Here is a 56,130-nt window from a genome sequence, read left to right as displayed (position 1 = left end):
TTCGAGGGGCTGAACTATTCCGGCGCCTCGGCACAGAGCCTCGTCCTCATCGGCCTCATCATGATTTTCACCTTCATCCAGTTCCGCTTCGTCGAGCGGCAGGTCCATTACAAGTGAGGCGACGATGATCCAGCGCACCCCCTATGCCGACGCCCTGACCTACGGGCTGATGATTGCCGGTTTTCTTCTGCTCATCGGTCCCCTGCTCGTCGTGATCGCCGGCGCTAGCCAGTCTGTCGTTCAGGTCAACAGCATCCCGTTCAGCTTTCTGCCACAGGGCGAATTCCTCACCAATGCCCAAACCGCCTGGCAACGCGCCAATCTCGGCAACGCCCTTCTCAACAGCATGATCATGGCCACGCTGGTCACGATCGGCAAGGTGGCCCTTTCGGCCTTTACCGCCTTTGCCATCGTGTTCTTCCGCTCGCCGCTGAAGCACCTCTTCTTCTGGACGGTGTTCATCACCCTCATGCTGCCGCTGGAAGTGCGCGTGGTGCCGACCTATTCGGTAGCCGCGGATATTTTCCAGCCATCCCGCTCCATCCTCGGATGGTTCGGAATTGAGGTCTCAGTGGAGTGGAACCTCCTGAATTCCTATGTCGGCCTCACCCTGCCGCTGGTCGCAACCGCCACCGGCACCTTTCTATACCGCCAGTTCTTCATGACCATCCCCGACGAACTGGCTGAAGCGGCGCGCATGGACGGATCGGGGCCAATCCGCTTCTTCGTGGAAATGCTGTTACCACTCTCCCGAACCAACATGGCGGCGCTCACCACCATCATGTTCGTTTATGCCTGGAACCAGTATCTCTGGCCGTTATTGATGGTCACCGACCCTTCCTACAAGACGGTGATGATGTCGCTGCGCGCCCTTCTGCCCGCCGAAGACGGCACCCCGGACTGGAACGTGACCCTGGCCGGCTCCCTCATCATCATCACACCGCCGCTTCTCGTTGTCGCCTTCCTGCAACGCTGGTTCGTCCGCGGTCTCGTTTCGTCCGAAAAGTGACGGCACGCGGCTTTTAACAACAAGGTTCCCATCATGGCTCAGATCGATATCCGCCAGCTCCGCAAATCCTATGGCAAGACCCCCACGCTGCATGGCGTGGATCTCACTTTCGGCTCCGGCGAATTCGTCGTCATCCTCGGTCCCTCCGGCTGCGGCAAGTCCACCCTTCTGCGCATGATCGCCGGGCTGGAGGACATCACCTCCGGCGAGATCGCGATTGGCGGACGCGTGGTCAACAGGCTCGAGCCGCGTGAGCGCGGATGCGCCATGGTATTTCAGAACTACGCGCTCTATCCGCACATGACCGTCGCCGGCAACATCGGCTACGCGCTGAAAGTCGCTGGCGTCGCCAAGGCCGAGCGCCAGCGCCGGATCGAGGAAACGGCGAAGATTGTCGGCCTTTCCGATTATCTGGAACGCAAGCCGGCTGCGCTTTCCGGCGGCCAGCGCCAACGTGTGGCCATGGCCCGGGCAATCATTCGGGAGCCGCAGGTCTTCCTGTTCGATGAGCCGCTCTCCAATCTCGACGCCAAGCTGCGTGTCACCATGCGCGCCGAAATCCGCAAGCTGCACCAGCGCCTGTCCGCCACCTCCGTCTTCGTCACCCACGACCAGGTGGAAGCCATGACGCTGGCCGACCGGCTGGTCGTGATGAACAGGGGCATCGTCGAACAGGTCGGTCATCCCCTCGATATCTATCATCGTCCCGCCAGCACCTTTGTTGCATCCTTCATCGGTTCGCCGGCCATGAACCTGTTCACCACCCGGGTTGAAGTGGAATCCCACGCCGTCATGCTGGCTGGCACGCCGGTGAAACTCTTCCCCGAAACCGCACTGGAACTGCGCGGCCGCGACGTAACGGTCGGCATCCGCCCGGAGCAATGCCTCGTCAGCGCGGATGGCGAGGGCGTGCCGGCCATCGTCGATTTCGTCGAAGAACTGGGATCGGGCCGCATCGTGCACGCCGAGATTGCCGGCGAAACATTCTCCGCTGCCATAGGCGAGGACCTGGCCGTGAAGCCCGGCCAGCGCATCCATCTCGGCCTGCCGGCCGCGCAGCTCCACTTCTTCGATCCGGCTACCGGCAAGCGTATAGAAACGGAAAGCGCCATTGAGACCCGCCGCACGGGGAACGAGGCGCTTCTGGCGGTCTGAACACGGACGGCACCGAAAAAGAGGTCCGGTGGCAGGCCGCCTGCCGGACCTTCACACGACGCGGCCCCTTCACGACGATACGAAGTTGCAGACACATTAACCGCCCGCGACAACCGATCGGCAGCGACGGTTGCATCGTCGCAAACGCGATCCCGGGAAAAATCTTTCGGTTTGGAAATCATAATCGGAATAGTCTTTGCCGCGCCAATTCCCTGACGGGGATATCGTCGCCGCAAGCAAGAAGCGGGCTTGCGCCCGCCAGCGGATGCGACAGCGAGCCGTCCGCGCCGAAACACCGACAAGAGAGTGAAACCCGATGGCAAATGATCGCAAACTGCATCTCGGCGCCTTTATGAGGCCCGTCAGCCTCCACACGGGCGCATGGCGTTACCCCGGCGCCTTTCCTGACGCCAATTTCAATTTCGCCCATCTGGCGCGTTTCGCGCAGCAGCTCGAAGCTGCGAAATTCGACGCATTCTTCATGGCCGATCATCTCGCCGTCCTGAACATGCCCACGGAGGCACTGCGCCGCAGCCATACCGTTACTTCCTTCGAGCCCTTCACGCTTCTTTCCGCCCTGGCCGCCGTCACCCAGCGCATCGGTCTCGTCGCCACCGCGTCCACCACATTCGACGAGCCCTATCACGTGGCCCGGCGTTTTGCCTCTCTCGATCACCTCAGCAATGGCCGCGCCGGCTGGAACATCGTCACTACCTCGAACCCGGACGCCGCCCGGAATTTCGGCCGTGATGATCAACCCGACCACGCCGAGCGCTATGGCCGCGCGCGGGAGTTCTATGATGTCGTCACCGGGCTGTGGGATTCATTTTCGGATGATGCCTTCATTCGGGATGTCGATAGCGGACTGTTCTTCGACCCTGAAAAAATGCATGTGCTGAACCACAGGGGCCCCGAATTTTCGGTGCGCGGACCGCTCAATATCGCCCGCCCAGTGCAGGGCTGGCCGGTCATCGTTCAGGCCGGCGCATCCGAACCCGGACGCCAGCTCGCCGCCGAAACCGCCGAGGTGGTCTTTGCGGCCACACCCACCCTTGCAGCCGGCAAGGCCTTTTACAAGGACGTAAAGGACAGGACGGTCGCCGCCGGACGGTCGCGTGATGGCATCGTCATTCTGCCTGGCGCGTTCGTTCTTGTCGGCGATACGGTCGAGGAGGCAAAAGCCAAGCGCGCCAGGCTCGACAGCCTCGTCCACTATGAAAGCGCGATAGCATCGCTGTCGATCGCGCTGGGTCACGATGTGTCCGGTTTCGATCCCGACGCCCCGCTGCCCGAAATTCCGGAGACGAATGCGAGCAAATCCAGCCGCGAAAGAGTGATAGAACTTGCCAGAAGCGAAGGGTTGACCGTGCGTCAACTCGCGCAGCGGCTGGGCGGCTATGCGGGGCTCGCCTTCGTCGGCACGCCGAAAACCATCGCCGACGAGATGGAACAATGGCTGCATGAGGAAGGCTCGGACGGCTTCAACGTCACCTTCCCCTTCCTGCCCGCCGGCCTTGACGATTTCACCACGCTGGTCGTGCCGGAACTGCAAAAGCGCGGACTGTTCCGAACGGACTATGAAGGTCCGACATTGCGCGATCATCTCGGACTGCACCGCCCGGTCAACCGCTTCTTTGCTTGATAACGGGATGTCGCGCCGATCCCTCCGGGATTAGGGAGATTTTCCACGCCGCTTTCGAAGTTTGGCATGGGGTTCCAGAGGTGCGTATTGACCACAAAAACCCCTGCCTTTAGCCTTTATGTATATAAAATCCATAAAATAGGTGAATTAAATGAAGGCCGAACATTCCCGCCGCCATATCCTCAAGCTCGGTATTGCCGGCGCGCTTGCCGCGCCGCTTGCAACTCGCGGTGCGCTGGCACAGAGCACGCCGGAATTTCCGGCAGAGCTGAAGCTGGACTGGGGATTTTATTCGTCCCATACACTGCTGATAAAGAACAAGGGCTGGCTTGAGGAAGCGTTCAAGGATGTCGGCACCAAGATCACCTGGGTACAATCGCGCGGCAGCAACAACTCGCTGGAGTTCCTCAAGGTCGGCTCGACCGATTTCGCCGGTTCCGCGGCGCTTTCGGCCTTTCTTGCCCGCGCCAATGGCGTGCCGCTGAAAGTCATCTATGTAGCAAGCTGGGGCGGTTCGTCCATCATTCAGGTGCGTCCGGATTCGCCGGTAAAGACGGTGGCCGATCTCAAGGGCAAGACCATTGCCGTCACCAAGGGCACGGCTCCCTATTTCACCCTTGTCCGCGCGCTTGCTCAACACAAGCTGTCAGTCGATGATCTCAAGGTTGTAAACCTGCAGCACCCCGAGGGGTTCAACGCGCTGCAGCAGGGACAGGTGGATGCCTGGGTCGGTATCGATCCGCACACCTCCCAGGCCGAGCTTGCCGGCGACAGGGCAATTTTCGATGAGCGTAGCTGGCGCGACGGCAGTGTCTTCAGCGTATCGGAGGCGTTCCTGGCAAAACACCCGCGCGCGGTAGAGCGTCTGCTCGGCGTGTGGGTGCAGACGCAGAAATGGATCCGCGAGAATAACGGCGAGTTCATCGATTTCGTCACGAAGGTCACGGGCAACGACCCCAAGATCACGGAACTTACCATCAACAAGCGTGACTGGAACGACCCCGTCCCGGGTGAAGAACTGCTGAATTCGATCCGTATCGTTACCCCGCTGCTTGGCGACGACGTCCTGCGTCCGGGCGTCAATGTCGACAATGTTCTTGCGTCATTGATAGACCCGGCTCCGGCGAAAAAGGTGCTGGGCGCATGAATTCCCATCCGCGCGAATTTCAGCGCGTGAGACAGCCATCCAGACAGTCTCCTTCCCGATCGACGCTTGTGCAAAAGGTGGGGGCTTTCTTCACACGGTTCGACCTGCGCGGTGCGATCGTGCCGGTCGGGTCTTTGCTGCTGCTCGAGCTTTTTGTTCGCATGGGCTGGGTGAGCCCTTATGTGCTGCCGCCGCCATCGGAACTCTACGATACGTTTCTGCGGCTTGCTGAAGGACCTCTCTGGACCAATGTCGCGGCAAGCACCGCCCGCGTTTTCGTCGGCTTCGTCATCGGCTCGGTGCTTGCGGTCATCGTTGGATCGCTGGTTGGGCTGGTCGTTGCCGCCGAGCGTTATCTGGAGCCCACGTTTCAGGCCCTGCGCGCGGTTCCGAGCCTCGCCTGGGTGCCGCTGCTGATGATCTGGTTCGGCATCGGCGAAACCTCTAAAATCGTCCTGATCGCCAAGAGCGCGTTTTTCCCGGTCTATCTCAACCTGTTCTCCGGCATCCGCAATGTGGATCGCAAACTTGTGGAAGTGGGCGAAATGTATCGCCAGCCCCTGCCCGTACTGGTCTGGCGAATTTTTATCCCGGCCTCCCTGCCTCATCTTTTCACCGGCCTGCGTTACGGGCTGTCCCTCGCCTGGCTGAGCGTCGTGGCAGCCGAGCTTCTGGCCGCATCCGAAGGGATCGGCTACATGCTTTCCGACGGGCGGGAACTGTCGCGTCCCGATCTGGTGATGATCGCCATCATCTGCCTTGCGGTGCTCGGCAAGATATCCGACAGCCTGTTCAAGATCGTCGAGGAACGCTGCCTGCGTTGGCGCGATACCTATCCCCTGCAGGAAGGAGGGCGGTTGCGATGAGCCTGCTTCAGGTAGACGTGCGCGAAAAGGCCTTCGGCGATACCGTTGTCCTTCAGGACATTCATCTGGGGCTCGGCGATGGCGAAGCGGCGGTTCTTCTCGGGCCAAGCGGCTGCGGAAAGAGCACGCTGCTGCGCATCGCCGCAGGTCTGGACAGGCGATTTGCCGGCGCAGTGACGATCAACACGGCGGAAGAAGACGGTGCGACGGACACGCCGCCGATCGCCTTCGTCTTTCAGGAACCCCGCCTGATGCCCTGGCTGACGGTTGCCGAAAATATCGGCTATGCGGCCGGCAAGAAATTCGACGTGCAGCGGGTTGAAGGGCTGATCAACGACGTAGGCCTCAGCGGCCACGGCGCGGCGCTGCCAAAGGCGCTTTCCGGCGGCATGGCGCAGCGTGTCGCCATCGCTCGGGCGCTCTATACGCAACCGCGTATCCTGCTGCTCGATGAACCCTTCAGCGCGGTCGATGCCTTCACGCGGATGAAGCTTCAGGACCTTGTTCTGAAGCTTGTCGAACAGCGCGGCATCTCATTCCTTCTCGTCACCCACGATATCGATGAGGCTCTCTATCTCGGCGACCGGATTTACATGATGGGTGCCCATGACGGTCGCATACAGGAGGAGATCGAGGTGGACGTGCCACGCCCCCGTGACCGGCGCTCACCCCGGCTGGCAACCCTCAAGAACGACGTGCTGACAGCCCTGCACAAGGCGCATGTCATCTGATCGTCCGCCCCCTCACCCTTTCACACCGGACGAGATCATGATGGCTTCCGTTACCCGCCGCTGGAAGATGACGTAGGCGATGATGACCGGCAGCGCGGCAAGCATGGCGATGGCCATCAGCCGTGCATAGGCAACGCCGAATGTGTCATTGACCTGGGTGATGCCGACCGGGATCGTCATCATGTTTTCCGAGGTAACGACGAGGAAGGGCCAGAAGAAGGCGTTCCAGACCGTGATGAATGTCACGATCGCCATGGCGGTCGTAATGCCCCAGTTCAGCGGCAGGTAGACCTTGAAAAGGATCGTATACTCACCGCCGCCATCCAGAACCACAGCCTCGCGCATCTCCTTCGGCACGCTGTCGAAGAACTGCTTGTAGACGATGATGACGATGGGCGTGATTAACTGCGGCAGGATGATGCCTGCCCAGGTGTTGATGAGGTTAAGGTTTTTCATCAGGATGAACTGCGTGACGACAAGCGTCTGCGCCGGCACCATGAAACTCGCCAGCACGATGCCATAGAGCAGGCGTCGGCCCGGAAACCGTATCTGCGAGAGGGCATAGGCGCACAACATCGAGATAAGAAGCACCGACACGGTAACGATCGCCGCCGTGCCGACCGAGTTGATATACCAGTTCATCAACTGCGTATTGAAGATGGCGTTCACATAGGCGCTCAGCCGGAACTCGTCGGGTATCAGCAAGGTGTTCCCTGCAACATTCTCATCCGAGCGAATGGAGGTGACGAAGGTCCAGTAGAGCGGAAATATCCATACCAGCGCCGCCGAGAAGGTCAGCACGGTCAGGATGATGTTTTCTAGTCTTCTGGTGAGGCTCATGAGTTCCTCCGGATGCGCAGCAACTGGAACTGGAGAATGGAAACGATGACGATCAGCAGGAACAGCACGGTGGCGACGGCAGAGGCATAACCGCCATTGTTGAGCTGGAAGGCTTCACGATAGACCTTTAGAAGCAGCACGAAGCTTGAGTTGAAAGGGCCGCCGCCGCTCAGGAGATAGATCTGGTCGAATATCTTCAGTTGCAGGATCAACTGAAGGGTCAGCACGAGGGCTGTCACGGGCCATAATAGCGGCCAGGTCACGCGCCAGAAGCGTTGCCACGTCGTTGCGCCATCGAGCGAGGCGGCCTCATAAAGCTCGGCGGGAATGTTGCGAAGACCCGCGATGAATAGCAATACGTTGAAACCGTTGGTCCACCAGATGGTGACGACAGCGACCATCGGCATGACCCAATAGGGATTCTTGAAGACCGCGACCGGTTTTCCGGCAAACAGGGAAATCACCGGCTGAAGAATGCCGAACTGAAGATCGAGCATCCAAGTCCAGATTTCCGTGACGACGGATACAGGCAAGACATAGGGCAAGAAAAACAGGCTCATCGCAACCGTCTGCCTGACGCCCGAAAGGCGGCTGACGGCGAGTGCGATCATCAGCGCGATGACGGTCGTCGGGACCACGGTTAGAAGCACAAAATAACCGTTGTTCTTCAGCGACGTTATAAACAGGCGGTCGCTCAGCAGCTTTGCGTAGTTTGCAAACCCGACCCAGTTTCCATCACCGATCAGGGGCGCATCGGTGAAACTCATGCGCACCATCTCGATCAGCGGATAAAGGAAGAAGGTGGCGAAGACCACGATGAACGGCGTCACCATCGACAGCGCGATCAGCGATTTCTTGCGCCGGTTTTCAATCATAGCCATGGACTGTCTCCGGGACTTCACGCATTGCAGGCGCCCTCCGGCCAGAGACCGGAGGGCCGGTTCCTGTCACTTCAGCTTGCTCTGCAGCTCTTCCTTGATCTGCTCCACCGCATCCGTGCCGCTCATGAAGCCCTGAATGGCCGGAGCGATGACGTTGAGCGCGGCATCATAGGCAGGCGAAGCGACACCCGTGATCGTCGTTTTCGGATCGAACACGGCTGCTTCCGCAAGTGACGCATAGGTGGCGTTCGGCTGCATCGCCTTGTAATCGCTGCCCTCGGTGATCGATTTATAGGCCGGGATATGGCCGGCATCGGCCCAGCTGATGGCGTGTTTTTCCATCCAGCCGATTACCTTCATCACCGCGGCGCGTTTTTCGCCGGAAACGGTCTTGTCACCCTGGTTGGGAATGGCAAAAGCGTGTGAATCCGCCCATGTAGCGCGTTTACCCATGAAGGGCGGAACCTCGACCGCGCTCCATTTGAAGCCCAGCTTGTTGTTCTTTTCCAGGTCCTTGTAGGTCGGCACTTCCCAGACGCCGTTCAGCTGGAAGGCGGATTTTCCGGCGGAGAAGAGCGCGACGGAAGCGGGATATTCCGCCTGCTCCGGCGCCCAGCCGTTTTCGCGCCATTTTGACATGGTATCGATAGCCTTGGCGGCCTTCTCCGCATTGTCGCCGGCCAGCACCTCGCCATTGGTGACGAGTTCACCACCCTGCTGCGAGAACAAGGTGTAAAAGACGCGCCAGACACCGGCTTCTCCGCCGGATTGATACGTGACCGGCGTTTCGACGCCTTTTTCCTTGGCCCAGGCCAGCGCCTTCTCGAAGTCGTCTATCGTCTTGATACCGGTCAGCTTGCCTTCGGCATCGATATAGGGCGAGCCTTTGAGAAGATCGGCATTGTAATAGAGAACCAGCGCGTGAATATCGAAAGGCACGGCATAAAGCTTGCCGTCATGGGTGGCCGCATCGAGCGGCGCACTGAAGAAATCGTCCTTCTTCAGGCCCGCATCCTCAAGATCCTTGTCGGTAATGTCGCTCAGCACCTTCTCCTGCAGCGCCAGCGGCGCACGGGACAGGTGATAGGTCATGACGTCAGGTCCTTCGCCGACGGCAGAAGCGGTCCGCACCTTGGTATAGAAGGGCACGCCCCATTCGAGCGTCGTTCCCTTCACCTGAATATCAGGATGTTCCTTGTTGAAGGCATCGATCAGCGCTTTCATGCGCACGCCGTCACCGCCGGACAGGAAATCCCACCAGACGATATCCTGTCTGGCCAGCGCCGGCAGGGCGGTCAAACCCAGAACCGTGCCAACAAGCAATGTCTTGATCAGTCGCATCGTTCACTCCTCCCGTTTTCTTTGAAAACACCCCATCGGGGATGGTCTGCTGCATCGACAGGCGCCTCCTCGCGCCTATCGCAACCTTCTGCCGTCGCTGTCGAAAACCATGATGTGGTCGGGCGCGGCGGTGAGCGAAACCGGACGGCCATCCAGGCTCTCGCGCGAGCCCTGGCGCTGCACGATGATTTCCCTGCCGGCCCCGGTGCGGGTATAGAGGTAGGAGACGTCGCCCAGCTCTTCCGCGACCTCGACGACGACCGGCAAGGCACCGTCCTGTGTTATGATCAGATGCTCGGGCCGGATTCCGATCTCGACACGCTGCCCGGCGGAGACGGGTTGCGAGAGCCGCGCCTGGATATGTCCATGCCCGCCATCGGGCGAAAGCGTCACGACGCCTTCGTGCTGTCCGACGACGTCCGCCTGCAGGAAGTTCATCGCCGGTGAGCCGATGAAGCCCGCGACGAACCGGTTATCAGGATCGTCATAGAGGGTGAGCGGAGCGCCCGCCTGCTGCACGACGCCGCCCTTCAACACGAAGATCTTGTCCGCGAGCGTCATGGCCTCCACCTGATCATGGGTGACATAGATCATTGTGGCACCCAGCTTGCGGTGAAGCCGGGTCAGCTCCAGCCGCATCTGCACGCGCAACTCCGCATCGAGGTTCGAAAGCGGCTCATCGAACAGGAAGACCTTCGGCTGTCGAACGATGGCGCGGCCGATGGCGACGCGCTGGCGCTGTCCACCGGAAAGCTGCGACGGCTTTTTCTGCAGATGATCTTCCAGCTGCAGGATGCGGGCCGCCTCGCCCACCCTCTCATTCACCTCCGCCTTCGGCCGGCGGGCAAGACGCAGGCTGAACGCCATGTTCTCGAACACCGTCAAATGCGGATAGAGGGCGTAGTTCTGGAAAACCATCGCAACGCCGCGATCCGCCGGCTCGACGGCCGTGACATCACGGTCGTCGATGGCTATGCGTCCGCCACTGGTCTCTTCAAGACCGGCAATCATCCGCAGCAGCGTGGATTTTCCGCAGCCGGAAGGCCCGACGAAGACCGCGAAGCTGCCGGTCGGGATGTCCATCGAGACATCCCGGATCGCCGCGAAGGAGCCGAAGGACTTGGCAATATTGTTGAGACGGACACCCATGGCCGCCTCACTGAACCTTCAGACGCAGCACATGATAAGACAGCGCCGGCACGGAGCCCTTCAGCGCTCCGTCTTCGACGCCAACACCGCTGCCCGGCACCGGCACGACACGATCCGGCTGATCCGGGCCATTACCGACACGCAGATCATATCCCGCCATGGCCAGATGCAGATCGAGCGTGGCCGACGAGAAACCGGTGAGGCTGACATCGAGGTCGGCGGCCTCGGTCAAGTGCCGGTTCAACACGAACAATGTCACCATGCCTTCCGCCTCGTCATAGACACCGGCGACATCGAGATATTTGACATCATCGGCCGCATTGCAGTCATAGGTCGGGCAATCAACGGCGACATTCAGCGCGACGCCACGGCCATAAAGCGAAGCGAACTGGTATGGATAATAGATAGTCTGACGCCATGCCGGGCCGTTCTTCTCGGCACGGATGGGGGCGATGACATTGACGAGCTGCGCGATGCAGGCGATGCGGACCCGATCCGAACGGCGGATGAACTCGTTGAGCAGACCCGCCACGAACAGCGCGTCCTCGAAATTGTATGTCTCTTCGAGAAGCGCGGGCGCTTCCGGCCAGTCCCAGCTCTTGATGCGTTTGCCGTCTTCTTCGCGGATGTGATACCAGACGTTCCATTCGTCGAAGCAGATGGAGACGTCGTTCTTGGCGCGCTTCTTCGCCTTCACATAATCGATGACGCCCGCAATCGTCTGGATGTAGCGCCCGGTTTCCTCGATCTTGCCGAAATAATTCAGCGTGTCGCGGCTGTTGTTGCCGAAATATTTGTGCAGCGAGATGTGATCCACATTTTCATAGCACTCCTCGAGAACTTCCCGCTCCCATTCGGGATAAGTGGGCATGCCGTCATTGGAGCTGCCGCAGACAATTGCTTCAATTGTCGGGTCGAAACCCTTGAAGGCCTTGGCGGTTTCGTTGGCGAGACGCCCGTACTCCACCGCCGTTTTGTGACCGATCTGCCAGGGACCGTCCATTTCGTTGCCAAGGCACCACATTTTCACGCCATGCGGCTTTTCGGCGCCATGGCTGCGGCGCAGATCGCTGAGCGTCGTACCGCCGGGAAAGTTGACGTATTCGAGGAAGTTGCGGGCGTCGTCCAGACCACGGGAGCCGAGATTGACGGCGAGCATCATCTCGATGCCGGCCATCTGCGCCCAGTCGGCGAATTCATTGATGCCGATCTGGTTGGTTTCCTTGGAGCGCCAGGCGAGATCGAGACGGATGGGACGCTGGTCGCGCGGCCCAATGCCGTCTTCCCAGCGATAGGCCGAAACGAAGTTGCCGCCCGGATAACGGATGGCCGGGATCTTCAGGTCCTGCACAAATTTCAGAACGTCCTTGCGAAAGCCGTTTTCATCCGCCTGAGGATGGCCCGGCTCGTAGATGCCGCCGTATATGGCGCGCCCCATATGTTCGATGAAGGCGGAATAAAGACGATCGTCGATACGCCCAATCCGGAAGTCCCGGTGGACTGAAACCCGCGCTTTCATAAGGCTCTCCTCCCATGCGCATTTATATCGTGAAATGTGGTATAAACCACATTTGATAATATAGTTGCCGAGGGAATCCGCGCCTGTCAACCGCGAAAATCATACTTATTAAATTTGCTGGATCAGGCAGCGGTTCGCAGGCGAAGAACGATGTCCTGGTCGTAATTTCCGAACCCGCGGCCAAATATGTTCAGCCCGCCCGGATGCTTCGCATCCGCCTTGACCTCGATGCGCAGACGGATGGAACGGTGGCTGGTCAGATCGATATCCGCGAGCGTCACATCCGAAATCCGGGTCCCATCCACAAAGGTTCCCTGGGCGGTAATCCGCCATGTTTTCAGCATACCGTATTGCGAACCGGACAGCTTCCACCAGTCCGGCGTAAATGTTCCCCGCTTGTCTCCGAAATCGCCGGGCGACGTCCAGACACCGATTTCCCTGCCGTTGACGGACAGGGTGATGTCCGACGGCCAGTTGCTGTGGGTTCCGGGAACCTCGGAACTGACCTCCATGGAAAACTCGACTTCCTCGACCTCCCGCCCCTGAATCTTGGCGTTATTGGGGAACTGATACTCGACGAAACCCGATGTCAGCCATAACAAGGCCGTCTTCATGCGGTCCGGATCCATGAACGTATCGGGCACATCCAGAAGCCCGATAATGCCCTCCGGCGAGCAGATGCCACAGGGCGCCGTTACCGAACTTTGCGTGTAAAGACCGAGAGGCATCGCCACGGCAATATAGTTTGAGGTCGCCGGGGTTTCGGGTTTCCGGAAGGAAACGATGAGTTCGTCGCAGGTGGCAAAGCAGATTTTCTGGCTGCCCTTGCGCGCCTTGCGCGTCTCGGTTCGCAGCAACCCCGCCTCCTCCAGAACGGCCACGCCGGCGGAAACGGTGGATTGGGGCAAATCCAGCCTCTGGGCGATTTCATTCACATTGAGACCGCTCGCCTCGTGCAAGAGCTTCAATATCTGCACGCGGATCAGCGATGCGGCCGCTTTCAGCACATCGAATTCTTTTTCAGCATCAACGAGAAGGAAATTGGGCGCCATATTCTAATCTTCAGATTTATCGATCCAGATCAGAATTTCTGGCTTAAATGCCATGCACTTGTCCAGTGCTGTTTGCCATGCAGGCGCTTCCAAAAGACGGAAAGCGGGATTCACCGCCCTCGCTTCATGAAAAAGGCATCGCCACGCGGCTGCGAGACCGCGCGGCGGTGCCCTTTCGTCGTCAGCCGCGCTTGCGCAGGGTCCGCGTGCCGGTGTCGACGAGATTTTGCGCTGCTTCATCCACGGTGGCGCGGCCGAAGGCGAGCGAATCGGCTATGGGGCGCATCACGCCGCGGTCGAACTCATTGGCGCCGATCGGGGCGGGCTCCGGATAGGGATCGAGCTTGCCCGACAGGCTCTCAATGTAATCCACCGTCTTGCGCTCGGTCTCGTTGAGCGTCGGCAACAATGCCTCGCGCACGACCTTGGCGGGCGGCACGCCGCGCTCGACGCCGAGTACCTTGCCTGCTTCCAGATCGTTGACGAAGAAGTTGATGAATTTCGCCGCCGCTTCCGCGTTGGTCGAAGTGGACGAAATGGACCAGATGAGGCCCGGCCGATAATAATGCCCGGTCGGCTTGCCCGGCCCCTCACCCGGCAGCATGCCGATGGACAGCGTTTGCTTATTGAGTTTCTGGTAACCGACGAGCTGGTTGGAATAGGCAAAACCAATGGCCGAATTGCCAAGCGTCAGCGCATTGGATTCGATGGTATTGTCGTCACGCGTCTGGATATCGGCGGAAACGCAAAGCTTGTTCTCGCGCAGGTCCTCCCAATAGGCGAACCATTCCTTGGCATCTTCCTTGTTGAAGCCGATGGTGCCGTCCTTAAACAGAAGCTTGCCGCGCTGGCGCAGCCAGACGTCGAAGACATAATGGTAACGCGCGCCATAGGGTACGGCCCAATAGTTGCGCTTCGCCGGGCCGTTCTTCTTGAAATCGCGCGCCAGTTCAGCAAGCGCCTTCCAGGTGATCTGATCCTGTGGAACGGAAACACCCGCTTCTTTCAGCGTGTCGGCGTCATACATCATGCAGAAGGAATTGAGCCCGAGGCCGACACCGTAAAGCTTGCCGTCGATACGGCAGAGATCGATCTCGCTTTTGCCGAAGGTGGAAAGATCAAGCGACTTGCCGACGAACTGATCCAGCTCCATGCAGGCGCCTCGACCCGAATAATCGGCGATGGTGGAGGGTTCAAGCTGGAAGATATCGGCGACGTTTCGCCCCGCCATCGATGTCGCAAGCTTGGTCCAGTAATCGGAACCGGCGATCATTTCCCCGCTGATCTCGGTCTGCGGATTGGCCTTCTGGTAAAGAGCGATCACATCGTTGGTGCGCTTGCTGCGATCGGCAGATCCCCACCACACGCAACGAAGCCGGGTTTCAGCCGCAGCCGCGCGAAAACCGCCCGCCGCAGCACCCAGGCTCGCCAGCGCCGCCGTCACCAAAAACCCGCGTCTATCGATCATTTGCATCTGCTCCTCCCGCGTTTTGCAAATTTTTCTGATATCACTTAAATTCTTGCAAATTTTCTCTGTTTGCAATATTTGCATCATAATAGATTTTTTTGCAAGCGCAGGAGCCGATATGAACGATACGCCCGACATCAGCCGTCCGCGCCAGTCGGATATCGCCCAGCGCGCCGGGGTCTCCATCAGCACAGTCTCGCGTGTTCTCGCAGGGGAAAAAGGAATCAGCGCGTCGATCCAGACCAAGGTTCTGGGAGTTGCGGCGGAGCTCGGTTACCCCTTGCGACCGGCGACCAACCAGGCGGCCGGTGTGCAGCTGGAAGGCAAGACAATCCTCGCGCTCATGTCCGCGGAAAGGGCGACGGGCGATATTGGCGCCTTTTACCACGATATTTTCGATGTGCTGCGCAGCCTCGCCCAGACGGACGGTTTCGAACTCGACATCAGGCTATTGCACCAGAAGCAGATCGACGATTCCCTGATCCAGCGGGTCTGTGAGGTGGACGGCCTCCTGGCCATCGGGCTCGATCCCGAGGAGGAGATCATCCACCGCATAACGCAGGGCGTACTGCAACCTGTTCTTGTCAACAGTGCTGACCCCTCCATGATGCTCGATTGCGTTTCGCCTTCCAATTTTTACGGCGGCGCGCTGGCGGCCCGTCGGCTTCTGGAACTCGGCCATCGCAAGGTCGCCTATATCGGTCCGCATCATCGCCACACCATCAGGGAGCGCATGCGCGGCTTCCGCCATACGATCCTTGAGGAAAAAGGAACGACCTATGAGGAGTTCCTGCTTTCGACGGCAGATAGCGGCTTCGGGCAGGCGGGCGACGCGGTTCGCCAGCTGCTGGCCAAAAACCCTGAACTGACAGGCATTTTCTGTATGAATGACGCAATTGCCCTTGGCGCACTCGGGGCAGCGCAGGAGCTGGGCCTCGGCGTTCCCGACGATCTTTCCATCATCGGTTTCGATGACCTGCCCTTTGCCGAACTTTCTACCCCACGTCTCAGCACGATCCGGGTCGATTGCCGCGAGATTGCGCGCGAAGCGGTTGACCTGCTGCGGCGGCGCCTGACCGAGCCTTCCGCCAATGCCCGTCAGGTGCAACTTGGCGTGCAGCTGGTGGAAGGACAGACAGCCGGCAAGGCGAAAAAGACGGGAAAGGCGACACGCGATGCATGATACCATGAGCAGACCCCATATGGCGCGATTTAATCCGCTGCACGGCAATCCGCTCAAAAGCCGCGCCGATGTCCGGCGGGCGCTGGATGATAGCTTTGCGCCGCTTCTTCCCTATTTCTCGCCGGGTGGCGCAAGGGTGACGCTCAGCGGAGCGGCCGCGCACTTCGACCGGGCGGCGGCCGATCTGGAAGGCTTTGCCCGACCGCTCTGGGGCATCGCACCGCTTGCGCTGAGTGGCGATCGTTTCGACCATTGGCCGCTTCTCGCCCGGGGCATAGCCAACGGCACCGATCCTTCCCATCCTGAATACTGGGGCGATGTGCGCCAGAAGGATCAGCGGCTGGTGGAGCTCGCCGCAATCGGTTTTGCACTGCGGCTTGCGCCGCAGCATCTGTGGGAACCACTGTCCGATACACAGAAAGACAATGTGCGCCGCTATTTGCTGACCGCCCGTGAGCGCGGTTACGCCGATAATAACTGGAAGTTTTTTCGCATCATGGTCGACATGGCGCTGGATCATCTCGGTATCGAATTCGATCGCAGCCTGACCGAAACCTTCCAGAAGGAGCTCGACGATTTCTATATATCCGACGGCTGGTACCGCGACGGCAACTATCGCCGCATCGATCACTACATTGCCTTCGCCATGCATTTCTACGGGCTGATTTACGCGAAACTCAGCAAGCCTGATGACGCCTATGCCGAGCGTTACCGGCAGCGCGCACGGCTTTTCGCTGGCGATTTTGCCAGCTGGTTCGATGAGGACGGCGGAACCCTGGCTTTCGGCCGCTCCATGACCTACCGTTTTGCCTGTGGCGGTTTCTGGGCGGGCCTTGCCTTTGCCGACGAGGAGGCGCTGCCGTGGGGCGAGATCAAGGGCCTTTATCTGCAGCATCTGCGCTGGTGGGCCAAAAAGCCGATTGCCGATCGCGATGGCGTGCTCTCCATCGGCTACGCCTATCCGCAGCTCACCATGTCGGAAAGTTATAATTCGGCAGGTTCGCCCTATTGGGCTTTCAAGGCTTTCCTGCCGCTTGCCCTTCCGGAAAGTCATCCCTTTTGGCTGGCGGAGGAAAGGCTGCCCGAACCGTCCGCAAGCCCTAAGCCGCTTGTTCATCCCGGCATGGTGATGATGCGGACGAAAGGCAACGTCACGGCGCTCTCCAGCGGCCAGGAAAATCTCTCCATGCGCGGCGGGCCGGAAAAATACGCAAAATTCGCCTATTCCTCCCGCTACGGCTTCGGCGTGGAAGTGGACGAGCGTGGCTTCAAGACCAACGGTTTCGACAATATGCTGGCCTTTTCCGAGGACGGACTGCATTACCGCGTGCGCGAGACCAACGAAAAGGTTCTGCTGGCGGGAGCAAGCCTGCGGGCGACATGGAAGCCGTTTGCCGATGTCGCCGTTGAGACCACGCTGGTTGCGGCTGGCGACTGGCACATCAGACTGCACCGGATCACCTCTGCCCGCTCCCTTTGGGTTACGGAAGGTGGCTTTGCGATCAACCGCAACGATGGCGACCGCGACGCCGTGAGCGAAGAGGCCGGACGGGCGACGACGGATTGTGGCACTGACATATCGGCAATCATCGATCTCGGTTCGAGCATAGATCGGCACGGCGTGGCGCTGAAGGCACTGCCCAATACAAATCTCATCAACGCCAAGACCACCGTGCCGCAATTGCGCGGCCAGATCGCCGCCGGCGAGAGCGTTCTGATTTGCGCGGTTTTCGCCGGGGCGAGCGGCCCGGAAGGCGAGAAAACAATGGCTTCGGTTCCAGCCATTCCCGACCTGGAGGCGCTTGATCGCCTCTTCGCGAGAGAGGGCGTGCCGGTCAGCAGCATGGCGGCTAGGGGAGAGCCGCAATGACGAGCCCGATTCCGCGTCTCAGCATAGCCATGGACCCGGAACGGACCCAGCATGTGCTGACATCGCAGGCGCTCGACAGGTTGTCAGAGAGGGTCGAGATTCTCGACACAGGCACAATCCGCGATTTCCACGATCCCGCGGTGAAAGAGCAGCTGGCGAAGACGGATATCCTCCTGACCGGCTGGGGCTGTCCGGATATCGGCGCGCAGGAACTGGCGCTGATGCCCCGCCTCAGGCTCATCTCCCATGCTGCCGGCACGGTAAAATATTTCCTGTCGCAAGCGGTGTTCGATCGGGGCGTTACGGTGTGCAGCGCCGCAGAGGCGAATGCGCAGCCGGTCGCAGAATTTTCGCTGGCGATGATCCTGCTGGCCGGCAAGCGCACCTTCGGTTTCCGACGTCTTTATCTGGAGCATCGCGACCGAGCCCCGGTCGAGCGATTGCAGGCGCAGGCCATCGGCAATCTCGGCCTCACGGTCGGCATTGTCGGCGCGTCACGCATCGGACGTCGCGTCATTGGTCTATTGAAGCCCTTCGATCTCGATCTCATGCTTTTCGACCCGCTTCTCGGTGCTGCGGAAGCGGAAAAGCTCGGCGTCCGTCTTGCCTCGCTCGAAGATCTGATGGCGGCGAGCGACGTCATTTCCCTGCATGCGCCCTCCCTGCCGCAGACGCGGCACATGATTGGCGCGGCAGCGCTTGCCCGCATGAAGGACGGCGCAACCCTGATCAACACGGCGCGCGGCGCACTTGTGGATGAAGACGCGCTTCTGGCCGAACTGAAAACCGGACGCATCGAAGCCGTCATCGACGTGACCGATCCCGAAGTGCCGCCGCCGGACTCACCCTTTTACAGCCTGCCGAACGTCTTCCTGACGCCGCATATTGCCGGCGCCACCGGTCTCGAACGGGCGAGGCTCGGCGACATGGCGATTGCCGAAATCGAACGCTTCTGCTGCGCGGTGCCTTTGCAGCAGCAGGTGCGGCCCGAACATCTGGACCTGATCGCGTGAGACCTTTCGAACCCGGCCTGTGCTCCGTCACCTTCCGCTCCCTGACGCCACAGGTCGTGATTGAGCTTGCGGCCAGCAATGGCATCAGGGCAATCGAATGGGGTGCGGATGTCCATGTCCCGCCGGGCGACCTCGAAAATGCGCGGCAGGTTGCTGCGCGGACGGCAGAAGCGGGCCTCTCCGTCTCGTCCTACGGTTCCTATATCTTCGCGCCGGATTTCACACCTGACGATGTGACCAGTGTGCTCGAAACGGCAAGGGCGCTCGGCACACGCCATATCCGTATCTGGCCGGGGCAACGCAAACGTCCATCCGCCGATTACACACCCGCGGAGCGCCGCGGGGCAACGGAAGCGCTGGCGACAATTGCTCACCGAGCGGAAGACTACGGCATGACAATCGGTCTCGAATACCACCCCAATTCGCTGACCGACACCCTCCCCTCCGCCCAGCAGCTGGCGCAGGATTTGCCGATGCCTAACCTGTTCTTCTACTGGCAGCCCGCCCCGGGCCTGCCGCTGGAAGAGGCACTCGCGGAAATATCCGCACTCGGCCCACGCATCTGCCATCTGCATGTGTTCGCCTGGCTCGCCGACGCCAGCCGCCTGCCGCTTGCCGACCGCCCAGACTACTGGCGGGCGTGCATCGCGGCTTTGCCTGAGGGCGAATGGACGAGACCCGCCTATGCGATGCTGGAATTCGTCAGGGGTGATGACATCGGCCAGTTTGCGGAAGACGCGCTGACACTAGGCAAGATACTCGCTGGCCGCGGAATGGCCGATTAGCGCACGATTAACCTCACACGCGACGTCACCCCCGGCCCGGCGCCGGGAATCTGATCATGTGGAACAAAGACGTCGCAAATCCTCGGGACAAGCCCGAGGATGAGGAACGCAAAGCTTTCTGGACTTCGTCAGCCTCTGTGGTGAGACAGCTCACCACTCGTTCTCATATCCGCCGTCCATCCGCCCCAAACAGATGCGTCTTGCCCAGATCGAAGGCAAAGGGAATCGTTTCTCCGATGCGGATCTGGCGTTGGCCATCGAGAAGCACGGTCGCTGGCTGGCCGTCGGGGGTGCTGGTGTAAACCACCGTCGAGCCACCAAGATGTTCCACGAGCTGGATGGAAGCTTCACCGAGAGAGGATTGCGCCTGCGGGTTCACATGTTCCGGGCGCACACCGAAGGTGAGCGGTTCCCCCTGCTGAGCAGTGACCGGTTTTTCAAGCACGATGCGCTGTCCCGCCACTTCGATGGTGCGGTTGGAGGTGTCGCCTGAAGCCACTTTTGCGGAGAGGAAATTCATCTTCGGTGAGCCGATGAACCCCGCAACGAACTGGTTTGCGGGATTGTTGTAGAGATCGAGCGGGCGGCCGACCTGCATGATGCGGCCGTCGCGCAGCACCACGATCTTGTCGGCCATGGTCATGGCTTCCACCTGGTCATGCGTCACATAGATCATGGTGCTGCCGAGCGTCTGGTGCAGCTTGGCAATTTCGACGCGCATCTGCACGCGCAGTTCCGCATCGAGGTTGGAGAGCGGTTCGTCGAAGAGGAAGATTTTCGGCTCGCGCACGATGGCGCGGCCGATGGCGACACGCTGGCGCTGGCCGCCGGAAAGCGCCTTCGGCTTGCGCTGCAACAGCGGGCCGATCTGCAGGATATCGGCGGCCTTCTGCACCCGTGCCTCGACTTCCGGTTTTTTGTAGCCCGCCGTTTCCAGCCCGAAGGCGAGGTTCTTGTAGACGCTCATATGCGGATAGAGCGCGTAGGACTGGAAGACCATGGCGATGCCGCGCTTGGAGGCAGCGGTTTCGTTGACCCTCTCACCGTCGATACGCAGATCGCCTTCGGAGATTTCCTCAAGCCCGGCGATCATGCGCAGAAGCGTGGATTTGCCACAGCCCGAAGGGCCGACGAAGACGGTGAATTCGCCCGGCTCGATCTTGAGATCGATGCCGTGGATGACCGGAAAAGCGCCGAACCGCTTGACGATTTTTTCGAGCGTAATGCTGCTTGCCATGCTGTTTCTCCCGACTGTCGCGCCGCATGCGGGACGGCTGCGACAGTGTTGATTGTCTTAGAATACGTTCCCGATCCGGGATCCGCTCAGCGTTTCATTCCCGTCGTCGCGATGCCTTCAATCAGCAGCCGCTGGAAGAACAGGAAAAACAGGAAGACCGGCACCAGTGACAGGTTGGACATGGCGAAAAGCGAGGTCCAATCCGAGCTGCCGGTGGAATCCACGAAGGACCTGAGACCAAGCTGCACGGTGTAGGTGTTGATGTCGTTCAGATAGATCAGCGGACCGAAGAAATCGTCCCAGGTCCAGATGAAGGAAAAGATGGCGGCCGTTGCCAGAACCGGCAGCGACAGGGGCAGCATGATCTTCCAGTAGATACGGAAGGGCGAGCAGCCATCCATGACAGCCGCTTCATCCAGCTCACGCGGAATACCGCGGAAGAACTGCACCATCAGGAAGATGAAGAAGGCGTCCGTCGCGAGATACTTCGGCACGATCAGCGGCAGCGATGTGTTCACCCAGCCCATTTCCAGGAAGAGGATATATTGCGGGATGAGCACGACGTGATAGGGCAGCATCAAGGTGCCGAGCATAAGCGCGAACCAGAAATTGCGCCCGCCGAAGCGAAGCCTTGCAAAAGCGAACGCCGTGAGCGAGCAGCCGACCACGTTGCCGATGGTGGCCAGCACCGAGATGAAGAAGGAGTTCCAGAAGAACTGCCCAAAGCTCACCTGCAGCCCGGTCCAGCCTCTGATATAACCGCCGACATCCACTGCCGAGGGAATGAGCGAGGAGGAGCCGAACAGCTCGTCCTGCGGCCGGAAGGAGCCTGAAATCATCCACAGGATCGGATAGAGCATCGCAAAGGAGGCGATGATCAGCGCCGTATGGAGCATCACCGATTTCAGCGGCGAGCGTTGCGGGCCTTGTCCCGGCCGGGGAGCGGTAACAGCGTCAGTCATCGTAATGCACCCAGTATTTTGCGCTGAGGAACGAGAAGGCCGTGAACAGCGAGATGATGATCACCAAGATCCAGGCAAGCGCCGAGGCATAACCCATGCGGAAGAAACCAAAGGCTTCCTGGTAAAGATAGAGCGTGTAGAACAGTGTCGAATTGATCGGCCCGCCGGTGCCTTCGGAAATGATGAAGGCGGGCGTGAAGGCCTTGAAGGCGTCGATCGTCTGGATCACGGCGTTGAAGAAGATGACGGGCGTCAGAAGCGGCAGCGTAATGCGGAAGAACTGCCGCACCTTGCTTGCGCCATCGATTTCGGCGGCCTCATACATGTCCTGCGGAATTTGCCTCAGACCTGCGAGGAAAATGATCATCGGCGAACCGAACTGCCAGACCGACAGGATGACCAGCGTGTAGATCGAATAATCCGGATTGGAAATCCAGCTCGGCCCTTCATAACCAAAGGCCTGCCAGAGTATCATGTTGACGAGACCGTCAGAGGCGAAAAGCTGACGCCAGAGGACGGCAATCGCGACGCTGGAGCCCAACAAGGACGGCAGATAGAAAATCGCCCTATAGAGGGTCAGGCCGCGGATGCCGCGGTTGAAGGCGAGCGCCACCAGCAGCGCGAAGATCAGCTTCAGCGGCACCGACAGCAGCACATAGGTGAAGGTGACCTGCATGGCTGCGGCAAACTTCGGGTCGGCCGTGGCGATGCGCACATAATTGGCCGCACCCACCCAGTCCGGCGACTGCAACAGGTCGTAGTTGGTGAAGGACAGATAAAGCGACGCAAGCGCCGGGCCCAGCGTGAGGCCGAAAAAGCCGATCAGCCAGGGCAGGAGAAACAGGTAGGCGTGAATGTTGCGGTCGAAGATCCGCTTCAGGCCGCCCCGTTTCGGGAGAGCCGCGCCACGGCTCTCCCCCACAAGAGTTTCAGATCGAAAGGCCATAAACCATCACTTCCGTTTGATAACGGTTTCGGATTCCTTGACGAGGCGGTCACCGCCTTCTTCCGGGGTGATCTTGCCGAAGCCGACTTCTTCCGCCGTGCGTTTCAGGACAAAGGCGAATTCCCCCGCACCCGGAGGTGGCGCCGGCGGCAGATCGCCGACGCCGGGTGTAATTTCGGCGATATATTCCACCATGCTCTTGCTGACTTCATCGAGTTTCGGGGTCAGCGCGTTGCGCATGGATTCCGACGCCGGAACGCCGCGCTCCACGCCGAGAATATCGATGCCTTCCGGCTCGGCGACGAGGAAATTGATAAACCCGACGGCCTGTTCGATACCGGCACTGCCATTGGCGACGCTGATGAGCATGGAAGGTTTAAGGTAGTGGCCGGAAGGGCCGTCCTTCGTGCTCTTCGGATAGGAGCTGATGGCAAGTTTGGCCTTGTTGAGCTTCTGATACCCGACGAACTGGTTGGAATGGGCAAATGCGGTTGCCGCTTTGCCCGTCGTCAAAGGGTTGGTTTCGATATTGAGCTGGTCGAGCGCCTGCACATCGGCGGGCACGCAGGCACCACTCTTGCGCAGATCCGCCCAGAGCGTGAACCACTTGGTCGCGTCGGTCGGATCGAAGCCGATGCCGCCATCCTGCGTGTAGAGTGACTTGCCGTTCTGGCGCAGCCAGTTTTCAAAGCTCGGCTCCACGCCGCTCGCATCGGCTGTGGCGTAATAACCGGGCTTCGGCTTGTTCTTGCTGAGCTTGGCGGCATTTTCGGCAAACTCCTCCCAGGTCTGGCCGATGGCCGGCGGTGTCGCGCCGGATTTTTCCCAGGCCGCCCTGTCAAAGAAGACGGCGCTGGAATTGACCCCCAGATTGATGCCGTAAAGCTTGCCATCGACCCTGCCGGAATCGATGTTCATCTTGCCGAAATCCTCGATCTTCAAGCCCTTGCCGATGTAATCATCCAGCGGCGCCAGCGCGCCGCGCCGGCCATATTCGAAGATGTAACGATAATCCATCTGGATCAGATCGGGCGCATTGCGGCCCGCCACCTGCGTTGCAAGGCGGGGCCAATAATCGCTCCAGCCGGCGAATTCCCCGGCGATGTCGAGATCGGGCTTCACCTGCTTGTAGGCTGCTATCGCCTTGTTGGTGCGATCGGCACGCTCCTGCGACCCCCACCACAACATGCGAAGGCGCGCGGCCTGCGCCTGCGCCGAACCACCTCCCAATGCTGCAAGCGACAGGGCCGCAAGCCCTGCCGAAAGCACAGTTCTCCTCTGAAGCATCACGGGCATTGGCAACTCCTCCCTATTGACTGCCAATTGATGATGAACGCAAACGACACTTGCCGTTTTATAACTAATTGGTTACATGGGAACACCGATCGCAAACATTGTCAAGCGGGTGCCGAAATGGAAGAAACGACTAAGAACCAGCCGTCCGATCCGGGCCCCGATCCGGCCGTGGAGAAAACGCCGCCGCCAAAGCGCAAACGGGCCACTGCCCAGGTGCGAAACCCGGAAAGAACCCGCGCCGCCATTCTTGAAGCTGCCCGCCGCGAGGTGGCCGCCAAAGGGCTGGCGGGGGCCAGAATCGATGTCGTCGCCCGCCGCGCCGGGACCAACAAGAGGATGATCTACCATTATTTCGGCGACAAGGATGCGCTTTATCTCGCCGTTCTGGAAGACGCCTACCGCCATATCCGCCACACTGAAAGACGGCTTGATCTGGCCCGTAAGGCCCCGTCCGAGGGCTTGCGGGAACTTGCGCTTTTCACCTGGCACTACTTTCTCGACCACCCCGAATTCCTGAGCATCCTCGCCACGGAAAACCTCAATAAAGCCCGGTATCTCAGGCAATCACCGACGATCACGGCGATGCACTCAAATTTCATTTCCGAGCTTGAGGACGTGCTGCGGCGTGGCAGCGACGCCGGCGAATTCCGTGACGGCCTCGACCCGATCGACGTTTATCTGACCATCGCTTCGCTCGGCGCCTTCTACCTGTCGAACAGGTTCACCCTGTCAACGATCTTCCAGCGCGACCTGACAGACCCTGCCGAGCTGGAGCGATGGGGCCAGCACATCGTCGACACGTTGCTTGCTGCGGTGCGGCGGGTCTGAACGAGCCAAGCCGGATTCCTGTTTAACTACAGCGATGACGCGCTATTCGCATCCGCGAAGCGCGTCATTTTCTTTTGCGGCGCAGCGAATAACTGCAAGGGCGAGCCTTCAAACCTCATCAATTTTTCCTGTCAAAAAACACCTTGACAGATCGTGTTCTTCGCGATCACAAATAACCAAATGGTTACAAATTACCATGTTTGACGGAAGCGGCCTTGCGGGAAAAGGTCGCCTTGGGAGGAAATTCATGAAACGTATCGGCGTCATCATGCACGGCATCACCGGCCGCATGGGTTACAACCAGCATCTCGTGCGCTCCGTTCTCGCCATTCGCGATCAGGGCGGCGTGCTTTTGAAGAACGGTGAAAGGGTGATGCTTGATCCCATTCTCGTCGGCCGCAACGGCGCGAAGATCGAGGAAATCGCCAAAAAGCATAATGTCGCGCGCTGGACGACCGATATCGATGCTGCTCTCGCCAACCCTGAGGACACACTGTTCTTCGACGCTGGCACGACGCAGATGCGTGGCAGCCTTTTGGAAAAAGCCATCAAGGCCGGTAAGAACGTCTATTGCGAAAAACCGATTTCGGACACGATGGATGAGGCGCTGGCGATTGCCCGCCTGGCCGAAAGTGCGGGCATCAAGCACGGCGTGGTGCAGGACAAGCTGTTCCTGCCCGGCCTTCGCAAGCTCGCCATGCTGCGCGACAGCGGCTTCTTCGGCAAGATTCTCTCCGTTCGGGGCGAGTTCGGTTACTGGGTCTTCGAGGGCGACTGGCAGCCAGCGCAACGCCCCTCATGGAACTACCGCCTGAAGGATGGCGGCGGCATCATTCTCGATATGCTTTGCCACTGGCGTTATGTGCTCGACAATCTGTTCGGACCGGTGAAATCCGTGAGCTGCCTCGGAGCGACGCACATTCCGGAGCGTTTCGATGAACAGGGCAAAGCCTATAAGGCGGATGCGGACGATGCCGCCTACGCCACCTTCGAACTGGAGGGCGGAATTATCGCCCACATCAACTCTTCATGGGCGGTACGGGTGCGCCGTGACGATCTCGTCACCTTCCAGGTGGACGGCACCCACGGCTCGGCCGTCGCTGGCTTGACGAAGTGCTTCACCCAGCACCGCACCAACACACCGAAACCGGTATGGAACCCCGACCAGCCGCAGACCATCGACTTCTACAAGACCTGGCAGGAGGTGCCGGACAACGTCATTTATGACAACGGCTTCAAGGCACAGTGGGAAATGTTCATCCGCCACCTCGTCGACAATGATCCGTGGCCCTATGGCCTGATGGAAGGCGTGAAGGGCGTGCAGCTTGCCGAACTGGGGCTGAAATCATGGAAGGAACGCCGCTGGCTCGACGTTCCCGCCCTTTCCTGAGGAGGCTGACGTGAGTGAACTCAAGCTTCCGAAAGACGACCGCAGCATCGAGGTCTACAGATTATCCGGCACGCCGGTCGCGGTTGAAAAACGAAGTGCCGCCGATTTCAACCGCGTCGCTTTCGCGGCCGCCCACGTGGTGGCCGATCCACTCGCCGACAACGACCCGTGGCTGACCCCCGCGATCGATTGGGATGCGACCTTGCGTTTCCGTCATCGCCTTTGGGACCTCGGCCTCGGGGTCGCAGAAGCGATGGACACGGCTCAGCGCGGCATGGGGCTGGCATGGCCGCAGGCCCAGGAGCTGATCTCCCGTTCGCTCAAGGAAGCCGCCAGCCGCAAGGATGCGCTGATTGCCTGCGGGGTGGGCACCGATCATCTGAACGGAAGCGGTTTCGATCTGAATCAGATTGTCCACTCTTACCTCGAACAGCTTGATTTTGTTCAGGGAGAAGGCGGGCGCGTTATCCTGATGGCCAGCCGCGCGCTCGCCGCCGCCGCCCGTTCGCCCGATGATTACCTCAAGACCTACACAAGGGTGCTTTCCCGCGCCGAACAGAAAGTGGTGATCCACTGGCTGGGCGAAATGTTCGACCCGGCGCTCGAGGGCTACTGGGGTTCGGGCGACCATATGACCGCCATGGACACCTGCCTTGCCATGATCGAGGAGAATGCCGACAAGATCGACGGCATCAAGATTTCACTTCTCTCCAAGGAAAAGGAAATTGCCATGCGCCGCCGCCTGCCCGCTGGCGTGCGCATGTATACCGGCGACGATTTCAATTATGCCGAATTGATCGCCGGTGACGAGAAGGGTCATTCGGACGCCCTGCTCGGCATTTTCGACGCCATCGCTCCCGCTGCGTCCAAGGCACTGGCCAGCCTGAAGCGCGGTGCCGACAATGAGTTCTTCGATATTCTGGAGCCGACGGTGGCGCTTTCACGCCACATCTTCAAGGCGCCCACCCGCTTCTACAAGACCGGCGTGGTGTTCCTCGCCTATCTCAACGGATTGCAGGATCATTTCACCATGGTCGGCGGCCAGGAAAGCACCCGTTCCACGCAGCACTTCGCCGAGCTTTTCCGGCTGGCGGACAAGGCCAACGTGCTGGCTGAACCTGACCTGGCGACGCACCGGATGAAGGCATTTCTCGCCGTCCGGGGTATCAGCTGAAGCAGAACGAGGGAGGATAGAAGATGAGCCTTGAAGGCCTTTCCATCAATTTCGCGACCGTGCGGCAAGGCGCAAATTTCGGTGCCATCGTGGATGCCTGCCTCGCCCATGGCATCACCACCATCTCTCCGTGGCGCGAGCAGGTGAACGGTATCGGCCTTGCGGAAGCCGCCCGCATCGTTGAGCGGAACGGCCTGCGCCTGTCCGGTCATTGCCGCGGCGGTTTTTTCCCGGCTCCTGACGCTGAAGGCCGACGTCTCGCCATCGAGGACAATAAGCGCGCCGTCGATGAGGCCGCCGCCATGAAGGCCGACTGCCTTGTGCTTGTCGTGGGCGGCCTGCCCGCCGGTTCGCGCGATCTGAAAGGTGCGCGGCAGATGGTGGAGGACGGCATGGCAGAACTTCTTCCTTATGCGCGGGCTGCCGGCGTGCCGCTCGCCATCGAACCGCTGCATCCTTTCTATGCCGCGGACCGCGCCTGCATCAACACGCTGAAACAATCGCTCGACCTCTGCGACCGGCTGGGTGCCGGCACCGGCGTGGCCATCGATGTCTATCATGTCTGGTGGGACCCGGAACTGGAGGAGCAGGTGGCGCGGGCCGGCAGGAATGGCCAAATTCTCGCCCATCACATCTGCGACTGGCTGGTGCCGACCACAGACCCGCTCAACGATCGAGGCATGATGGGAGATGGTGTGATTGACCTCAAGGCATTTCGCGCCATGATCGAGGCTGCGGGCTTCCACGGCCCGCAGGAAGTGGAAATCTTTTCGCATCGCTGGCAGGCGCGGCCGGTGGACGAGGTCCTCGCCACCGTGGTCGAGCGTTTCAAGACTGTTTGTTGATAGATCCGGGAGAGAGACAATGCCTGAAAGGGTGAAACGCAAACGCTATGCGCTGGTCGGCACCGGCAATCGTGGCACCACCATGTGGGGCCGCGAATTGCTGGCCGGCTGGAGCGACTATGTCGAACTCGTCGGCATTTGCGACCTGAACCTGATGCGCGCTGAGCGCGCCCGCGCCATGATGGGATCGAGCGCCCCGCTTTACGACGATTTCGACCGGATGATGGAAGAGCAGCGCCCGGAGCTGGTGATCGTCTGCACGCCCGACGATACGCATGACGACATCATCATCCGCGCGCTGGAAGGCGGGGCAGACGTCATCAGCGAAAAGCCGATGACCACCACCCCCGAAAAGATTGACCGGATTCGCGCAGCCGAGGCCAAAAGCGGCCGCCGGGTCGATGTCTCCTTCAATTATCGCTTCTCTCCCACCGCAGCCCGCATCAAGGAACTGATCGACGAAGGCGCCATCGGCACCGTTACCTCGGTGGATTTTCACTGGTATCTCGATAACCAGCACGGCGCGGATTATTTCCGCCGGTGGCATGCCTTCACCGAACATTCCGGCAGCCTGTTCGTGCACAAGGCCACGCACCATTTCGACCTCCTGAACTGGTATCTCGACTCCGATCCCGTCGAGGTGAAGGGCTTCGGGCAATTGCTGCATTATGGCAAGAACGGCCCGTTCCGCGGAACGCGCTGTCGCACCTGTCCGCACAAGAATGAGTGTGATTATTTCATGGACCTCGGCGCCGATCCTTTCCTCGATGCCCTCTACGAGGACCCGTCGAGCATTGACGGATACATGCGTGATGCCTGCGTCTTCCGGGAGGACATCGACATTCCCGATACCATGAGCGCTTCGATCCGTTATGCCAGCGGCGTGCAGGTTTCCTATTCACTCAACACCTACATGCCGATAGAGGGTCACCACATCGCCTTCAACGGCCACAAGGGTCGCATCGAGATGCGCCAATATGAAAAGCAGCCCTGGACGGAGCCGCCAGCCGATGAAATCCTGCTGGTGAAGAGCTTCGGCGGCGGTGTTGAGCACATCTGGGTGCCGCATGAGCCGGGCGGCCATTATGGCGGCGACAACCGCATGCGCGACATGATCTTCAAGCCCGGCTCCAACGACCGGCTGCGGCAGCGGGCTGGTTCGCGCGCTGGCGCCATGTCGGTTCTGACAGGCGTGGCGGCACTGAAAAGTGCGCTGGAAGGCGGCGCCCAGCCGGTGAAATCCCTGCCCCTCTAGCTGCCTCAGCCCGTGGCGCCATCCGCCACGGGCAACCACCAAAAAGAACGGGCGATATTCCGCAGATTACGCACTCCTTCCATACCGGTAAATTGATTGCCGGGGGAAGAAAGAGTGAGTCATGTCCAGTTTGCAATCCATCGTTCCGCTCATCATCATCGGCGTCAGCCTCGTCGTATTCTTCAAATGGGTGGGGCGCGACATGAATCGGGAAGAGAAGAAGCCGCGCTCCCGCCGCTGACCGATCACGCCCGCCCGCGCCCTTGCACGGTTACGGAACCTCGTCCTGCCGTCAGCGTTTCCCTGTCAGAAGGAGAACGCCATGACGCAAGAGCAAAAGACGAAAAACGACGACAACAGGGCTTCGAAGGTCAGCGACATTCCTCCTGCAGGTCCGCACGCCAAACCTTCCCTGACCGACCATGAAAAGACACCAGGCGCAGGAAGCCTGCCGGATGGCGACAGCAAGGACGTCACGCCTGGCGCCGGTTGATGACCATTTGCGCCGAAATATCATACATTTATTATATTTCGGCGCATTAACAGTCACTTAGCCCCCGAACCGTCGCGAAATACCTGTTTCTTCACGGTGGTCATTGCAAAATCGAAAATTGAGCTTATATTTGCCTTATCGACCATTGCTTGTGACGTCGTTCTGGAACAGACTGTTCCCCGTCGGATTTCCTCTCAAATAATCGATCTTATCCCGCAAGGTATCGCGGGAACCACAACGATTCTACGAAAGGAAATCGTTATGAACACTGGTACTGTAAAGTGGTTTAACGCCACCAAGGGCTTCGGCTTCATTCAGCCTGACAATGGCGGCACGGACGTTTTCGTTCACATTTCCGCTGTCGAGCGCGCTGGCATGCGTTCTCTGAACGACGGCCAGAAGATCAGCTACGAGATCGTCCAGGACCGTCGGTCCGGAAAGAGCTCTGCCGACAACCTTCAGGCAGCTTGATATTCGTCATTTTGGCACCGCAGACCACGGATGTACTGGCTGCGCTTGCCGATGACTGTGAGAGGTCGGGTTAAAGCCCGGCCTTTTGTTTTTGGGCCATGGAGGTCCTCATGCGTAAAAATTCCTATCATTGCGGTGACACCGTCTTTTTGAAGTCCGGCGTCCTTGGCAATGCACAGCCCGATGGTCCCGGCCGGATCGTGTCAGTCATGCCCGAAGCCCAGGGAACGGTTCGTTACAGGGTGCGTTTCCAGCACGAGAATTTTGAGCGCAGCGTCGCACTCGATGAGATAGACGCATCGATGTCGACGGCCTCGCGGCTAGGCAAAGGCGAAAGCCTCTCGCCACGCGAAACCGGATCAAGCTGGATCAACCTGAACACGATCAAAATCAGAAAGTAGCGGCATTGGCCGCTTAAAGGAGATAGTCTTGCAGGTACTCGTCAGAGACAACAATGTTGAACAGGCCCTTCGCGTCCTGAAAAAGAGAATGCAGCGTGAAGGCATTTTCCGCGAGATGCGCGCCCGCGAATCCTATGAAAAGCCGTCGGAAAAGCGTGTTCGCGAAGAAGCCGAAGCCGTACGCCGCCACCGCAAGCTGGAGAAAAAGAAGATGCAGCGCGAAGGGCTGCTGCCAGTGCCCAAAAAGGCCGCCCGTACCCGGTAAACGCCCTACACCGCACTTCCGCGAAGGAGACTGCCATGGCCGCCACGAAAGAAGTTTTTTTCAAGCCCGGTAAACTGTCCGCTCAGGACAAAGCATCATTGACCGACAGCGCGGCAAAGCAGATCATCAACGCCGAAGCCGACCAGCGCGCCCGCAAGACGGAACGCCTTCGCCAGCTTCGCGAGGCACAGGAAGCGGCGGTTGTCGCCGCCGATCCGGTGCCCGCAAAGAAACGATCCGGTAACAGATAGCGGGCGCTTTTACATCACCCGGTCAACGCAGGAGGACGACACCATGGCAAAGGGTCAGTTGCGCAGTAACAAGGAAATCCGCAAGCCGAAGAAGGACAAGACGAAAACACCCGCCGCGGCGCCAGCCGGTTCGCAGGTGAAGTTCGCAAACGCCACGACAGCGGATGGCAAGAAGAAGTAGGGCACGGTGTCGGCGCGCAGGTCACGACGATAAATCTCTCGTCTGGGAGACCGGACTTGTTTTGGCCATATTGCTCTTCTATATATCTCTCATAGCAACTGCTGGTGAGCGCGAATGAATTCGTCGTTCGCAGTTGTTTTAGTCGCTTCAGACTTTTGACCACGGATGTACTGGCACTGGTGTTGAGAGCGATATGAGGAAGGTCGGTGCAATATTGCCCCGGCCTTTTTTGTTGCCGTGAGCAGCCGAAGATAAATATGCACGACTGCCGCCGACTGCGACGGAATTAACTTGCCTATTCCGCCCAATGGGCGCACCCTCCCAATCACTGAAAAGGGCGTTACCGCCGCTTTACGACGGCCGCTGAAGCCCTCGTCCTGCTCATGTCGTTGACCCGCAGGAACGATACGGACCCACACGACATGAATGTCCAAGGCGCGACGCTTTAATGGCACGGCCTGTCGCTCGGATGCACGGAAGCGGCGTCGCATGACATCCGCAGCGACGCGAGACACCACAGTTTTGGTGAACCCCATAGAAAGGAGGACGTGATGTCTTCCGCATATGAAAATTGCATCATTTCGTCACAGGACCTCAAGATGCTCCAGTCGGTGCTGGCAGACCTCGGTTATGACCGGCACACCATGGACGAGGAAGTCATGCTTTACAACAATGCCGCCCGAAAAGTGATCCAGCTGTTTCAGGGCGGGCTGACCGACCCTGCCGAGCTTTCGAAGGAAATGCGCTTTCTTTTTGGCGTTCATAAACATGATCGCAGTAAATCATGGAAACCGTTGCCACGTTACGCGATTCAGGGGCTGCCGCCTCTTTACCGATAACGGCGCTCTTCCATCCATGACGACAGGGAAACCAAGCCTTCAAAATCACCGATGAAAATAACGGCTTGGCAAATGACGTATATCAGGCAACACTGAAATGGATACCTCCGTGCGCGGATCAGGCGGCACGAAGGTGGCGGATGGAACATGCGCGCTGAAGGCCGGGACAGGCCTCGACGTCAGCGGGTTTCATACCGGCGAGTTTGCGTCTGCGTGGAGAGAGAGTATGACGTATGACTGGAGCGGCCGCAAAATGCGCCGCATGCGAGCGGCGAAACTGACGATCATCAGCCTTGTGGCCGCCTTTGTGCTGACCGCGCCTATCTTTGCCCACTACTGAATTTCAGGCCCGCTTGTTTCGACTAGACGGGCTGGCGGGTTTCTGCGCGTTTCCGCAGACGGTTTTTCACCCATTTCTGAACGGGCTGATCGTAACGGACCGTCAGCCACCATGAAATCCACGTCGTGCCGATGAGAAACAGGACGCCGGCCGGCAGGGCGATATTCTGCTGCGTGATGGACGGGACCAAAAACTCCGTCCATGCCAGAAGCGGAATATGTAGGACATAGACGGCGTAAGACGCCGTACCAAGAAACCCCGAAAGTGCACTCACCATGGGGCTCGGCACCGTTCGGCTGGCCACGAACAGCAGCAGCGGCCAGAGGAGCAGGACGATTGCGAGGTCGAAGTAGGGCCGGACTTCGCGTGATACGGGCACGGCAAGGATGACACAGACGAGCACCAGACACAGCGCGGCCTGGACGGGCCTCAGCTCCGGCACACGGTTGCGGAACCGGTAAACGAGTACACCGGCGAAAAACGAAAAGAATACTCGGCCCATGCCGGCATACATTTCATGCCAACGGAAACCGAGATGCAGCTTTCCAGACGCGGCGGCGGCCACCACCAGCACGATGGCGCTGGCAACGATGACGGCTGCGATCTGCTTCACCGTCGCCCGCACGCCCCAGCGGGCATAGACCACGTTCACCACCAGTTCGTTGAAAAGCGACCACGCCGGGCTGACGAGAAACAGCGCGCCATTGAGGGTCAACGTGAAAGGCGCCGGCAGAAAGAGAAGCCCCGTCACCAGCGCAAAGGCCAGTTCACCGGGATCGATGAGACGATGCAGATCGTCGATCGGCGTCGGCAGACCCAGCAAATAAAGGCAGATGAAATAGGCCACCATCAACGCCAGTGCCAGCACATAAAGCGGATAAAGTCGGGCGAAGCGCGCCTTCATGAAAAAGCCGGGCGTGATAGCCCCGTCACGCAATCTGACGCCATAGGCGTGAGCGAGCACGAAGCCGCTGAGAGCAAAAAACAGATCAACGGCAAGATAGCTCGAGGCCGGATCCCTGCCGAAAAACTGCTCGGCATGGCGATGGACGATAAAGAGCGCAGCCACGCCCCTTATGCCGTCAAGCAAGATGAAGCGTTCCGGGGATGATGGGGCCATGGCGTTGATGCTCAATGAGATAGCGGCAATTGTTCAATGGAAACCAGCTTTACCGCGTCCGGGTTCTCCGCTTCCAGTCACAAACCGTTTAATCTTGCAGTCGCCGCGAATTTTTCCGGACATGGGGTCGAGGCCGGCACCCTTTCGCAGCGGAGAAAGGCGTGCTACGTCCGGATGTCATCGATGTTTCGACCCCGTGACACAGCCGTGTTGTTCCTGCAAATGTGTGATTTTGCAAGAACAAGTTCCGGCAATGTCCATGGGGCAGGTTCGGCGACAACCACTCTCGCGGAGCCTTCTCATGCCCACAATTGCCGAACGTATCAGAAAAATCATCGTGGACCAGCTTGGCGCAGACCCTGCCGCCGTCGTGGACGATGCCAGTTTTGCCGACGATCTCGGGGCAGACTCTCTGGAAATAGTTCAGGTGGTCATGGAGATCGAAGAGGAATTCGGGGTGGAGATTCCGGATTCCGCCGCAAATACGATCCTGACCGTCGGCGACGCCATCCGCTTCATCGAAAAAAGCACGGCTTGACGGTGAAGCGCCGGAGGCGGGCCTGATCCGCCGATAGCGCCGCAACCGGGCAAATTTCGGGGAGTCCCGCTCTAACTATCCTGCTCATCGAGGTGGTGGCACATCAGACCAGCAGGAGATTTTCGGCAAAGGCCATCATCAGGGGACCCACTCCCTTGGCGTCATCGCTAACCACTGGCTCGGTCAGATAATATTCCGGCGAGCCGTCGCGATAATTGCCCTCGAAACCACCAAGTCCAGCGACGTGTACGATGCCGGTAAGACGAGTGACACCGTCTTCGCCCGCCAGAAGCCGGGTCTCCAGCAGAGCCGAAAGCGCGCGACGACCTGCGGACAAAGCCGCGCCCGCCGCCTCTCCCTGCAACAGCCCAAGACGGACCGCACGCAGCAGCGCATAGGAGAACATTGCGGAGGCGGATGTCTCCTCGTAATTGCCCTCCAGATCCGGATTATCGAGAACCTGCATCCACAGACCGCTGCCTGTCTGGCGTGCGACGATCTCAGCCAGGAGGCGCCGTGTGCTCTGTCGCAATTCATTTGTCCGGCCATCATCCGGCAGTATCGTGAGCGCATCCACCAGCGCCATGGCCAGCCAGCCGACCGCACGGGCCCAGACGGCCGGCGATTTGCCGGTCTGCGGATCGGCCCAGCGCTGGGTGCGGCTTTCATCGTAGCCATGAACATAGAGCCCGCCGGTATCCGCCGTCAGGGCAAGTGCCGTTGAAAACTGCCTCAGCGCGTCGTCGATCAGTTCGGGCCGCCCCGTTGCCTGCGCATATTCAATCTGGAACGGAAGACCCATATAGAGACCGTCCAGCCAAACCTGATGCGGATAGCGTTTCTTGTGCCAGTAATTGCCGCAGGCGATGCGTGGATGGCTGCGTAGCTGCCCCGCCAGATGGTCCGCGGCAGCGAGATACCGTGGGTCACCCGTTTCTTCCGAAAGGGGAAAGAGGATACGGCCGGCAAGAATATGGTCGATATTATATTCCTGCGGATCGTAACCGGCGAGTGCGCCGTCGGTCGCTATCTGCACATCGGCGAGCCGGTGCAGATGGTCGCTCCAGCGCGCCTCTCCGGTGGCCTCGGACAGCTGCTGCAGGCCGCGGTAGATGCATCCATCCTCATAACACCAGCTGCCGCCCTTGTAATGCCTATAACGACTGCAGAATTGCTCAAAATATTCAGTGGCTTTCATGGATTTTCTCAATCGCGATCTGAAACAGTGGAAATGGAAGCGTCGCTCAGCATGGCGGGATCGTCGCAGACTATATGTGTCTGTTCGACAACAATCGCCTCATGGCGCATGGGACAAACCCGGTCAGCCATGATGGGAGGTGCGGCGATGGCCGATGGATCGCGCGAGACGATGGTGAGATTGCGGATGGCGACATTGCGTATGGGTGCTTCGGGAAGGCCGAGAAAGACGCCCGCAGCATGGGCGAGATTGCGTATTTCGACATCTTCCACGATAATTCCATCGATGAATGGCGTGCCCTTGTCGATCGGCGCCGGCTGCCGCGACTGTACCCGTTCGTCATGTCCATCAGCATCGCAATGATAGTGTGCATTGGCGGAAAGCGCGGTTTGCACGCCGTCCAGCAGCACCCGGCGCATGGCGATATTGCTGACGATGCCGCCCCGTCCGCGCCGCGTCTTGAGGCGCAGGCCGCGATCCGTGCCGACCATGTCGCAATCCTCCACAGACACGTCATGCACGCCGCCGGACATTTCCGAGCCGATCACCAGCCCGCCATGGCCGCGCTCCATCAGACAATGGCGCACACGAATGCCACGGGTTTCCGCGAGATGATCGTCCTCGCCATCCGGGCCGCGCTTTCCTGCCTTTACGGCGATGCAATCGTCTCCGACCGAAAAACGAACGCCCGATATCGTGACGTTGCGGCAGCTTTCAGGATTGAAACCATCGGTGTTCGGGCTGTCATGCGGCGCGTTGATGGTGAGGCCGGCAGCGATCAAGTCTTCGCAGCCCTGCGGATGGATTGTCCATGAGGCGGCGTTTTTTATCGTAAAGCCGAGAAGCTGGATCTTGCGGCAGGAAACGAGATGCAGGCCGCGCGGCCGCCGCGCGCCGTCGCGGGTTTCTTTTGGCCAGCTCCACCAGTCACCCCTGTCGCCCGAACCATCGAGAACGCCCCTGCCCTCAATGATGAGATTATCTGTCCCGATGGCTTGAACCGGCGCGGCGAAACAGGCATCCGGAAGGCCTTCCCAGCTTCCGAGCATATGGCCCGCATCATCGCGTGCCGGCAGGATCGGCCAGGCTTTACGGCTCGAAGGGGCGCGCAGCACGGCTCCCTCGGCAAGATGGAAGGTCATGTTGCTTTTGAGGCGGACAGGGAAGGACGTCCAGAGACCGGCCGCAAGCCGCAATGTGCCGCCATGCGGCACCGCAGCCACCGCCGTTTCCAGCGCCTCGGCATTGGCACGCGCGCCCTCTTCATCATCGAGCGCGACATCCGGCGCAAGGGAGAACGCCGCAGCCTCCACAAGCCCGGCGCAAGGGCTGGTTCTGAACTCCAGCGCTGCGAACCCCTCGGCCTCGAACAGATAGCCGGTATCCGGTAAGAGATCATGCAGCAGCGTCACCACGGTCGCAGTTTCGCCGCGCCGCTCGTCGCCTTCCGTCGACGACAAACGCCACTCCGTCCTCGCCGGAAGGAAATGGCGAGCGCCGGGTGCGGCGAGGCAAAGCGCTGCCGTTCGCGCTGAAGACGCGATGATAAGGGGTTCGTTCATGTTCATTTCCCGTCTTTCGTCCCTATCCGGCCAGGCCCTGGCGGACATGCCTCGCATGTTCCGGCAGCCGGTCAGTGAGCCCGCCGCCACGGACGCGGCGGCGGGAGATTGCCGTCAATCGAACTTCGCCAGAACATCATTGGTGGAATCGACGATCTGCTCGGCCGCCTCCTCCGCCGTCAGCTGGCCATAGGCATATTCTTCCAGCGTATCGATGAAGGCCGAGCGGATTTCCGGATGTTCGTTGAAGGGCGATACCACCGGCCCGGATGCGGCCATGACGATGGCATTGGCGGCGCGCACTTCCGGCTCGCCCTTGTCGCCCAGACGTGCAGCCGCAGCCTTGGAGGCGGGCAGGCCGCGTGAGGTGCCGAGTGCATCAATGCCTTCCGGTTCGTTCAGCAGGCAGTTCAGGATTTGCGCGGCCGCTTCCGGGTTCTTCGAATTTTTCGAGATCGAAAACACCATGGAGGGCTTACGATAGACGCCTTCGGTTACGGCATCGGCAAGCTTCAGCATCGGGAACGGTTTCAGAACCTGCCCTTCCTTGAGCGGATCGGCATATTTTGAATAGGTCGAATCCCATTCATAGGAGCCGGCAATGCGGCCTTCAGACCAGGACGGCTTTTCATAAAGATTGACATTGCCATCGGCCGCTTCCTCTTTCTGGGAGCGGATGGATCCGGTTTCGACCAGCTTGCCGACAAAGGAAATGCCCTCGGCCAGTTCCTCCGGCGTCCAAGCCACGCGGTTTGTCTTGGGATCGACCAGATCCTTGCCGGTTTTCTGCACAACGGCCAGCGTCACCAGAAGCTGGGCGGTCTCCTTCACGGCGTTGAAGGTATAATAGTCCTTACCGAGCTTTTCCTTGATGGTCTTCGTCGCCGCGAAGAACTCATCCCAGGTCTTCGGAATTTCGACACCCGCCTTTTCGAAGGTCGTGGCATTGAAGAAGAAGACGCGGCCGGTGGTGGAAACGGAAAGCCCCTGCAGCACGCCGTTCATCGACCCCGCCTCCAGATCGCTCTCGGCCCATTGGGAAAGATCGAGCGGCTTCAGCTGGCGCAGATCGGCAAAACCTTCGCCATTCTTGGAAAACAGCGGCAGCCACGGCCAGTTGACCTGAACGATATCAGCTTCCGTCTTGCCCGCCATCTGGGTGGTGAGTTTTTCGAGATAACCGTCGAAACCGGTGAACTCGCCCTTGATCGTGTGGCCGTATTTCTCGCCACAGGCGGCAATCGCTTTCTGGGTGGCGACATGGCGGCTCTCACCGCCCCACCATGACATGCGCAGTTCCGCGGCACCTGCCGCGGGTGCGGTCGCCATCGCCACATAAGCGGCACCGGCAAGCATCGCCATCATTCTGGTCATCATCTTCATTGTTCTTCTCCTCCTCGAAAAATCAGGCACGCCCGTCCGCTCCTCACAGCGAAACGTTGCGCCCATCGGCCTTGTCGAAAATATGCAGCTTCTCCGGGTCCGGCTTCAGGCGCAGAAGACCATCGCGGCCGAGCACCTCGAATTCCGCCGCGCCGACGACGCTGACGACCTTCTGGCCGCCGAGATCGGCGTGCAGATAGACCTCGTGGCCCATGAATTCCGCATTGGTGAGTTTCGCCTGCAGCGCCGGACCATCGGTCGCCTCCGCCAATGAAAAATGCTGCGGACGGATGCCGATGACGGCGTCCGTGGGTCTCGCCGATAGTCGCTGTTCCAGATGCGCGCCGATCGGCAGGCGCTGACCGGCGATCACGAATTCAGTACCCTCGATTGCCACATCCACGAGGTTCATTTCCGGCGTGCCTATGAAGCCGGCGACGAAGAGATTGGCGGGATGGTTGTAAAGCTCCTTCGGCGTCGCGACCTGCATGATGCGACCTGCCTGCATGACGCAGATGCGGTCACCCATGGTCATGGCCTCCGTCTGGTCATGGGTGACGTAGATAACAGTCGATGACAGGCCTTCCGCTTTCAACTGCCGGTGCAGATCGGTAATGCGAACCCGCATGGAAGCACGCAGCTTGGCGTCGAGATTGGACAGCGGCTCGTCAAACAAAAACACACCCGGTTTCTTGATGAGCGCACGGCCGAGCGCCACACGCTGCGCCTGCCCGCCGGAAAGCTGCTTCGGCAGACGGTCGAGCAGCGGCTCGATCTCCAGGATGCGCGCGACATTGTCGATGGCCTTCTCGATCTCCGGCTTGGCGACACCGGCGATCTTCAGGCCGAAGGCGAGATTGCCGCGCACCTTCATATGCGGATAAAGCGCATAGTTCTGGAACACCATGGCAATGGAGCGCTTGCCGGGCGGCAGGTCGTTGACGCGCTGATCGCCGATCAGGATTTCACCACCGGTGATTTCCTCCAGCCCCGCCACCATGCGCAGCGTCGTGGATTTGGCGCAGCCCGAAGGGCCGACGAACACCATGAACTCGCCATCCTCGACGTCGAGATTGATGCCGTGCACCGCCTTGAAGCTGCCGCCATAGACTTTTTCGAGATTTTTAAGTTGAACGCTTGCCATTTTCAGCCCTTGACCCCGCCAGACGAGATCCCTTCAATGAAATACCGTTGCGCCGCGAAGAACACGATCAGCGCAGGCGCGATCGTCAGCACCGACATCGCCAGGATGCGGTTCCATTCAAAGGCTTCGGTGGTGTCGATGGAGAGTTTGAGCGCCAGGCTCACCGGATATTTGTCGACCGAGGACAGGTAGATCAGCGGCCCGAGAAAGTCGTTCATCGTCCACATGAACTGGAACAGGCAGACCGAGATCAGCGCCGGCGCCAGCATCGGTACGACGATGTAGACCAGTGTCTGCAGGCTGTTGGCGCCGTCCACCCGGGCGGCCTCTTCCATGTCCGAGGGCAGCGAGCGCAGGAACTGTACCAGCATGAAGACAAAGAAGGCATCACCGGCGAAAGCCGAGGGCACCCAGAGCGGCAGGAAACTGTCCAGCCAGCCGAGATCCCGAAACAGGATATATTGCGGAATGCGGGTGACGACATTGGGCAGCAGCAGAATGGCGATGACCGAGCCGAACAGGATCTTCTTCAGCGGAAAATCGAAGCGGGCGAAGGCATAGGCCGCCATGGTGCAGGAAATCGCCGTGCCGATGACCTTCGGCAGGATGATCAGGAACGAGTTCCAGAAGAACCGGCCGAAGGTGTAGGGCGTCGAGGTTTCCCAGCCGCGGATATAGCCATCCAGCGTCGGGTTTTCCGGGATGAAACCGGCACCGGAGAAGATTTCCGAATTGGTCTTGAAGCTTGCGCCCACCAGCCAGATCAGCGGGTAGAGCATGACGAGTCCGACCGCGAAGAGAAGCACGTAGCGGACCGAGGTGGAAAGCAGCCTGAGCCGCGCCCGGCGGGCCGCCTGCATGTCGTTTAGGGTTGCGATATCGGTCATGGCATCAGTTCCGCTTGTCGCCGGCGTAATAGACCCACTTCTTCGAGGACCAGAAGGCCACGAGGGTCAGCACGGTGATGATGGTGAAGAGCACCCAGGCGATTGCAGAGGCATAGCCCATGTTGAACTTCTTGAAGGCCTCGTCGTAGATATAAAGAGGCAGGAGATAGGTGGACTTCAGCGGCCCGCCCTGGGTGATGATGTAAGGGCCGTTGAACTCCTGGAATGCCTGCACCATCTGCATGATGAGGTTGAAAAAGATCACCGGCGTCAGAAGCGGCAGGGTGATGAAGAAGAAGGTCCTCACCTTGCCGGCACCATCGATGGCGGCCGCTTCGTAAAGCGATTTGTCGATGGATTGCAGGGCCGCAAGGAAGATCACCATGGCCGAACCGAACTGCCAGCAGCGCAGCAGCGTGATGGTGAAAAGCGCATTGCCCGGATCTCCGAACCAGTCCACCGGCGACAGTCCCACGGCGGCAAGCGCCATATTGGCAAGGCCTTCGCTGGCGAAGATATAGCGCCACAGAACCGCAATCGCGATCGAGCCGCCGAGGATGGACGGCACGTAAAAGGCGGTGCGGAAAAAGTTGATGAATTGCAGCTTGTAATTGAGTATTGCCGCGATGAACAGCGCAAAGGCAAGCTTCAGCGGCACCGTCAGAAACACGTAGAACAGGGTGACGTTCAGGGATTTCATGAAGGTGCGGTCGCGGGTGAACAGCCGCTCGTAATTGGCAAGCCCTGCCCAGCTGGGATCGCTCATCAAGTCGTAACGGGTGAAACTGAGATAGAGCGAGCCAAGAAACGGAATGGCCGTGAAGACCAAAAGCCCGATGATGTAAGGCGTCAGATATCCCAGCCCCAGGAAGCGCTGAGATTTCATGATGCTCCTCCCCGCGTCCCGGCGGAACGCGACTGACAGAATACAATTTCGTACAAGTGATTCTCCCGGAACGGCCAGCGGCGGGCGCAATAAAGCGTATTTCCTCGCCGCGACCGATCTCCTCCCTCATTGATACGGCGCGTAAAAGCAATTTATGCGGTGACAAAACCAAATTTCAGCGCCAAGGTGAATTAACAAAGACGAGGAAAAAGATGGACGAAATCGAAGGTGGCATTCTGTCATCCGTTCCGCCTGCGGCGCTCAACCTCAACCTGACGCGCGCGACGATCAAAATGGAGCATTCGCGCACCTGGCAGATCGACAAATCCAATCCGGTGGACGATCTCATCATCTGCCTGGAGGGGCGCGGGCACTATCTCGTTGATGGCGAAGCAAGGGTACTGGAGCCCGGTGACGCCATGCTTATTTTCCGAGGGCAACGCTTTGTCGGGTGGAACGAGCAGGCAGTCACCTATCGCGGCGTGGCGCAGCATTTCACGCTCGATATTTACGGCCGCCACAACCTGATCGCGCAGATGGACCTGAAACCGAAACTGCGGCTAAGCCGCTGGTCGCTTCTGGAGCCGCTGGTGCGCCACTACCGGCAGAGCGCGCCTCCTTCCTCCGTCACTCTGGGTCAACATCATCTCTTCATGGTGCTTCTGATCGCCTTCATCGATGACGCGTTTCTGGGTTGGGTCGACCGCCCGAGTTTTCAGCCGGAGGGTACGGAAGGCCTCGACCTTGCGGTGATGAAGGCGATCACGATGATTTCCGCCAATCCGTTGGACCCCGACATTGCCGGGCGGGCCACCGATGCGGCGCCCTATAATCGCGATTATTTCCTGCGGGAATTCCAGAAGCGGGTGGGACGGACGCCGCGCAAATATCAGGAGTTCAAACGCATGGAACGCGCCATGCATTTTCTCGAGGCCGGACTTTCGGTCTCGGCAGCGGCGGCCGAGGTGGGTTATGGCGACCCCTATTATTTCTCGCGCATGTTCAAGCGGACATTGGGATTAAGCCCGCGTGACCATATGAACCGGATACGCCGCAGCCGGCACGGCAACCTGATGGCATTTGACGAGCATGAGCAGCAAAGGCTGCTTGCCGACGAAACGGAAAAGGCCCCGGCATAACGGGGCCTCCTCGTTTGAAAGCGCTGGAATTACCGGAACAGTGACGGCAACCACAGGGATAGTGACGGAATATAGGTGACAGCAAGCAGCACGGCGATGCTGGCGCCGAAGAACGGCCAGATCGTCCGCATCGCCTCCCGTATCGATATGCCGCCAACCGCGCAGCCGACGAAGAGCACCGTTCCGACCGGCGGCGTATTGAGACCGATGCCGGCGTTCAGGATCATCACCACGCCGAAATGCACGGGGTCGATGCCGAAGGCCTTTACGACAGGCAGAAGCACCGGCGTGGAAATGATGACCATCGGCGCCATGTCCATGAAGGTGCCGAGCAGCAGCAGGATGATGTTGATGACAAGCAGCACGATGATCGGGTTGTCCGAAATCGCGCTGATTGCGGCAATCATCAACGTCTGCACCTGCAGAAAGGCCATCAGCCAGCCGAAGGACGCCGCCGTGCCGATGACCAGCAGCACCATGGCCGTGGTGCGGACAGCACCCATCACCGCTTCCACGAAGCCGTCCCAGTTGAGTTCGCGATAGACCAGCATGGCGACGAGGAAGGCATAGAGCACGGCGATGCAGGAACTCTCCGTCGCGGTGAAGATGCCCGAACGCACGCCGCCGAAGATGATGCCTATCAGCAGGATGCCGGGGAAAGACGCCAGCAGATAATACATCAGCTTCGAGAAACCGGGGAAAGGCTCGGACGGATAGCCCTTGCGCCGGGCGACGATATAGGCCGTCACCATCAGCGCTGCTGCAAGCAACAGGCCCGGAATGATACCGGCGGTGAAGAGATCGGCCACAGAGACATTGCCCCCCGCCGCGATGGAATAGAGGATCATGTTGTGCGAGGGCGGGATCATCAGTGCGATGATGGCGGCATTGACCGTGACATTGACGGCATAGTCCCTGTCATAGCCGCGCTTGGCCATTTGCGGGATCATCAGCCCGCCCACGGCGGAAGCATCGGCGACGGCCGAGCCGGAAATGCCGCCGAACAGCGTCGAGGCCACAATATTGACCTGTCCGAGGCCGCCGCGCAGATGCCCGACAAGACCGGCGGCAAACCGGATGAGGCGGTGGGCGATGCCGCCGCGCACCATCAGGTCGCCGGCGAAGATGAAGAACGGTATTGCCATCATCGCGAAGACATTCATGCCGGAATTCATCTGCTGGAACACCACGATGGGCGGCAGGCCGAGATAAAGAACCGTGGCGAAGGAAGCGATGCCGAGGCAGAATGCGATCGGCGTGCCGATCAGCATCAAAAGGGTGAAGACACCGAAGAGAATGGTGTAAGCCATTTATGCGGCCTCCTGCACGATCACGTCAGCCGCGATGTCCTCGCCGATGGCAAGATCGACAAAACGTTCGGCGGAAAACAGCGCGATGAGGAAACCGCCGCCGATCAGCGGGAAGAAATCCGTTCCGCCCGGCCAGCCCAGAACGGGGATCGTAGCCGTCCAGGTGCCCATGGAAAGCGACGTGCCGTACCAGGCCATGCCGACGCCGAAGAAGAAGATGAGCGCAAGGCTTGTCAGGTCCATGCCCTTCTGCACGCGCGGCGGCATCATGTAGCGCAGAATATCGAGCCCCAGATGCACGCTCTCGCGCACGCCGACGGCGGCGCCAAGCATGATGAACCACGACATGAGATGCAGCGACAGCGGCTCAGACCAGCTGGGTGAATCGTTGAGAATGTACCGCGCAAAGACCTGCCAGCCGACGATAAGCGTCATGGCGATCATGCCGATACCGGCAATATAAAGCGACGCGTGGCTGAGCGCGCCGAGAAAAGGGCGGATGGCCCGCATGAAGTGTCGCATTGTCTGTTCCTCCCGCATCAACGGCGACAAAAGAAAACCGGCCCTGTTTCCAAGGCCGGTTTCCCACGCGTTACTTGACCGCTTTCACCCGTTCCAGAAGGTCCTTCATCTTCGGATCGGTGACGAACTTGTCGTAGACCGGACCCATCGCGGCGGCGAATTCCTCCTTGTTGACCTTGATGACATTGACCCCGCCGGCCCGGACCTTTTCTTCCGATGCCTTTTCGCGGGCGCTCCACAGTTCGCGCATCTTGCCGACCGAATCCTTGGCCGCCTGGCGCAGCAGCTTCTGGTCTTCCGGGGAGAGCTTGTCCCAGGAGATCTTCGAAATGACGAGGATTTCCGGGTTCAGAGAATGTTCGGTCAGAGAATAGTTCTTTGCCACCTCATAATGACGGGCGGATTCGTAGGATGGCCAGTTGTTTTCGGCACCGTCGACGACACCGGTTTCAAGTGAGGAATAGACCTCGCCCATCGGCATCGGCGTCGGGTTGGCGCCGAAGGCCTGCATCATCGAAATCCACAGGTCCGACTGCTGGACACGGATTTTGAGCCCCTTCAGATCCGCCAGCTTTTCGATGGGCTTTTTGGTGGTGTAGAAGGATCGGGCGCCGGAATCGTAAAAGGCGAGACCGACGAGACCGTGCGGTTCGAAAGCAGCCAGAACCTCATCACCAATCGGACCGTCGACCGTATTGTGCATGTGCTCCGTCGAGCGGAACAGGAAAGGCAGACCAAGAACGGTGGTTTCCTTGACCAGATTGTTGAAAGGCGCGGCATTGACGCGGTTCATGTCGATGACGCCGAAGCGGGTCTGCTCGATGGTGTCCTTTTCACCGCCAAGAACGGAATTGTTCATGACCTGTATCTTGATACGGCCATTGGTCCGCTCGGCCAGAAGCTCGCCCATATATTTCACGGCTTCGACCGTGGGATAACCGTCCGGATGAATATCGGCCGAACGCAGGGTGATTTCCTGCGCCATGGCGGAAACGCCTGACAGCGCGATCCCCATCGCGACGCACATCATGCTTGCAATCTTTTTCATGCTTTCCTCCTCCATTGTTGAAACGGCCCAGCCCCTCCAAGGCTTGTCGGGCCGATTTTTCACGCCCATCCGGGCCGGCATGCAAAGACCTTTCATGTGAAAAGGATGATGGGGCCTCCCTTCCCCAACCATCCCGGATCAAATTAGGCCGCCTTGACCGGCGACAGCTTGAACAGCTCTTCGGGGTTTTCGACCAGCGCCCGACGGCGCGCCGCCTCATCCGGCAGCCAGCCGAGCGTCAGTTCTGCAAGACGGGCATCATCAGGATAGGCGGCCGTCTCGCATACAGAATTATGGGGCCAGTTGGTGCCCCACACGATACGTTCAGGCGCATGGGCGGCTATCACCCGCGAAAAGGCGGCGACATCCTCGTAGGGCCAGCTTTCGCGGGAGCTTTCATAAACGCCGGCGAATTTGAACCACAGATTGCCGCCGTCGATGAGTTTCAGAAGCGCCGCCATTTCCGGCCCATCGGTTTTGATGCCCTTGAAGAACTTGCCGTGATGATCGAACACCCAGCGCGAGCGGATTTTCTGAAGACGCGGCAGATGGTCGAGAAGACCGTTTCCGTCGAACTGCACCGCCACCATCCAGTCGGCCGCATGCGCCCGCTCGTCCACCGCTTCCAGTTCGGAAAGGTTCACAGCGCCACCCGGCAAATCCATGATACGCGCGCCGACCGCACCCGCGGCGGCAAGCTTCTCCATGTCCTTTTCGCTCGTGGTGGCATCGATGATGACGACCGCGCGCGCCGCCTCGCCCATCTCGGCAACACAGGTCAGCGTATTGTCATTGTCTCGCTGATGGGCATTGCCCTGCGTGATGATGACCCGGTCTATGCCGAGCCATTGCATGAGGCGACGATAATCCTCCGGTCCCGGCAGGGCGCCCGGCGGAAGGCCGGGGCCACCCGGCAAGGCGGGATATCCGGGCAGATACATGTGCATCTGCGTATCGACCGCGCCTTTCGGGAAAGCGGGTCTCGGCGCGGTGCCGCTCAGCTTTCTGACGAGTTCACTCATGGGTCTGGCATCCTGAATTCAACGAGTGCATCCCGGTTGATCTCGATGCCGAGACCGGGACCATCGGGAATGGCGACGATACCGTTCACCGCTTCGAGAGGTTCACTGAGAACCGCCTGACGGAACGGATTATGGGTGCGGTCAAATTCCATGATCGGTTCGATGGGATTGACCCGCACCGGATCAGGCGTCATCGCCGCCATGAATTGCAGCGCGGCGGCGATCTGTACGCCGGTGCCCCAGACATGCGGCACGATGCGCACGCCGTGCAGCGTGGCAAGCGTGGCAATCTTCTGCGTTTCTGAAAAACCGCCGCATCCGCAGAGATCGGGCTGGAGAATATCCACGGCACCGGCGGAAAGCGCCTGCCACATGCCGTGACGCCCGTGCCAGGTCTCGCCGCCCGCAACCGGGATCGGCTGCCCTGCCCGTACACGCTGATAGGCATCGAGCTGTTCGGGAACCACCGGCTCCTCAAACCAGTCGATGCCATAGTCGGCGGCGCGGTTGCCAAGCGTGACGGCTTCGGTGACCGTATAACCGTGATTGGCATCGATCATCAGCCGCATGTCAGGCCCGATCGCCTCTCGAACCGCGGCTATGACCCTGAGGTCCTCCTCGATGCCGAAGCCGATCTTGATCTTGCAGGCGTGGAAGCCGTCAGCGCGGCGCTCCGCCATTTCGGACGCATTGTCTGAAACGCGGTCGACACCATCACGCTTGAAGCTGCCAGTGGCATAGGCGCGCACGCTCTCGCGCCAGCGCCCGCCGAGCAGCATCGAGATGGAAGCACCGTAATGCTTGCCCTTGATGTCCCACAACGCGATATCGATGCCGGACAGGGCCGTAAGACTGAGGCCGCGCTGGCCCTGATCGCGCAGGGCATTATAAAGCACGGCCCAGATCTTTTCGGTCTGGCGAGGGTCCTGGCCGATGAGCCAGCCGGAATAGGCCTGGACCACGGCGGCGTTCGGCCGCGCCGGGCCGAGGCATTCGCCCCAGCCGACGGTCCCGTCGTCGCATTCGATTTCCACCAGAACATGGGCCCGCCGGTCGAAACGCATGGAGGCGCTTTCGAACGGCGTGTCCAGCCGGTGTTCAAGCAGATGCGTGCGCACTGCCGTGATTTTCATGGCTCCCCTCCCGTTATGCCGTGATCAGGCTTTGCGCTTGTGCGTGCCGATCAGGGCTTCGAGCATGCCGATTTCCTCATTCGTCAGGTCCTTCAGCGGCGCACGCACCGGACCGGCATCGAAGCCCTGCAGGCGGACGCCGGCCTTGATGGCGGAGACGGCATAACCCTTGGCGCGGTTGCGGATCGCCATGAATGGATAGAAGAAATCGACAAGAATGCGCTCGCAGGTGGCACGCTCGCCGGCGCGCAGCGCTGCGTAGAACTCGTTGGCAAGGCCGGGCACGAAGTTGAATACGGCCGAGGAATAGGTCGTGAAACCGGCACCGAGATAGGCTTCGGCGAACAGTTCCGCGGTTGGCATTCCGCCGAGATACATCAGGCGGTCCCCCATCTTGGCGGTGATCTGGCGAACGAGGCCGATATCGCCGGTGCCGTCCTTGAAGCCGACAAGGTTCGGGCACTCGTCGCACAGCCGCGCCAGCGTATCGGCCTGAAGAACCGAGTTGTCACGGTTATAGACCATGACACCGATGCCGACCGACTGACACACCTTCTTGATATGGGCGTAAAGCCCTTCCTGCGGCGCATCGATGAGGTAATGCGGCAGAAGCAGGATGCCATCGGCGCCGACCTTTTCGACAGAGCGGGCGATATCAACCGCAATTTCAGTGCCGTAACCGCAGCCGGAAACGATGGCGGTTTCGCCGGCGACTTCCTTGGCGGCGGAAACGATCGTCGGAATCTCATCCGGCTTCAGCGAAAAGAACTCGCCGGTGCCGCCTGCGGCAAACAGCACCGGCGCCTTGTAACCGGCAAGCCATTCGACATGGGCCCTGTAGCTGTCGGCAGCGAAACGGCCCTCGGAATCGAAATGGGTGACCGGGAAAGACAGAAGGCCGGAGCCGAGAGCCGTTTTGATTTGTTCAGGGTTCATGATTGGTATTCCTTTGAAGTTCAATGACTGAAAGTCACCTAAACGACTTGCCGTATATTTGTCAACAATTCATCATACAAGTTATATGATGAATTTTACAAGCGGGCGCGGCTCAGCGCGCCAGCCAGCCGCCATCGACATTGAGAATGGCGCCATGCACATAATCCGCCGCCGGCGAAGCAAGGAAAACCGCCGCCCCGGCTATATCGTCTGAATGACCCCAGCGGCCAGCCGGAATGCGCTCGAGAATGGCCCTGTTGCGGACCGCATCCGCGCGCAGCGCCTCTGTATTGTTGGTTTCGATGTAACCCGGCGCAATCGCATTCACATTGATGCCCTTCGCCGCCCACTCATTTGCCAGAAGCTTGGTGAGACCGGCGACGCCATGTTTTGCAGCCGTATAGGACGGCACACGAATGCCCCCCTGGAACGACAGGAGCGAGGCGATATTGACGACCTTGCCGGGGCGGCCGTTCGCCAGCAGCTCCTTTGCAAAGGCCTGCGTGGTGAAAAACAGCGCCTTGAGGTTGACGTCCATCACCTCGTCCCAGTCCAGCTCGGAAAATTCAACGGAATCGGCACGGCGGATGATGCCGGCATTGTTGACGAGAATGTCGAAACCGGCACCGGCAAAACTGTCTTTTGCCGCCAGCGGATCGGCAAAGTCGATAGACAATGCGCTGGCCTTGCCGCCGTCCCTCGCGATGATGGCAAGCGTTTCATCCGGCGCACGACGGGCGGCGCAGACGACGTCCGCACCGGCAGCGGCGAGACCCACCGCAATCGCCTGGCCGAGCCCCGTATTCGCGCCGGTGACGAGCGCCTTGCGCCCCTGAAGCGAAAAGGGGTTCCTCATTTCAGGTCTCCCGGCTGAATGAAGTCCATGTCGGTATAGTCGACATTGTCGCCGGCCATGGCCCAGATGAAGGTGTAGGAGCCGATGCCCGCACCGGAATGAATGGACCAGGGCGGGGAAATCGCGCCTTCTTCATTTGAAATGAACAGGTGGCGGGTCTCCTGCGGCTCGCCCATCAGGTGCAGCACGCGCGACTTTTCATCCATGCCGAAATAGAGATAGGCCTCCATGCGGCGATCATGAATATGCGAGGGAATGGTGTTCCAGACCGAGCCGTCCTCCAGTGTCGTATATCCCAGCACCAGCTGGCAGCTTTCCATGACCAGCGGATGGATGAACTGGTTGATGGTGCGCTTGTTGGAGGTTTCGGTTGCACCAAGCTTGACCTCCTTGCTGTTCGCCAGCGTCACCAGCTTCGCCGGCAGGCTGCGATGCGCCGGGCACGAGGTGATGTAGAATCGCCCGGCGCCGTCGAAGGTCACCGCGCCGCTGCCGGCACCGAGATAAAGCACGTCACCGCGGTTCAGCGTGTAGGTTTCGCCGCCGGCGCTGACCGTGCCCGCCTCACCGATGTTGACGATGCCCATTTCACGCCGATCGAGGAAGGAAGGCGTCCTGGTTTCCTCCACCTTGTCGAGCGTCAGCGGCTTTCCGTCAGGCACGGCGCCGCCCATCACGAAGCGGTCGTAATGGGTGTAGATCAGCTTGATTTCACCGGAACGGAACATGTCGCTGGCGAGGAAATGCCGGCGGAGACCTTCGGTATCCAGCGTTTTTGCATATTCCGGGTTCACGGCCTGCCTTGTTTCGACGGTCAGCATCAAACTCATCCTTCATGATTGTTGCATATGGCACATAATATATGTTATCCGCTTTTTGTACGATCTGTATGACAAGGTCAAGAGGCGCTGCCATATCTGACTGCGTCGATGACGTATAATGCTGATGGAGAATTGCGATGAAACGGCTTCTTGTTACCGGTGCGGCAGGTCAGCTCGGCCGCGTCATGCGCGAACGCCTCGCACCGGTGGCCGAGATATTGCGCCTCGCCGATCTTGCTCCGCTAGACCCGGCAGGCCCGAACGAGGAATGCGTGCAGTGCGACCTGGCGGACGCAAATGCCGTGGATGCCATGGTCGCCGGTTGCGACGGGATTATCCACCTTGGCGGCATATCGGTGGAAAAGCCGTTCGAACAAATCGTTCAAGGCAACATCATCGGGCTTTATAATCTCTATGAAGCCGCCCACGCCCATGGACAGCCGCGGATCGTTTTTGCCAGTTCCAACCACACGATCGGTTATTATCCCCAGACGGAGCGTCTTGGCCCCGACGCCCCCTTCCGACCGGACGGGCTTTACGGCGTCTCCAAGTGTTTTGGCGAAAACCTGGCACGCATGTATTTCGAGAAGTTCGGGCAGGAGACGGCGCTTGTGCGCATCGGCTCCTGCACCCCGGAACCCACCAATTATCGCATGTTGTCCACCTGGTTCTCGCACGACGATTTCGTATCGCTGATCGAAGCGGTATTTCGCGCACCGATCCTCGGCTGCCCCGTTGTATGGGGCGCGTCTGCCAATGACGCCGGCTGGTGGGACAATTCGCATCTCGGTTTTCTCGGATGGAAACCCAAAGACAATGCGGAGGCCTTCCGGCGGCACATTGCCGAGACAACGCCGAAACCCGACCCCGGCGATGCCATGGTGCGGTTTCAGGGCGGTGTTTTCGTCGACAACCCGATCTTCAAGGCGACGTGAAATGCGGCAGGGAACGTTCCCGGCAGGCGGTGGGATTGCAAGCCGGGCCGCGAATAACGTATCGAGGAACGGTAGACGCAACCGATATTTTTAGAACGGCGACGAAGATGACAAGAACGACGACCTCCGAACCGGCAGCGCCACAGGCCAAAACGCTTGTGGTGAAGGTTTCGGAGGAACTCCGCAGCCAGATCGCCAAGGGCCGTTACAAGACTGGCGACCGCCTGCCATCGGAAGCGCAGATGACACAGGAATTCGGCGTGAGCCGAACCGTTGTGCGCGAGGCGATTGCTTCCCTGCGCTCAGACGGTCTCGTCGAACCGCGTCAGGGCGCCGGTGTCTTCGTACTGGAGCCCGCCCCGGTCGAACGGCGGCCTTTCCATAATGTCGATCTGGCCCGCGTCTCCTCGCTGATCGAAATGCTGGAACTGCGCACTGCGGTGGAAGGCGATGCCGCGGGCCTTGCTGCGATCCGCCGTTCGCCGGCGCAGGAAGAAAAGATCATCGAGGCCTTCGACGCCTTCCGCGCCAGTGCCGCCAAGGGCAGCCCGACGGCCGAGGCCGATTTCGCCTTCCATCTGGCCGTTGCCGAAGCGACCAACAATCCCCGCTTCAGCGAGTTTCTGCAGGTGCTTGGCCCGACCGTCATTCCCCGCCGCGCCGTGGCCGAAAACGGCTCCGAGACCGTGCTTTCGCCCGCTGATCTCAGCCGTCTGGTGGGAGAGCACGAGGCGATACTGATCGCGATACAGGACGGCGACGAGGAGGCGGCGCGAAGCGCCATGCGCAACCACCTGAAAAGCAGCCAGATGCGATACCGCGCGATGTTGCGCGCACCGCGCTGAGATTGCCGCCTGAACCGCATTGACTGAGGAGAAAGATATGCAGCAGCTTCCGACCTTCCCCACTGTTTCGCCCGACGATGGCGTAGAACGCACCGTGCTTTCCGAAGCGCCTGAACTGATGGTGGTATCGTTCCGTTTCAAGACCGGCGCGGAAGGCAAGCTGCACAGCCATCCGCATGTACAATCGACCTATGTCGCCAGCGGCTGCTTCCGCTTTTACCGTGATGGCGAGGCCTACGACCTCAAGAAGGGCGATAGCCTCGTCATTCCCGGCCATATCGAGCATGGCTGCCTGTGTCTGGAAGAGGGCGAACTGATCGACTGCTTCACGCCGCGCCGCGACGATTTCCTCTGATCCGGCGATCAGTCCGCAGATAAATCCCGTAGGGTGCGTGGCAGGCTGTTCATGCACTCTGCGCCAGATGCGGTGACGAGGAACTGGTCCTCGATCATCAACGCACCCACGCCTTCCCCATAAAACGGCGCTTCGAGCGCAACGACCATGCCGGGAAGGATGACTTCCGGATTGTCGTGGGAAAAGAACGGCCATTCCTCGATACCCACGCTGCCACCAACGGAGTGGCCGAAGTGGCCGCGATAATATTCACCGAAGCCGTCCTTGCGCATCGAGGCCAGCATGGCGGCGTGCACTGCACCGAATGTATTGCCCGGGCGGAGCGCGTCCAGTCCGCGGGCGAAGGCCGCTTCCAGAGCCTTGAAGATATCGCCCGCCAAAGGCGAAACCGGCCCCCATGAAAAAGTCCGCGCGCCATCCGAAGAATAACCGTCCACCAGCGTGCCCACATCGGCCTTGATCAGCGCACCCGGCGCGACCGCTGCCGTCATATCCGACAAAGCCGGGCCGACCGAAATGAAGTCCCAATGCCCGCTCAACGAAAAACCGGATTTCGCGGCATATGCCTGCGCGCCGGATTTCCAGGCGGCGGAGAGTTGACCAAGGGCCGCCCCCGGTCGGACGGCGGCTGCCATCTCGACCAGCCCCGCCTCGGCTGCGGCTGACGCCTGCCTGAGAAGTTTGATCTCGCGTTGGGATTTCACCGCCCTCAGACGTTTCAGCACCGTCGAACCATCAACCCAGTTCACCTCGGGCAGCGCCTGACGCAGGGCGAAAAAATCGGCGGCGGGCATGAATTCAAGGTCGGCACCGATGCGCGCCGCGGACAGTCCGCGCTCCCGCAGCAGATCGGAGAGCAGGCCGAAGCAGGCGGTACGATCAAATGTCTCTGGCCGCGCCCCGCCAGAATTGTTGCGGCGATAGTCATCATCCACCTGCGCAATGGTTTCCACACCCGAAAGATCGACCAAATCGATCCAGATGCGATGGCAGCGCAGATCGATATCAGGTGCCGCCCTCCTGATGATCGGCGCGGCATGATCACTGACGACGGCGGCCAGCCCTGCCCCGGCATCGGCAGGCACCAGCGCAATTGCGGAACCCGCTTTGCCCCACATGGTCGCAACACCGGCAGGCGCACCAACCGCATAACGAAAGGCCTCAGGCTGGAACAGTACCAGCGCATCAATCTCCGCCTCCCGCATCAGCTGATGGGCGCGGCCTCGGTCGATATCGCTCATGGGAACTCCGGTGATTGTTTGGCGGCAGGTTTGTGAACCTACGCTTTAGCAGTCACCGGGAGAGGAAAGAAGGTGGAAGATGATGTCTCAACCCCGAGATTCGTCAGTGGGAGCGAGCGGATGCCCCTTGTTTCTTCTCCCCGCCGTCGAGAAGTCCGCGGCAGCGGGATGAGGGGGCAATGGTAGAGATATCCGGAGAGCTGGCCCCCCTCATCCGACCCTTCAGGCCACCTTCTCCCCGGCGGGGAGAAGAAATATGCCGCAACAGCTTGCCCTATCCGAAAGAGGCGGCAGATAAATCCGCAGCCTCCATCCACTCTTACGCCTCCAGCCACTTCACCTGCTCGTCCGTCAGCGCAATATCCAGCGCCGAAAGACTATCCTCCAGCTCCGCAATCGTGCGCGGCCCGATCAGCGGGATGACCGGGAAAGGCTGGGCGATGACATAAGCGAGAGCGATATGGATTGGGTGGCGCCCGAGTTTCTGCGCAAGCTCGATCGCCCGATCGCGACGGACGAAATTGCGGTCGGAATACCAGACGCGGACGATTTCCTCATCGTCATGCTTGTCCCGCCCTGCCCGCTCGGTGAAGAAACCGCGCCCCTGGCTGGACCAGGCGAAATTGGGGATTTGTCGGGATTTGAGCCATTCTTTCCATTCGTCATCCGATGCCGCCACGCAGCCTGCCCAGATGGGATCGAGCATTTCGGCAAGCGAGAAATTGTTGGAAAGCGCGCCGGGGGCCTGTTTGCCGTTCTTCTGCGCGTAAGCCGCGGCCTCATCCATGCGTTCGCGCGTCCAATTCGAGCCACCGAAAATGCCGCGAATGCGCCCGCGCCGAACCTCGGCATCCATGGCATCAACGAACTCGCCCACCGGGATGTCGAGATTATCGCGATGCATGAAATAAACATCGACGTAATCCGTCTTCAGACGCTCCAGCGACTGATCTAGCTGTTTGGCGATCATATCGGGATAGCAGAGCGGCGAATGCGCACCCTTGCCGATCAGCACGATCTCTTCGCGCGGCACGTTGCGGCTGGTGTGCCAGTCGCCGAAAATCGCCTCCGTTTTGCCGCCGCCATAGACATAGGCCGTATCGAAGAGATTGCCGCCGGTCTCGTAAAACGCATCGAGCGTCAGGGATGCGGAGGCGAAATTGGGGAAAAACTCGAAGCCGAGCGCGACTACCGAAGCGGGCTTGGCAAGGCCCGGTATCTGCCGCTTCGGGACCGTATTTCCGGATACAACCTTACCACCGGCTATATTGGCGATGCGCGACGTCGCCTTTTCGACGCTGTATTCCAGCCCGACGGAAGCCCGCCACTGGTCCATGACGCGCAGGTTGCCGAGGCTGTCCGCCCAGGCCATGCCGGGTGCATCGAATTCCTTTTTACCCTGGCGAATTGCTTCGCCCGCCGCATCGACCTCGAAGGAATAAAGCCAGCGATCCTCCGGCAGCTCGATGGTTTCGACCTTGTCGCCCCTGATGATATCGATCCGCCCGGTGCCGCCCTTGTGGCCGGCGGCAAACCAGAAATCCCTGACCTCGATCCGGCCGTCCGAACCGATGATGCGCAGCACATTGTCCTGCGCCGCCATGATCGAGCACGAGACTTCGGCGACGATGCCGTTTGGGAATTTCAGCACGGCCGAGGCCCATTCATCAACGCCCGACTGGCCGAGAAGGGCAGCACCTGCCACTTTTTCGGGCTCCGCAAAAGGCTTTCCATCCACTGCGCCTGCGATCATCCGCACCATGGAAACCGGATAACCGCCGACATCGAGAATGCCGCCGCCGGCGGTTTCATTGGCGAACAGCCGGTGATCGGCCCGGAACGAGCCCATGTTGAAACCGAAGCTGGAGCGGATGATGCGGATATCGCCCACCGCGCGGGCTTTCACCAGTTCCAGCAATTTCGCCGTCTGCGGATGCAGGCGATACATATAGGCTTCACCGGCAAAAACGCCGGCCTTTTTCGCCTCATGGAAAATGGCGTCGGCGTCATAAGCGGAAATCGCGATCGGCTTTTCCACCAGCACGTTTTTGCCCGCCCGGATTGCCTTGATTGCCCACTCGGCATGGCCCGTATGGGGCGTGGCGATATAGACCGCGTCGATATCGGGATCGGCAAGCAGCGCATCGTAACCCTTCACAATGCGCGCGCCGGCAAAAGCTTCGGCAAGGCCGGGCTTGTCCGGATTGCGCGTGGCGATGGCCTCAAGCCTGCCGGTGCGGGAATGGGCGATACCGTCAGCAAAGGTTCTGGCGATGGTGCCCGGGCCGATGATGCCCCAGCGGATCGGTTGTTCGGTGGTCATGAAATCCTCGTCTTTCGTATCGGTCTTGGGTGCTTGGGAAAGGGTTCAGCGCAGGCGTTCGCCCTTGCTGTCGAAAAGGAAAGCCCGGCGGGCGGAAAGGC

The 56,130-nt window shown here is 59.8% G+C and carries 58 protein-coding genes (2 of these 58 only partly in view); 29 read left to right on the top strand and 29 right to left on the bottom strand.

Annotated features, from left to right (window positions below; all coding sequences use genetic code 11):
- From FHW77_RS04160 to FHW77_RS04130, 7 genes are all read left to right on the top strand, one after another.
- Window positions 1-117: the 3' end of a carbohydrate ABC transporter permease gene (locus tag FHW77_RS04160; RefSeq protein ID WP_004444905.1), read on the top strand. Its footprint begins 774 nt before the window's first position; the window shows 117 of its 891 coding nt (coding positions 775-891); its start codon lies off the left edge, out of view; its stop codon occupies window positions 115-117.
- 7 nt (window positions 118-124) lie between these two features.
- A complete protein-coding gene (locus FHW77_RS04155) occupies window positions 125-1,009 on the top strand; it encodes an ABC transporter permease subunit (protein ID WP_182590351.1) in 885 nt (294 codons plus the stop codon).
- Between the two features lie 33 nt (window positions 1,010-1,042).
- The gene (locus FHW77_RS04150) at window positions 1,043-2,164 is read left to right on the top strand and encodes a sn-glycerol-3-phosphate import ATP-binding protein UgpC (protein WP_045531724.1); all 1,122 of its coding nucleotides are present in this window, start codon (window positions 1,043-1,045) and stop codon (window positions 2,162-2,164) included.
- A 316-nt stretch (window positions 2,165-2,480) separates the two neighbouring features.
- Window positions 2,481-3,806, top strand: coding sequence for an LLM class flavin-dependent oxidoreductase (locus FHW77_RS04145; protein WP_004444911.1), 1,326 nt, complete (start codon window positions 2,481-2,483; stop codon window positions 3,804-3,806).
- A gap of 151 nt (window positions 3,807-3,957) precedes the next feature.
- Entirely contained in the window at window positions 3,958-4,953 is a 996-nt protein-coding gene (locus FHW77_RS04140) for an aliphatic sulfonate ABC transporter substrate-binding protein (RefSeq protein WP_004444913.1), read from the top strand.
- Window positions 4,950-5,819, top strand: coding sequence for an ABC transporter permease (locus tag FHW77_RS04135; RefSeq protein WP_004444914.1), 870 nt, complete (start codon window positions 4,950-4,952; stop codon window positions 5,817-5,819). The genes FHW77_RS04140 and FHW77_RS04135 overlap by 4 nt, the downstream gene beginning before the upstream one ends.
- Complete coding sequence (locus FHW77_RS04130; protein ID WP_004444916.1) at window positions 5,816-6,550, top strand: ABC transporter ATP-binding protein; 735 nt, start codon at window positions 5,816-5,818, stop codon at window positions 6,548-6,550. Before FHW77_RS04135 ends, FHW77_RS04130 begins: the two co-directional genes overlap by 4 nt.
- A gap of 12 nt (window positions 6,551-6,562) precedes the next feature.
- On the opposite strand, the gene FHW77_RS04125 is transcribed toward FHW77_RS04130, so the two are convergent.
- From FHW77_RS04125 to FHW77_RS04095, 7 genes are all read right to left on the bottom strand, one after another.
- Window positions 6,563-7,390 carry a carbohydrate ABC transporter permease gene (locus tag FHW77_RS04125; RefSeq protein ID WP_004444918.1) on the bottom strand — a complete coding sequence of 276 codons (828 nt, stop codon included), beginning with the start codon at window positions 7,388-7,390 and terminating at the stop codon, window positions 6,563-6,565.
- Entirely contained in the window at window positions 7,387-8,271 is an 885-nt protein-coding gene (locus tag FHW77_RS04120; RefSeq protein WP_004444920.1) for a carbohydrate ABC transporter permease, read from the bottom strand. The genes FHW77_RS04125 and FHW77_RS04120 overlap by 4 nt, the downstream gene beginning before the upstream one ends.
- Before the next feature lie 66 nt (window positions 8,272-8,337).
- A complete protein-coding gene (locus FHW77_RS04115; protein WP_004444922.1) occupies window positions 8,338-9,612 on the bottom strand; it encodes an extracellular solute-binding protein in 1,275 nt (424 codons plus the stop codon).
- 75 nt (window positions 9,613-9,687) lie between these two features.
- Window positions 9,688-10,761 (bottom strand): ABC transporter ATP-binding protein, encoded by a 1,074-nt coding sequence (locus FHW77_RS04110; protein ID WP_004444924.1) that lies wholly within the window; start codon window positions 10,759-10,761, stop codon window positions 9,688-9,690.
- A 7-nt stretch (window positions 10,762-10,768) separates the two neighbouring features.
- Window positions 10,769-12,280 (bottom strand): arabinosylfuranosidase ArfA, encoded by a 1,512-nt coding sequence (arfA, locus tag FHW77_RS04105; RefSeq protein WP_006700548.1) that lies wholly within the window; start codon window positions 12,278-12,280, stop codon window positions 10,769-10,771.
- Window positions 12,281-12,402: 122 nt separating this feature from the next.
- Entirely contained in the window at window positions 12,403-13,332 is a 930-nt protein-coding gene (locus tag FHW77_RS04100) for an ArsR/SmtB family transcription factor (RefSeq protein ID WP_004444928.1), read from the bottom strand.
- 181 nt (window positions 13,333-13,513) lie between these two features.
- Window positions 13,514-14,806 (bottom strand): ABC transporter substrate-binding protein, encoded by a 1,293-nt coding sequence (locus tag FHW77_RS04095; protein WP_162696204.1) that lies wholly within the window; start codon window positions 14,804-14,806, stop codon window positions 13,514-13,516.
- A 112-nt stretch (window positions 14,807-14,918) separates the two neighbouring features.
- Between FHW77_RS04095 and FHW77_RS04090 the strand changes: the two genes are divergently transcribed.
- Genes FHW77_RS04090 through FHW77_RS04075 form a run of 4 tightly spaced genes read left to right on the top strand, consistent with a single transcriptional unit; the run spans window position 14,919 to window position 19,651 of the window.
- Window positions 14,919-15,983 carry a LacI family DNA-binding transcriptional regulator gene (locus tag FHW77_RS04090; protein ID WP_111813599.1) on the top strand — a complete coding sequence of 355 codons (1,065 nt, stop codon included), beginning with the start codon at window positions 14,919-14,921 and terminating at the stop codon, window positions 15,981-15,983.
- A complete protein-coding gene (locus FHW77_RS04085) occupies window positions 15,976-17,853 on the top strand; it encodes a DUF2264 domain-containing protein (protein ID WP_111813597.1) in 1,878 nt (625 codons plus the stop codon). The genes FHW77_RS04090 and FHW77_RS04085 overlap by 8 nt, the downstream gene beginning before the upstream one ends.
- Window positions 17,850-18,866, top strand: coding sequence for a hydroxyacid dehydrogenase (locus FHW77_RS04080; protein ID WP_045531714.1), 1,017 nt, complete (start codon window positions 17,850-17,852; stop codon window positions 18,864-18,866). Before FHW77_RS04085 ends, FHW77_RS04080 begins: the two co-directional genes overlap by 4 nt.
- Entirely contained in the window at window positions 18,863-19,651 is a 789-nt protein-coding gene (locus tag FHW77_RS04075; protein ID WP_111813595.1) for a sugar phosphate isomerase/epimerase family protein, read from the top strand. The genes FHW77_RS04080 and FHW77_RS04075 overlap by 4 nt, the downstream gene beginning before the upstream one ends.
- A gap of 163 nt (window positions 19,652-19,814) precedes the next feature.
- Here the strand turns inward: FHW77_RS04075 and FHW77_RS04070 are convergent, their stop codons facing one another.
- The 4 genes from FHW77_RS04070 to FHW77_RS04055 form a co-directional block, all read right to left on the bottom strand.
- A complete protein-coding gene (locus tag FHW77_RS04070; protein ID WP_004444934.1) occupies window positions 19,815-20,888 on the bottom strand; it encodes an ABC transporter ATP-binding protein in 1,074 nt (357 codons plus the stop codon).
- An 86-nt stretch (window positions 20,889-20,974) separates the two neighbouring features.
- Entirely contained in the window at window positions 20,975-21,850 is an 876-nt protein-coding gene (locus tag FHW77_RS04065) for a carbohydrate ABC transporter permease (protein ID WP_004444935.1), read from the bottom strand.
- Window positions 21,843-22,796 (bottom strand): carbohydrate ABC transporter permease, encoded by a 954-nt coding sequence (locus FHW77_RS04060; protein WP_004444936.1) that lies wholly within the window; start codon window positions 22,794-22,796, stop codon window positions 21,843-21,845. The genes FHW77_RS04065 and FHW77_RS04060 overlap by 8 nt, the downstream gene beginning before the upstream one ends.
- A 6-nt stretch (window positions 22,797-22,802) precedes the next feature.
- Window positions 22,803-24,092 (bottom strand): ABC transporter substrate-binding protein, encoded by a 1,290-nt coding sequence (locus FHW77_RS04055; RefSeq protein ID WP_004444937.1) that lies wholly within the window; start codon window positions 24,090-24,092, stop codon window positions 22,803-22,805.
- Between the two features lie 117 nt (window positions 24,093-24,209).
- Here FHW77_RS04055 and FHW77_RS04050 point away from each other — a divergent pair, with 117 nt between their 5' ends.
- From FHW77_RS04050 to FHW77_RS03990, 13 genes are all read left to right on the top strand, one after another.
- The gene (locus FHW77_RS04050) at window positions 24,210-24,920 is read left to right on the top strand and encodes a TetR/AcrR family transcriptional regulator (RefSeq protein ID WP_004444938.1); all 711 of its coding nucleotides are present in this window, start codon (window positions 24,210-24,212) and stop codon (window positions 24,918-24,920) included.
- A gap of 247 nt (window positions 24,921-25,167) precedes the next feature.
- Window positions 25,168-26,310, top strand: coding sequence for a Gfo/Idh/MocA family protein (locus FHW77_RS04045; protein ID WP_004444939.1), 1,143 nt, complete (start codon window positions 25,168-25,170; stop codon window positions 26,308-26,310).
- 10 nt (window positions 26,311-26,320) lie between these two features.
- On the top strand, window positions 26,321-27,484 hold the full coding sequence (locus FHW77_RS04040; RefSeq protein WP_004444941.1) for a dihydrodipicolinate synthase family protein: 1,164 nt from the start codon (window positions 26,321-26,323) through the stop codon (window positions 27,482-27,484).
- Window positions 27,485-27,507: 23 nt separating this feature from the next.
- Window positions 27,508-28,329 carry a sugar phosphate isomerase/epimerase family protein gene (locus tag FHW77_RS04035; RefSeq protein WP_004444942.1) on the top strand — a complete coding sequence of 274 codons (822 nt, stop codon included), beginning with the start codon at window positions 27,508-27,510 and terminating at the stop codon, window positions 28,327-28,329.
- Between the two features lie 19 nt (window positions 28,330-28,348).
- The gene (locus FHW77_RS04030; protein WP_004444946.1) at window positions 28,349-29,584 is read left to right on the top strand and encodes a Gfo/Idh/MocA family protein; all 1,236 of its coding nucleotides are present in this window, start codon (window positions 28,349-28,351) and stop codon (window positions 29,582-29,584) included.
- A gap of 322 nt (window positions 29,585-29,906) precedes the next feature.
- Window positions 29,907-30,077, top strand: coding sequence for a hypothetical protein (locus FHW77_RS04025; RefSeq protein WP_004444952.1), 171 nt, complete (start codon window positions 29,907-29,909; stop codon window positions 30,075-30,077).
- A 261-nt stretch (window positions 30,078-30,338) separates the two neighbouring features.
- Window positions 30,339-30,548: a cold-shock protein gene (locus tag FHW77_RS04020; RefSeq protein WP_003508146.1), complete on the top strand. Its 210-nt coding sequence runs from the start codon at window positions 30,339-30,341 to the stop codon at window positions 30,546-30,548.
- 110 nt (window positions 30,549-30,658) lie between these two features.
- Window positions 30,659-30,949 carry a hypothetical protein gene (locus FHW77_RS04015; protein ID WP_004444954.1) on the top strand — a complete coding sequence of 97 codons (291 nt, stop codon included), beginning with the start codon at window positions 30,659-30,661 and terminating at the stop codon, window positions 30,947-30,949.
- A gap of 28 nt (window positions 30,950-30,977) precedes the next feature.
- Entirely contained in the window at window positions 30,978-31,214 is a 237-nt protein-coding gene (gene rpsU, locus FHW77_RS04010; RefSeq protein WP_004444956.1) for a 30S ribosomal protein S21, read from the top strand.
- A gap of 35 nt (window positions 31,215-31,249) precedes the next feature.
- The gene (locus FHW77_RS04005) at window positions 31,250-31,465 is read left to right on the top strand and encodes a hypothetical protein (protein ID WP_004444958.1); all 216 of its coding nucleotides are present in this window, start codon (window positions 31,250-31,252) and stop codon (window positions 31,463-31,465) included.
- Between the two features lie 43 nt (window positions 31,466-31,508).
- Window positions 31,509-31,646 carry a hypothetical protein gene (locus FHW77_RS04000; protein WP_004444959.1) on the top strand — a complete coding sequence of 46 codons (138 nt, stop codon included), beginning with the start codon at window positions 31,509-31,511 and terminating at the stop codon, window positions 31,644-31,646.
- Between the two features lie 551 nt (window positions 31,647-32,197).
- Window positions 32,198-32,485 carry a hypothetical protein gene (locus FHW77_RS03995; RefSeq protein ID WP_004444960.1) on the top strand — a complete coding sequence of 96 codons (288 nt, stop codon included), beginning with the start codon at window positions 32,198-32,200 and terminating at the stop codon, window positions 32,483-32,485.
- 97 nt (window positions 32,486-32,582) lie between these two features.
- The gene (locus FHW77_RS03990) at window positions 32,583-32,825 is read left to right on the top strand and encodes a hypothetical protein (protein WP_004444961.1); all 243 of its coding nucleotides are present in this window, start codon (window positions 32,583-32,585) and stop codon (window positions 32,823-32,825) included.
- 22 nt (window positions 32,826-32,847) lie between these two features.
- Here the strand turns inward: FHW77_RS03990 and FHW77_RS03985 are convergent, their stop codons facing one another.
- Window positions 32,848-33,945: an acyltransferase family protein gene (locus FHW77_RS03985; RefSeq protein ID WP_004444963.1), complete on the bottom strand. Its 1,098-nt coding sequence runs from the start codon at window positions 33,943-33,945 to the stop codon at window positions 32,848-32,850.
- Window positions 33,946-34,246: 301 nt separating this feature from the next.
- Between FHW77_RS03985 and FHW77_RS03980 the strand changes: the two genes are divergently transcribed.
- The gene (locus FHW77_RS03980) at window positions 34,247-34,483 is read left to right on the top strand and encodes an acyl carrier protein (RefSeq protein WP_004444965.1); all 237 of its coding nucleotides are present in this window, start codon (window positions 34,247-34,249) and stop codon (window positions 34,481-34,483) included.
- 103 nt (window positions 34,484-34,586) lie between these two features.
- On the opposite strand, the gene FHW77_RS03975 is transcribed toward FHW77_RS03980, so the two are convergent.
- From FHW77_RS03975 to FHW77_RS03950, 6 genes are all read right to left on the bottom strand, one after another.
- A complete protein-coding gene (locus FHW77_RS03975; RefSeq protein WP_004444967.1) occupies window positions 34,587-35,681 on the bottom strand; it encodes a glycoside hydrolase family 88/105 protein in 1,095 nt (364 codons plus the stop codon).
- A gap of 8 nt (window positions 35,682-35,689) precedes the next feature.
- Window positions 35,690-37,243 carry a polygalacturonase PglA gene (gene pglA, locus FHW77_RS03970; RefSeq protein ID WP_004444969.1) on the bottom strand — a complete coding sequence of 518 codons (1,554 nt, stop codon included), beginning with the start codon at window positions 37,241-37,243 and terminating at the stop codon, window positions 35,690-35,692.
- Between the two features lie 114 nt (window positions 37,244-37,357).
- Window positions 37,358-38,626, bottom strand: coding sequence for an ABC transporter substrate-binding protein (locus FHW77_RS03965; protein WP_004444971.1), 1,269 nt, complete (start codon window positions 38,624-38,626; stop codon window positions 37,358-37,360).
- 43 nt (window positions 38,627-38,669) lie between these two features.
- Entirely contained in the window at window positions 38,670-39,770 is a 1,101-nt protein-coding gene (locus tag FHW77_RS03960) for an ABC transporter ATP-binding protein (protein ID WP_004444973.1), read from the bottom strand.
- Window positions 39,771-39,772: 2 nt separating this feature from the next.
- Window positions 39,773-40,657, bottom strand: a complete 885-nt coding sequence (locus FHW77_RS03955; protein WP_004444975.1) for a carbohydrate ABC transporter permease — start codon at window positions 40,655-40,657, stop codon at window positions 39,773-39,775.
- Window positions 40,658-40,661: 4 nt separating this feature from the next.
- Window positions 40,662-41,543: a carbohydrate ABC transporter permease gene (locus tag FHW77_RS03950; RefSeq protein WP_004444977.1), complete on the bottom strand. Its 882-nt coding sequence runs from the start codon at window positions 41,541-41,543 to the stop codon at window positions 40,662-40,664.
- Window positions 41,544-41,755: 212 nt separating this feature from the next.
- On the opposite strand from FHW77_RS03950, the gene FHW77_RS03945 reads away from it, so the two are divergent.
- Window positions 41,756-42,682, top strand: a complete 927-nt coding sequence (locus FHW77_RS03945) for a helix-turn-helix domain-containing protein (protein ID WP_004444978.1) — start codon at window positions 41,756-41,758, stop codon at window positions 42,680-42,682.
- A gap of 29 nt (window positions 42,683-42,711) precedes the next feature.
- Here FHW77_RS03945 and FHW77_RS03940 read toward each other — a convergent pair whose 3' ends face one another.
- The 8 genes from FHW77_RS03940 to kduI all read right to left on the bottom strand — a co-directional run bounded on the left by FHW77_RS03940 (window position 42,712) and on the right by kduI (window position 50,330).
- On the bottom strand, window positions 42,712-43,992 hold the full coding sequence (locus FHW77_RS03940) for a TRAP transporter large permease (protein WP_004444979.1): 1,281 nt from the start codon (window positions 43,990-43,992) through the stop codon (window positions 42,712-42,714).
- Window positions 43,993-44,514: a TRAP transporter small permease gene (locus FHW77_RS03935; protein ID WP_111813593.1), complete on the bottom strand. Its 522-nt coding sequence runs from the start codon at window positions 44,512-44,514 to the stop codon at window positions 43,993-43,995. It lies immediately after the preceding gene.
- A 70-nt stretch (window positions 44,515-44,584) separates the two neighbouring features.
- Window positions 44,585-45,562, bottom strand: coding sequence for a TRAP transporter substrate-binding protein (locus FHW77_RS03930; protein WP_004444981.1), 978 nt, complete (start codon window positions 45,560-45,562; stop codon window positions 44,585-44,587).
- Window positions 45,563-45,705: 143 nt separating this feature from the next.
- On the bottom strand, window positions 45,706-46,584 hold the full coding sequence (locus FHW77_RS03925; protein WP_004444982.1) for a D-galactarolactone isomerase: 879 nt from the start codon (window positions 46,582-46,584) through the stop codon (window positions 45,706-45,708).
- Complete coding sequence (locus FHW77_RS03920; RefSeq protein WP_004444983.1) at window positions 46,581-47,717, bottom strand: D-galactarolactone cycloisomerase; 1,137 nt, start codon at window positions 47,715-47,717, stop codon at window positions 46,581-46,583. Before FHW77_RS03920 ends, FHW77_RS03925 begins: the two co-directional genes overlap by 4 nt.
- Window positions 47,718-47,741: 24 nt before the next feature.
- Window positions 47,742-48,653, bottom strand: coding sequence for a 5-dehydro-4-deoxyglucarate dehydratase (gene kdgD / locus FHW77_RS03915; RefSeq protein ID WP_004444985.1), 912 nt, complete (start codon window positions 48,651-48,653; stop codon window positions 47,742-47,744).
- A gap of 112 nt (window positions 48,654-48,765) precedes the next feature.
- Window positions 48,766-49,509 (bottom strand): 2-dehydro-3-deoxy-D-gluconate 5-dehydrogenase KduD, encoded by a 744-nt coding sequence (kduD, locus tag FHW77_RS03910; RefSeq protein WP_004444987.1) that lies wholly within the window; start codon window positions 49,507-49,509, stop codon window positions 48,766-48,768.
- Window positions 49,506-50,330 (bottom strand): 5-dehydro-4-deoxy-D-glucuronate isomerase, encoded by an 825-nt coding sequence (gene kduI / locus FHW77_RS03905; RefSeq protein WP_004444988.1) that lies wholly within the window; start codon window positions 50,328-50,330, stop codon window positions 49,506-49,508. Before kduI ends, kduD begins: the two co-directional genes overlap by 4 nt.
- 137 nt (window positions 50,331-50,467) lie before the next feature.
- Between kduI and FHW77_RS03900 the strand changes: the two genes are divergently transcribed.
- From FHW77_RS03900 to FHW77_RS03890, 3 genes are all read left to right on the top strand, one after another.
- Complete coding sequence (locus tag FHW77_RS03900) at window positions 50,468-51,265, top strand: NAD-dependent epimerase/dehydratase family protein (RefSeq protein ID WP_004444989.1); 798 nt, start codon at window positions 50,468-50,470, stop codon at window positions 51,263-51,265.
- 107 nt (window positions 51,266-51,372) lie between these two features.
- Entirely contained in the window at window positions 51,373-52,110 is a 738-nt protein-coding gene (locus FHW77_RS03895; RefSeq protein WP_004444990.1) for a FadR/GntR family transcriptional regulator, read from the top strand.
- Window positions 52,111-52,147: 37 nt separating this feature from the next.
- The gene (locus FHW77_RS03890; RefSeq protein ID WP_004444991.1) at window positions 52,148-52,465 is read left to right on the top strand and encodes a cupin domain-containing protein; all 318 of its coding nucleotides are present in this window, start codon (window positions 52,148-52,150) and stop codon (window positions 52,463-52,465) included.
- Window positions 52,466-52,473: 8 nt separating this feature from the next.
- On the opposite strand, the gene FHW77_RS03885 is transcribed toward FHW77_RS03890, so the two are convergent.
- The 3 genes from FHW77_RS03885 to FHW77_RS03875 form a co-directional block, all read right to left on the bottom strand.
- The gene (locus tag FHW77_RS03885; protein ID WP_111813591.1) at window positions 52,474-53,706 is read right to left on the bottom strand and encodes a M24 family metallopeptidase; all 1,233 of its coding nucleotides are present in this window, start codon (window positions 53,704-53,706) and stop codon (window positions 52,474-52,476) included.
- Window positions 53,707-54,025: 319 nt separating this feature from the next.
- Window positions 54,026-56,029, bottom strand: coding sequence for an aldo/keto reductase (locus FHW77_RS03880; protein ID WP_004444995.1), 2,004 nt, complete (start codon window positions 56,027-56,029; stop codon window positions 54,026-54,028).
- Between the two features lie 45 nt (window positions 56,030-56,074).
- A protein-coding gene (locus FHW77_RS03875; protein ID WP_004444997.1) for an ABC transporter ATP-binding protein crosses the window boundary here: on the bottom strand, window positions 56,075-56,130 show its final stretch. Its footprint extends 1,030 nt past the window's final position; the window shows 56 of its 1,086 coding nt (coding positions 1,031-1,086); its start codon lies off the right edge, out of view; it ends in the stop codon at window positions 56,075-56,077.

Source organism: Agrobacterium sp. RC10-4-1 (assembly GCF_014138475.1).
In the GTDB taxonomy this organism is placed as follows: domain Bacteria; phylum Pseudomonadota; class Alphaproteobacteria; order Rhizobiales; family Rhizobiaceae; genus Agrobacterium; species Agrobacterium pusense.
The sequence above is the reverse complement of the archived record's forward strand: the minus strand, read 5'-3'. Positions and strand labels throughout refer to the sequence as shown.

Bases quoted from the DNA above. Each gene is read 5' to 3' on its own strand.
- FHW77_RS04155 (WP_182590351.1), top strand. From the start codon at position 125: ATGATCCAGCGCACCCCCTATGCCGACGCCCTGACCTACGGGCTGATG.
- FHW77_RS04150 (WP_045531724.1), top strand. From the start codon at position 1,043: ATGGCTCAGATCGATATCCGCCAGCTCCGCAAATCCTATGGCAAGACC.
- FHW77_RS04145 (WP_004444911.1), top strand. From the start codon at position 2,481: ATGGCAAATGATCGCAAACTGCATCTCGGCGCCTTTATGAGGCCCGTC.
- FHW77_RS04140 (WP_004444913.1), top strand. From the start codon at position 3,958: ATGAAGGCCGAACATTCCCGCCGCCATATCCTCAAGCTCGGTATTGCC.
- FHW77_RS04135 (WP_004444914.1), top strand. From the start codon at position 4,950: ATGAATTCCCATCCGCGCGAATTTCAGCGCGTGAGACAGCCATCCAGA.
- FHW77_RS04130 (WP_004444916.1), top strand. From the start codon at position 5,816: ATGAGCCTGCTTCAGGTAGACGTGCGCGAAAAGGCCTTCGGCGATACC.
- FHW77_RS04125 (WP_004444918.1), bottom strand. From the start codon at position 7,390: ATGAGCCTCACCAGAAGACTAGAAAACATCATCCTGACCGTGCTGACC.
- FHW77_RS04120 (WP_004444920.1), bottom strand. From the start codon at position 8,271: ATGGCTATGATTGAAAACCGGCGCAAGAAATCGCTGATCGCGCTGTCG.
- FHW77_RS04115 (WP_004444922.1), bottom strand. From the start codon at position 9,612: ATGCGACTGATCAAGACATTGCTTGTTGGCACGGTTCTGGGTTTGACC.
- FHW77_RS04110 (WP_004444924.1), bottom strand. From the start codon at position 10,761: ATGGGTGTCCGTCTCAACAATATTGCCAAGTCCTTCGGCTCCTTCGCG.
- arfA (WP_006700548.1), bottom strand. From the start codon at position 12,280: ATGAAAGCGCGGGTTTCAGTCCACCGGGACTTCCGGATTGGGCGTATC.
- FHW77_RS04100 (WP_004444928.1), bottom strand. From the start codon at position 13,332: ATGGCGCCCAATTTCCTTCTCGTTGATGCTGAAAAAGAATTCGATGTG.
- FHW77_RS04095 (WP_162696204.1), bottom strand. From the start codon at position 14,806: ATGCAAATGATCGATAGACGCGGGTTTTTGGTGACGGCGGCGCTGGCG.
- FHW77_RS04090 (WP_111813599.1), top strand. From the start codon at position 14,919: ATGAACGATACGCCCGACATCAGCCGTCCGCGCCAGTCGGATATCGCC.
- FHW77_RS04085 (WP_111813597.1), top strand. From the start codon at position 15,976: ATGCATGATACCATGAGCAGACCCCATATGGCGCGATTTAATCCGCTG.
- FHW77_RS04080 (WP_045531714.1), top strand. From the start codon at position 17,850: ATGACGAGCCCGATTCCGCGTCTCAGCATAGCCATGGACCCGGAACGG.
- FHW77_RS04070 (WP_004444934.1), bottom strand. From the start codon at position 20,888: ATGGCAAGCAGCATTACGCTCGAAAAAATCGTCAAGCGGTTCGGCGCT.
- FHW77_RS04065 (WP_004444935.1), bottom strand. From the start codon at position 21,850: ATGACTGACGCTGTTACCGCTCCCCGGCCGGGACAAGGCCCGCAACGC.
- FHW77_RS04060 (WP_004444936.1), bottom strand. From the start codon at position 22,796: ATGGCCTTTCGATCTGAAACTCTTGTGGGGGAGAGCCGTGGCGCGGCT.
- FHW77_RS04055 (WP_004444937.1), bottom strand. From the start codon at position 24,092: ATGCCCGTGATGCTTCAGAGGAGAACTGTGCTTTCGGCAGGGCTTGCG.
- FHW77_RS04050 (WP_004444938.1), top strand. From the start codon at position 24,210: ATGGAAGAAACGACTAAGAACCAGCCGTCCGATCCGGGCCCCGATCCG.
- FHW77_RS04045 (WP_004444939.1), top strand. From the start codon at position 25,168: ATGAAACGTATCGGCGTCATCATGCACGGCATCACCGGCCGCATGGGT.
- FHW77_RS04035 (WP_004444942.1), top strand. From the start codon at position 27,508: ATGAGCCTTGAAGGCCTTTCCATCAATTTCGCGACCGTGCGGCAAGGC.
- FHW77_RS04030 (WP_004444946.1), top strand. From the start codon at position 28,349: ATGCCTGAAAGGGTGAAACGCAAACGCTATGCGCTGGTCGGCACCGGC.
- FHW77_RS04025 (WP_004444952.1), top strand. From the start codon at position 29,907: ATGACGCAAGAGCAAAAGACGAAAAACGACGACAACAGGGCTTCGAAG.
- FHW77_RS04020 (WP_003508146.1), top strand. From the start codon at position 30,339: ATGAACACTGGTACTGTAAAGTGGTTTAACGCCACCAAGGGCTTCGGC.
- FHW77_RS04015 (WP_004444954.1), top strand. From the start codon at position 30,659: ATGCGTAAAAATTCCTATCATTGCGGTGACACCGTCTTTTTGAAGTCC.
- FHW77_RS04005 (WP_004444958.1), top strand. From the start codon at position 31,250: ATGGCCGCCACGAAAGAAGTTTTTTTCAAGCCCGGTAAACTGTCCGCT.
- FHW77_RS04000 (WP_004444959.1), top strand. From the start codon at position 31,509: ATGGCAAAGGGTCAGTTGCGCAGTAACAAGGAAATCCGCAAGCCGAAG.
- FHW77_RS03995 (WP_004444960.1), top strand. From the start codon at position 32,198: ATGTCTTCCGCATATGAAAATTGCATCATTTCGTCACAGGACCTCAAG.
- FHW77_RS03990 (WP_004444961.1), top strand. From the start codon at position 32,583: ATGGATACCTCCGTGCGCGGATCAGGCGGCACGAAGGTGGCGGATGGA.
- FHW77_RS03985 (WP_004444963.1), bottom strand. From the start codon at position 33,945: ATGGCCCCATCATCCCCGGAACGCTTCATCTTGCTTGACGGCATAAGG.
- FHW77_RS03980 (WP_004444965.1), top strand. From the start codon at position 34,247: ATGCCCACAATTGCCGAACGTATCAGAAAAATCATCGTGGACCAGCTT.
- FHW77_RS03975 (WP_004444967.1), bottom strand. From the start codon at position 35,681: ATGAAAGCCACTGAATATTTTGAGCAATTCTGCAGTCGTTATAGGCAT.
- pglA (WP_004444969.1), bottom strand. From the start codon at position 37,243: ATGAACGAACCCCTTATCATCGCGTCTTCAGCGCGAACGGCAGCGCTT.
- FHW77_RS03965 (WP_004444971.1), bottom strand. From the start codon at position 38,626: ATGAAGATGATGACCAGAATGATGGCGATGCTTGCCGGTGCCGCTTAT.
- FHW77_RS03960 (WP_004444973.1), bottom strand. From the start codon at position 39,770: ATGGCAAGCGTTCAACTTAAAAATCTCGAAAAAGTCTATGGCGGCAGC.
- FHW77_RS03955 (WP_004444975.1), bottom strand. From the start codon at position 40,657: ATGACCGATATCGCAACCCTAAACGACATGCAGGCGGCCCGCCGGGCG.
- FHW77_RS03950 (WP_004444977.1), bottom strand. From the start codon at position 41,543: ATGAAATCTCAGCGCTTCCTGGGGCTGGGATATCTGACGCCTTACATC.
- FHW77_RS03945 (WP_004444978.1), top strand. From the start codon at position 41,756: ATGGACGAAATCGAAGGTGGCATTCTGTCATCCGTTCCGCCTGCGGCG.
- FHW77_RS03940 (WP_004444979.1), bottom strand. From the start codon at position 43,992: ATGGCTTACACCATTCTCTTCGGTGTCTTCACCCTTTTGATGCTGATC.
- FHW77_RS03935 (WP_111813593.1), bottom strand. From the start codon at position 44,514: ATGCGACACTTCATGCGGGCCATCCGCCCTTTTCTCGGCGCGCTCAGC.
- FHW77_RS03930 (WP_004444981.1), bottom strand. From the start codon at position 45,562: ATGAAAAAGATTGCAAGCATGATGTGCGTCGCGATGGGGATCGCGCTG.
- FHW77_RS03925 (WP_004444982.1), bottom strand. From the start codon at position 46,584: ATGAGTGAACTCGTCAGAAAGCTGAGCGGCACCGCGCCGAGACCCGCT.
- FHW77_RS03920 (WP_004444983.1), bottom strand. From the start codon at position 47,717: ATGAAAATCACGGCAGTGCGCACGCATCTGCTTGAACACCGGCTGGAC.
- kdgD (WP_004444985.1), bottom strand. From the start codon at position 48,653: ATGAACCCTGAACAAATCAAAACGGCTCTCGGCTCCGGCCTTCTGTCT.
- kduD (WP_004444987.1), bottom strand. From the start codon at position 49,509: ATGAGGAACCCCTTTTCGCTTCAGGGGCGCAAGGCGCTCGTCACCGGC.
- kduI (WP_004444988.1), bottom strand. From the start codon at position 50,330: ATGCTGACCGTCGAAACAAGGCAGGCCGTGAACCCGGAATATGCAAAA.
- FHW77_RS03900 (WP_004444989.1), top strand. From the start codon at position 50,468: ATGAAACGGCTTCTTGTTACCGGTGCGGCAGGTCAGCTCGGCCGCGTC.
- FHW77_RS03895 (WP_004444990.1), top strand. From the start codon at position 51,373: ATGACAAGAACGACGACCTCCGAACCGGCAGCGCCACAGGCCAAAACG.
- FHW77_RS03890 (WP_004444991.1), top strand. From the start codon at position 52,148: ATGCAGCAGCTTCCGACCTTCCCCACTGTTTCGCCCGACGATGGCGTA.
- FHW77_RS03885 (WP_111813591.1), bottom strand. From the start codon at position 53,706: ATGAGCGATATCGACCGAGGCCGCGCCCATCAGCTGATGCGGGAGGCG.
- FHW77_RS03880 (WP_004444995.1), bottom strand. From the start codon at position 56,029: ATGACCACCGAACAACCGATCCGCTGGGGCATCATCGGCCCGGGCACC.